Below are 44,500 nucleotides of genomic sequence, written 5' to 3' on the forward strand. Positions count from 1 at the left end.
TTCCAAAGTGACCCGCCGTCAGGGCGGAACCCTAAGCAGCCGTTACCGCAGAAACGGATATGTACTCGATCTGATCCAACATCCTGGTCGGCCCTGAGGCCGCCATCGGGGGCAAGTCGAATCGTCGCACCGCCCCTCCCACATTTGGACCTCGGAGTGTCAGGTAAATACGCGTTGGCTGTTCGGCCGTCATTGGGGGCAAGCCCCCTCCCACCAAAACCAACAAACCCAACCGAAGACCCCCCTCACGCCACCATAATAATCTTCGACACCAACTCCACCACCGTCTTGGCCTGCAATTTCCTCATCAACCGTGCCCGATGCACTTCAACCGTGCGGTGGGAAATCCCCAGGCGCAGGGCGATTTCCTTTGATTTGAGCCCGTTCACGATATGCATGGCAATCTCGCGCTCCCGCGGCGTCAAGTCCCCGGTGCCCTGGTGACTGCGGTCGAGACGTTCGAAGTGCCAGATCATCAGCTTGAACGGGTCCCTGGGCGTAAGAGTGTAGCCATGGGATTTGGCCCAGAACACCTCGCCGTTGCGATGCTGCATGAAGCGCTCGTCGGAATAAAAACCGTTGTCGCTGTCGAGCAACCAATCATGGCTGCGCTTGCCGATGGCGTGGTAGTCGGCCTTGGACGGGTAGATCAGCAAGGTCAACTGATTGACCAGCGCCTCGCGGGCATAGCCGAACAGTTTCAGGAACGCGTCGTTGCAGTCGAGTATCACGCGGTTGCTGGTGACCAACTGCGGAGCGGGGGACAGTTTGAACGCCAGGCGTTCGAGGTCTTGCAAGGGCTGGGTAAACACGGTCATGGGCATCCTGCCTCGTTGTTCAACTCACTGGCGAATACTTATCCTTGTAAAACTACTTATCCATGTAAGTAGTTACACGAATTGGCGTGCGGCCAGAGCTGGTTCATTGTAGGGGAAGTCCGGTTGAAGAACAGAAGAAATTGATTATGCCTGTTGATTGCGTGTCTATCGTTGCCGCTGGTCATTCGCGTTTTGGTCGTCTGGAAGGCACCACGCTGGAGGATCTGATTGTTCAGGTCACGCGTGAGGCCCTCAGCGATGCCGACCTTGAGGCATCGCAAATCGATGCGCTGTTCCTTGGCCACTTCAATGCCGGGCTGGTGCCCGACGGTTTTGCCGCGTCATTGCTGCTGCAGGCCGACCCCGGGCTGCGCTTCAAGCCGGCCACGCGCTGCGAAAACGCTTGTGCATCCGGTTCGGCGGCGATCCAGGCCGGGGTCAATGCGATTCTCTCCGGCAGCGCCGAGTTGGTGCTGGTGGTGGGCGCCGAAAAAATGACCCACACCTCCACGGCTGCCGTCACCCAGGCGCTGGCCGGTGCCGGTTACCAGAACGATGCCGCCGAGGCCGGCCTGAGTTTCCCGCAGCTGTTCGGTCGCGCCGCGCGCCAATACGCCGAGCGCTACCATAGCCCGCTGGGCTCGATGGCGGCGATTGCCACCAAGAATCACTCCAATGCCATGGCCAACCCGTTGGCGCAGATGCACCGGGAGATGAATTTCGAGCACTGCAACAATGTGTCCCAGAGCAACCCGTTCGTAGCCGATTCGCTGCGCCTTACCGATTGCTCGCTGATCAGCGATGGTGCGGCGGCGATCATCCTGGCTTCACCCAAGCGCGCGCGGGCGTTCCGTCGCGATGTGCAGATTCGCGCGATGACCCAGGTCAATGACACCTTGCCTATCGCCCAGCGCGACATCCTCGCGTTTGAAGGCCCGCAGCGGGCCATTCACTCCGCCTTGCGCGGGGCCAGTGTGACCCTGGCCGACCTGAGTTTCGCCGAGGTGCATGATTGCTTCACCATCGCCGAGCTGCTGATCTACGAAGCCATGGGCCTGGCGCCCAAAGGCGAGGGGCACCGTGTACTCGACAGCGGTGTGGTGCGCGCGGGCGGGCGCTTGCCGGTGAACCTTTCCGGTGGGCTCAAGGCCAAGGGCCATCCCGTTGGCGCGACGGGTGTCTCGATGCATGCCCTGGCGTTCCGGCAATTGACCGGCGAGCCGATCGGCCTGGCGGTGCCCAACGCGGAGTTCGGGCTGGTGTTCAACATGGGTGGAATGGCGGTGGCCAACTACGCCTCGGTCCTGCATGCGCGCCGGTACTGAGCCATGAACATCGCCAATTGGTTGCACGATACCCAACGTCGCGACCCGCAACGCCCGGCACTGTTCGACGGCGCCCGGCAAGTGGCCGACTACGCCACCTTCACCGCCCACGTGCGCCAGCGCGCCGCGCAGTTGCAGGACCAGCACGGCGTGCAGCCGGGGGATGCGGTGGCGGTGCTGATGAAAAACAGCTGCGACTACCTGGAGTTGCTCTACGCCATCTGGTGGATGGGTGCGGTGGCGGTGCCGATCAACGCCAAGCTGCATCCGACCGAGGCGGCGTGGATCGCCGATAACGCCCAGGCCCGCCTGATCTTTACCGATGGCGGCCGGGTGTTTTCAGCGCAGGACCTACCCCTGCGCTGCACAGAGCTCGATGGTCACGTGCTGCCGCCTGATGACCCTGGCGGGGCGACACGGGAGCAACCGGTGCCGCGCCAGGATCACGACCTTGCCTGGCTGTTCTATACCTCCGGCACCACCGGGCGTTCCAAGGGGGTGATGCTGTCCCATGGCAATCTGATCGCCATGTCGTTGTGTTACGCCACCGATGTCGATCCGGTGAGCGCCGACGATGCGGCGCTGTATGCCGCGCCGATGTCCCATGGCGCCGGGCTCTATAACTTCATTCACGTACGCTGCGGCGCGCGCCATGTGGTGCCGGCGTCCAATGGTTTTGACGCCGCCGAGCTGTTTGGCCTGGCGGCCGAGCTGGGCAGTGTTTCGCTGTTTGCCGCGCCGACCATGGTCAAGCGCATGGTCGAGCAGGCGCGGCGCCAGGGCTACAGCGGCGCAGGCATCAAGACCATAGTCTACGGCGGTGGCCCGATGTACCTGGCCGACTTGCGCGATGCTGTCGACACCTTTGGCGCCCGCCTGGTGCAGATCTACGGCCAGGGCGAGAGCCCGATGACCATCAGCGTGCTGCCCCGTGGGCTGATTGCCGACCGTCAACGCCCTGATTGGGCGACCCTGGCCGCGTCCGTCGGCCATGCGCAAGCCTGTGTGGAAATCCGCATCCTTGATACCGGGCACCAACCGCTGCCCATGGGAACGCGCGGCGAAATTGCCGTACGTGGCGCTACGGTGATGCAGGGGTATTGGCGCAACCCCGAGGCCACGCGCCAGGCCCTGGTCGATGGCTGGTTGCTGACCGGCGACATCGGTTTCCTCGACCCCGCCGGCTACCTGACCCTCACGGATCGCTCCAAGGACGTGATCATCAGCGGCGGCAGCAATGTCTACCCGCGCGAAGTCGAGGAGGTGCTGGCCCAGCATCCCGAGGTGTTTGAGGTGTGCGTGGTGGGTGAACCGGACCCGCAGTGGGGCGAGTCGGTGGTGGCGTTTGTGGTGACGCGCAGCGGCCAGCCCCTCGACGAAGCCGAGCTGACGGCCTGGTTCCTGGCGCGCATGGCATCGTTCAAGAAACCCAAGAAATATGTGTGGCGCAGCGAATTGCCCAAGAACAGCTACGGCAAAATCCTCAAGACCGACTTGCGGCAATCGCTCAAAGCGGCGAGTATCGCCGCGTTTTAGCATGGATCGACAAACAGACAAGGAGTCCCCCTCGATGGGCAATCACGCGCACGACACTGTCCGCAAACGCCGCCGCGCGTTTCTCGGTGCCACCTCCGGCCACTTGATCGAGTGGTACGACTATGGCGTCTACGGCTTTCTTGCCGTCTATATCGGCCAGGCGTTCTTCGTCTCCGACGACCCCACCACCAGCCTGCTGGCCAGTTTTGCCGCGTTCGCCCTGAGCTTCTTCATCCGGCCCCTGGGCGGGCTGTTCTTCGGCCCGCTGGCGGACAAGATCGGCCGGCGTAAAACCCTGATCATGGCGCTGGTGATGATGACCGGCTCCACGGTGATGCTCGGTTTGCTGCCCACGTACGCGACCCTGGGCATCGCCGCCCCGATTCTGTTGATCCTGGTGCGCTGTGTACAAGGCTTCTCGGCGGGCGGTGAAATCGGCACGGTCACCAGCTTCATTTCCGAATACGCCGGTCCCGGCCGACGCGGCTTTGCCACCTGCTGGTTGATGGTCACCGCCGTGCTTGGCCTGCTGCTGGGCGGCGCCGTGGCCAATGGCATGACCTGGGTGCTGGGCGCCGACATGATGCAGGACTGGGCCTGGCGCGTGCCGTTCCTGATCGCCGCGCCGCTGGGCTTCATTTCCATGTACATCCGCCTCAAGCTCGAAGACAGCCCCGAGTTCCTTGCCCTGCAACGCGCCGGGCAAACTTCTCGCGCACCCCTGCGCGAAGTCTGGCAGTGGAAGCGCGCGATTGCCCTGGTGTTCTTCATCATCACCTTGCACAGCTCGATCTTTTACCTGGTGCTGACCTTTGCCTCGACCTACATGGCCAAGATTCTCAAGTTCGACAGCGGCACCACCTTGCTTTATGTGTTCGTCGCCAGCTTCTCGGCGGCCTTCGTCATGCCGTTCGGCGGCGCCTTCACCGATAGGTACGGGCGCAAGCCGTTCCTGATGGTGATCGGCACACTGGCGACCCTGGCGATGTTCTGGCTGTTCAAGATGGCACCGACCGCCACGCCGGCAACCTTCTTCGCGCCGTTGATGGCGGTGGCGATTCTGTTCGGCCTGTACGCTTCGTCCACCTATGCGCTGATGAGCGAACTGCTGCCCACGCGCATCCGTTCCACCGGGATTGCCGTGGCGTACAACGTGCCCGTTGCGGTGTTTGGCGGCAGCGCGCCGCTGATCTCCACCTGGCTGATCAAGGTGACCGGTGACATCACCTCGCCCTGGTACTTCTATGTGGCGACCGGGGTGGTGTCGCTGATCGCTTTGGTGCTGCTGCGCAAGGAGGACTTTGTGGCCAGCACCAGCCCGGCGGCAGTGCCTGCGGCGGCGGCATTGGCTTGAGGGCGCGGTCGCCGGGCGTTGCATCGAGGCGTTAACTGCGCCAGGCTTGGCAGCCTGATCCCGGCGGAGCGAATGGCGTGCAGGCTACCCGATTGACCCTGATCTGCCATGCGGCCACGGCGGCGCAGAAACAGGCACGTTTTGCCGATGACGAGTCGCTGCTCATGGACTGGCAAAGCGCGCAACTGTCTTTGGCAGGCCATTACCCCAAGGCTGCGCGCCTGGTGTGCGGGCCGGAGGCACGAGCCCGGCAGACGGCGGCGTTATTCGGTGCGCAGCCGTGCATCGAAGAGTCGCTGCGCGACCTGAACCTGGGGCGCTGGAAAGGCCAGGCTCTCGGCGATCTCGACAGTGATCAGATGAACGCCTGGCTCACCGACAGTGCCGCCGCGCCCCATGGTGGCGAGACGCTGGGGCAGTTGTGCAGGCGGGTCGGGGACTGGATCAAGTCCCAGGAACGTCAGCCCGGCCATGTGCTGGCAGTGACCCATCCGTTCGTTATCCGCGCTGCGCTGCTGTTCGTCATGCAGTGCCCGGTCTCGATGTTCTACCGGATCGACGTTGAACCGCTGTCGCGCACCGAACTGCGCTTCAATGCAGTCTGGCGCCTGCGCCTGGAAACTCACGCCTGACGCCCCGATCATGGCAAAATCCACGCTCCGCAATGAGAGCAACCCATGAAACGCATCCTGATCATCGGCATCGGCGCCGGCAACCCCGACTACATCACGATGCAGGCCGTGAAGGCGCTGAACCGCACCGACGTGTTTTTCCTGATGGACAAGGGCCAGAGCAAGGACAAACTGATCGACCTGCGGCGTGAAATCTGCGAGACCTATATCACCGAGCCCGGCTATCGCTTCGTCGAGGCCGATTGCCCTGAGCGCGCGCGCGGTGATATCGACTACACCACCGCCGTGCGTGACCTCAACCGCGACAAGCAGCAAACCTTCGAGCGTATGATCAACGAGGAAATGGCCGACGGCGAAGTGGGCGCGTTTCTGGCCTGGGGTGACCCGGCGTTGTACGACAGCACCATTCGCATCCTGCAGGCGATCCTGGCCGACGGCCGCTGTGAATTCGAGTTTGAGGTGATCCCCGGCATCACCAGCGTGCAGGCCCTGGCGGCCCGGCATAAAGTGCCGTTGAACCGGATCGGTAAATCCATTGAAATCACCACCGGGCGGCGCTTGGCGGCGGGGCAGGCGAGTGATGCCGACACCCTGGTGGTGATGCTCGATGCCGAAGACTCCTACCGCAGCGTGGCCGATCAAGACCTGGACATCTATTGGGGCGCCTACCTGGGCACGCCGGACGAAATCCTGATCAGCGGCAAAGTGGCTGACGTGGCGCAAGACATCCAACGGGTACGCAAGGCTGCGCGGCTCGCCAATGGCTGGATCATGGACACCTATTTGTTGCGCAAACCCTGAGGGACAGTTTCCATGCTCAAATTGCTCGCGCTCACCCTGACCCTGCTGGCCGGTGTCGCCCAGGCGGATGCCGACCTGCACACCGACTTGCCGCTGTCGTACCTGGAGCAAACCCAGGGCGATTCACGCAACCAGCCGCTGGTGATTTTCCTGCATGGCTTTGGCAGCAACGAGGAAGACCTGTTCGGCATCAAGGATGCGCTGCCTTCCACCTGGACCTACCTGTCGGTACGTGCGCCGCTGCCGGTGGAGCCACGTGGCTATCGCTGGTTCACCAAGGCCCCCGGTGACGGTGACTACGATGGCGTGACCGCCGATCTGCACAGCAGCGCCAGGCTGATTGAAGACTTCGTGGCCAAGGCCACCGCCAAGTACCACACCATGAGTGATCGTGTGTTTCTGGTCGGGTTCAGCCAGGGAGCGATCATGTCCTATGAAGTGGGCTTGCGCAGACCCGAGCTGCTGCGTGGCATAGCGGCCTTGAGCGGCAGTGTGTTGCCGGTGCTAAAGGCCGAGCTCAAGCAGGATGAAGCGTTGGGCAAGCTGGCGATCTTTATCGGCCATGGCACGTTGGACCAGGCGCTGCCTTATGCGTTGGGGACGCGGGCGAATGCGGTGCTCGAGGGGATTGGGTTGAAGCCGGAATTTCATGGGTATCCCGGGATGAACCATACGATCAGCGAAGCGGAAATCCAGGATTTAAAAGCCTGGCTGGAGAAAAGTTTGAAGTGAAACGCAGTTGAAAATGTGGGAGGGGGCTTGCCCCCGATAGCGATCTTTCAGTCAAAGATATTGAGACTGACACACCGCTATCGGGGGCAAGCCCCCTCCCACATTGGAGATTGGCTTACTTGCCGCCGGTAATCTGCTTGACCAGCGCAGCATGCCCCTTCACATCATCCGCGCGCGAAATCGCCTGGATCACCAGCAGCTGATTGCCGGAACCGCCGAGAAAGGTGGAGTTCAACGTCTTGCCGCCGCCTTGGGTGGCGGTGCTGTCGACTTGCCGCAGGCCGAGGCCTTTGTAGGTGAGTTTTTTCTCGTTTTGCTTCTTGAAGTCGGGCAGGGCGGCGCTCTGGTTCTTGACGAAGTCGGCTACGGCGCCATCGAGGAACTGCGGGTCGTTGTCCTTGATGGCTACCCCATCGTTACGTACGGTTTCGGCGACGATCACCACGCTTTTGGTGGTAGCGTTGGCGTACAGGGTGCCCTGGGTATCGGCGGTGCCATCATCGGCTTTACCGGAAGGCAGGGTGTCGGCGGTGTAGGCCTTGGGCAGGTCGAAGGTGAACTTGCCGCCCAGGGTGGAGATGGTTTGCGTGGTCGCCTTGGAGGCAGCCCATACGCTGCCGGCGGTAAGCGCGAGGGCCAGCAGCAGTGCGGTCTTGGTGAACGTGGCCATGAAGCGCTCCAGAGATGAACGAAATTGCGGCGTATTCTGTCAGAAAAATCGCAAGATCGTTCACCTGCCACCTCACACCTTGTCGGACTCTTCTTGCAGTCGATCCATCTCGAACAGGCGCGCCAGTTCGGTACGGGCTTCCTGGGCAGTCTGCATGACTTTGGCCGCATCGTCGTACACCGCATGCTGGGCGGCGAGGACCTGCTGGTCGTGGGCCTTGAAGCGGTCGATGCGCGCATCGGCCTGAGCCTGGCTCAAGCCGAGGCCGACCAGGGTGCGTCGGCTCATCTCCAGGCTGGAATAAAAGGTTTCACGCACCGGTGAGGCGTCCAGGTCCACCAGGCGGTGTACGTGCTGGCGGTTACGCGCGCGGGCGATGATCTTCATGTGCGGGTAGAGGTTGCGCACCAGTTCGGCGGTCTTGATGTTGATCTCCGGGTCATCCATGGCGATCACGAAGAACTCCGCCTGTTCGACCTTGGCCGCATGCAGGATTTCCGGGCGTTGCGGGTCGCCGTAGAACACCGGCATGCCGCCGAAACTGCGGGTCAGTTCGATGGTTTCCACCGAGGTGTCCAGGGCAATGAACGAGACGTTCTGCGCGCGCAGGATACGCGCGACGATCTGGCCCATCCGGCCCATGCCGGCGATCACCACACGCGGTGCATCGCCTTCGATGGCGCGGTATTCCTCGGGTACGTCCACCGACTTGACCTTGGGTTTGAACAGCTTCGGGCATATCAACAGCAGCAGCGGTGTCACGGCCATGGACAGGGTGATGGTCAGCACCAGCACATCGTAGAGATGCGGCTCGAACAGGCCCTGGTCGCGCCCGATCTTGAACACCACAAAAGCAAACTCACCGCCGGCCGCCAGCACCACGCCCAGGCGCAGGGCACTTTCACGATTGAGCTCACCCACCTTGCGACCCACGGCGTACAACAGCGGCAGTTTCAACCCGATCAACAGCAAGGTCAGCCCGATCACCACCAGCGGTGTGCTGAGCAGCAGGCTGAGGTTGGCGCCCATGCCCACGCTGATAAAGAACAGACCCAGCAGCAGGCCCTTGAACGGTTCGATCTGGGATTCCAGTTCGTGGCGGTATTCGGAGTCCGCCAGCAGCAGCCCGGCGAGGAAAGCGCCGAGAGCCATGGACACGCCCACCAGTTCCATCAGCCAGGCGGTACCGATCACCACCAGCAACGCGGTGGCGGTGGAGACTTCGCGCAGGCCGGTCTTGGCGACGATGCGAAACACCGGGCGCAACAGGTAGCGCCCGCCGATGATCACTACGGCGATGCTGCCCAGGATCTGCAAGACGTGCTGCACGCCCTGGGCTTCGGTGGTCGGATGATCGCTGCCGGCCAGCAGCGGCACCATGGCGATCAAGGGGATTGCCGCGATGTCCTGGAACAACAGGATCGCAAAGGCCAGGCGCCCATGGGGTTGGTTGAGTTCCTTGCGCTCGGCCAGGCTTTGCAGGCCGAACGCGGTGGAGGACAGCGCCAGGCCCAGGCCCAGCACAATCGCGCTGTTCCATGACTGGCCAAACAGCCACAGCGCCACCACGCCCATGACCAGCCCGGTGAGCAGCACCTGGGCCAGGCCGACACCGAATACCGCCTTGCGCATCACCCACAAGCGTTTGGGCGAAAGCTCCAGGCCGATGATGAACAGCAGCAGCACCACGCCCAATTCGGAGAACTGCGCCACGCTTTGCGGGTTGCCGATCAGGCCCAGGACCGAGGGGCCGATGATCACACCGGCGAACAGATAGCCCAGCACCGCGCCCAGTTGCAGGCGCTTGGCCAGGGGCACGGCCAGCACTGCGGCGAACAGGAATACCACGGCTGCTTGTAACAGGTTGCCTTCATGGGGCATTACGAACTCCAGGATGCTCAAAACCAAATCGACTGGCGCGTATTAGAGCGCTTTTTACCGCGTGATAATTGTGTTTTTGCCGCGTGGGGTGGCATGTTTGCCTGGATTAGGGCATTGAATACACAGGATTACATCGGCATGTCGCGCAACTGCCACCCGCGCGATGGGCGGTGAGTTGGCGATCATTGCGACGTTTTCCGGTGGTCAGGTGAAGATCGATTATATTGGATAAGTCAACCTCATGAACCAGCTCCTTGCCCTACGCGCTTTCGTCCGTGTCGTCGACACCGGTTCATTCAGCCGTGCGTCTGACCAACTGGGGCTGCCACGTTCCACCGTCAGCAAGTTGATCATCGACCTTGAGAAGCACCTGGGCGTCCAGTTGATGCACCGCACCACCCGTGTCCTGACGCCGACGTCCGATGGGTTGGAGTATTGCCAGCAGGCCCGTCGCCTGGTGGCGGAGCTGGATGAAGTGGACAGTGCCATGCGCGGTCAGTTGCTCAAACCCGGCGGGCACCTGCGGGTGGATGCGCCGGCGTCGTTTGCCAACTGCCTGCTGATTCCCGCGCTGGTGGATTTTCATCGTGAGTATCCGGATATCACCGTCGCCCTGGGGATCAGTGATCGTGCGGTCAATATCGTGGGGGAGGGCGTGGATTGCGTGATCCGCGCCGGCAAGCTTGATGACATGGCGATGATCGGCCGCAAAGTGGCGGACCTGCAATACCTGACCTGCGCCGCGCCCAGTTACCTGGCGCGTCGGGGGCTGCCGGTATCCCCGGAAGACCTGGCGCACAACCACCTCAAGGCCGGCTATTTCTCTGCCGGGTCGGGTAAGGCCCAGCCGCTGGTTTTCGAGCGGGACGGCAGGTGCATCGAGGTGGGCGATTGCGCCTACTCCAGCAATGACGGCAACGGCCTCAAGGAAATGCTGCTGGCAGGCTTGGGCGTCGGGCAGCATTTCAAGTCAATCGTGCAGCACTACGTGGACAATGGCCAATTGGTCAGCGTGTTGTCGGACTGGTCACGCCCGGCCACGCCGCTGCACATTCTCTACCCACCCAATCGCCATCAGAGCGCGCGACTCAGGGTGTTTGTCGAGTGGGTGATTCATACGTTCGGGGTCAGGGAATAATCGCAGTCACGCGGATTTCCACGCGCATCGCCGGCAAGCCCAGGGCTTCGACACCCACCTGCGTCCAGATCGGCGCATGGTTGGGCATGTACTGACGGTAGTGCTTGACCATCGCCTCGTTGACCTCGGGCGGAAAACCGCCGACGTGGTAGGAATTGACGTGAATCACGTGCTCCCAGCACGTGCCGGCGGTCGCGAGGGTGCGTTCCAGGTTATGGAAGGCCTGGGCGATTTCGTCCGCCAGGTCGGCGGGAATCTGGAACTCATCGTCCCAGCCGCCCTGGCCTGAGGTTTCCACGCGATCGCCGACTTTTACCGCTTGCGAATAATGCAGGTGCTGGCGCATGTAATCGCCGTAGCCTGGGGTGACAAAAAATTCGGGCTTGCTCATGGTGATTCCTCGGTTCGGTAAAGGACTGAACCCAGGCTATAGCAGCCAATACGCGAACAAAATCCCGAATTTATGCCATGACTTTCCATCCACCTGGATAATCGGCGAATCCTTGTGGGGTGGCTGCGGTGCAGGTTCACGCAAGAAAGAGGGCGCCAGCGCAGGCCTTTTCCCCCTGCGGCACGACGTTCAACCCTGGCCTTTGATACTATCCTCCTCCCTCGTCACCAGGAGTCACCGCCCCATGCAGCACCAGTGGGATGAAATGCACCGTACCCGCAAGCCCACGTTTGTACTGTGCGGCGAGCCCCAGGGGGACGTGCTCAATCTCTATGTTCACGGTTATTCGGCGTTTTTCAGCCGGCAGCAGTTGGCTGGCTTCAAGGAACAGTTGGCGGGCATTGAAGGCTCGACCAACCTGATGCTGTTCTGGCCGGCGGGGCACTTTCTGGAAAACCTGTTTGCGCCGTTCAAGGAGGTGATCGCCTCGATGCTGGGCGGAGGCGGCCTGGGCGCGGCGACGGTGGGGGTGGGCAAGGCGATTGCTTACTTTCTCGACCATTACAAAAGTGTCGAGGCGCGTGTCGATGAAGTGGCCAGGACCTTGTTGCCCGAGCTGGCGAGCTACCTGCACTCCGAATCGCTCCAGGTGCGGCAAATCAATCTCATCGGTCACTCTCTGGGTGCGCGGATCGTGGTCAAGAGTGTGCTGGCCAGCCCTGAAATCGCCCATGAACTGCCGTTGAACAATCTGTTGCTGATGGGCGGGGCGATTTGTACGTCGAGCCCGTGGGAGGCGGTGACGGCGCCGCTCAGGGGGCGGGTGATCAATTGCCACTCCAGCAAGGACTGGGCACTGGCGATGAAGCCGGACACCGAGCGTTGCATTGGCCGCTATGCCATCGCAGTGACGCCGGCCCTGAAGGCCAAGGTCACCAATGTTCACCTGGCCAGTTTCGACCATGCCGCCTACTGGCCGCAGTTGAAAACAGTGGTGCAGTACACCGATCTGCTGCAGGAGCGCCGGGGCCTGATCCGCGCTGACCTGCGCAGCAGTGAAGTGCGCTTTGCCGAAGAGGATGCGGACTTGTTCCCGATCCTGATGCAGGCGCGACCGGATGAGTTGAAATTTCTCGCCGAGTTGATGGCACAAAAGCGCAGTGCCTCGATTGATGCCGGAGTGCGCGAACCGCGCAAGCTCGCCATCGAGTTGCAGCGCATGGGCGGCGACAGCTTTATGAACCTGGCCCGTGGTCACGGTGTGGCCTATCGGCAGATCGCCGAAGCGGTGGCGCAACGCCTGGGCATCAAGTTCGACGATGCCGTTGCCAGCGTTGCCCTGGCGGATATCGAAGCGCAGGTTGCGCAAACGCTGATCGAGCAGTACCAGGACAAACTCAGCGCTGCCGACCGTCAGGCGTTCGAGGCCGAACTCAAGGCCGCGATGCACAAAGAGCAAGGCTTGTTCAGGCGTTTCAACGTTGGCCGTTCGGCCACCACCGCCTTGAGCGGCACCGCATTGGCCGGGCTTACCGGGTTTATTGTGCGACGCGGTGCCGCCACGGCGATTCCGGTGGTGGGCCAGGCGGTGGCGGCCGCGATGTTGCTGGTCAGCGGCGTACGGGCGTTTTCCGGGCCGGCTTATTCGATCACAACCCTTGCGGTGCTGGTGGTCGGCGTGATTCGCCAGCGCCTGGAACGTGAGGCGCTGAATCAGGAACTGGACCTGGTGGTGCAAGTGGTTGAAACGTTTGACCTGCCCCGGGAGACGGTGATGCGCTCGGTCGCGTCGGACTGCTAAGCTGGCGCCCTGACTTGTGTGTTTGCCTGGGATACCGCGTGAAATTCAGCCTGCCGAAAATTGCTACCGCCCCCTTCTGCCCGCCGGAAGTGGCCGGCTCCGTTGCCGTTGACCCCAAAGCGTCGTTTTTCAAGCGCGCCCTGATGTTCGCCGGCCCCGGCCTGTTGATCTCCATCGGCTACATGGACCCCGGCAACTGGGCGACCGCCATCGAAGCCGGGTCGCGCTATGGCTACAGCCTGTTATTTGTAGTGTTGCTGGCGAGCCTCGCGGGGATGGCGGTGCAGTGCCTGTGCTCGCGGCTGGGTATCGCGACCGGCAAGGACCTGGCGCAACTGTGCCGCGAGCGCTACAGCAAGCGCTCGGCACGCACACAGTGGGCGCTGGCGGAAATTTCCATCATCGCCACCGACCTCGCCGAGGTGCTCGGCTGCGCCCTGGCGTTTCACCTGCTGCTCGGTGTGTCGCTGACCACCGGTATCGTCATCACCGCCTTCGACACGTTGTTGATCCTGGCCTTGCAGAACCGTGGTTTCCGCCGATTGGAAGCAATCATGCTGGCGCTGGTTGCGACCATCGGCGTGTGTTTCTTCATCGAACTGGTGTTGATCAAACCCTACTGGCCGGACGTGTTCAGTGGCTTCACCCCATCCCTGTCAGCCATCAGCGATGCCGCGCCGCTGTACCTGGCCATCGGTATCCTCGGTGCGACCGTGATGCCGCATAACCTCTACCTGCACACCTCCATTGTGCAGACCCGCCTGATCGGCAAGGACCTGGCCAGCAAACAGGACGCGGTCAAGCTGGCACGCATCGACACCATCGGCTCGCTGGCCCTGGCCCTGCTGGTCAACGCGGCCATCCTGGTGCTGGCCGCCGCAGCGTTCCACAAGACCGGCCATACCGACGTGGTGGAAATTCAGGACGCCTATCATCTGCTCGACCCGCTGGTGGGCGGCGCGTTCGCCAGCATCCTGTTCGGCATCGCCTTGCTGGCCTCCGGCCAGAGTTCGACCTTCACCGGCACGATCGCCGGGCAGGTGATCATGGAGGGCTACCTGAACCTGCGCATCCCGTGCTGGCAGCGCCGCCTGATCACCCGTGGGCTGGCGCTGATCCCGGCGTTTCTCGGGGTGTGGCTGATGGGCGACGACGCCATCGGCAAGCTGCTGATTCTGAGCCAGGTGGTCCTGAGCCTGCAGTTGCCCTTCGCGCTATACCCGCTGATCCGCATGACCGGCGACAAGCAACTGATGGGACCGTTCGTTAACCGCCTGCCCACCCGATTGCTGGCATGGTTTTTATTTGCGGTGATCAGTGGAGCGAATGCCTGGTTGATCGGGCAGTGGGTGTTCTGAGTGATCTGTCTGTTGCTGGGTCATGACCTACACCAGAATGGCGAGAGGGCTGTAATGGGCAACTTGCGGATCAGAGGTCAACAGTTTCATGGGTTCACTGATTGCTGTGGCGACAATCAGTCGATCGAAGGGATCTTTGTGATGTGGCTCGAGCTCCTTGACCGCAATAGCGTGCTCTGAGGTGATCGGCAATTGGATAAACCCGCTCTCCAAACAGTGATCACGGATTTCGTCCAGATCGACATCGAGCTTCCCCATGCTGACCTTGATGGCCATTTCCCAGAATGTCGCGGCGCTCACGTAAACATCGGCGGCATTTTCAATCAATCTGAGCGCTTTGCTGGATAACCTCGGGTCATCATTGAGTGACCAAAGCAGAATATGGGTATCCAGCAGCACCCTCATGAATGGGCACCTTCGAACGCATCCAGCAGGTCTTTCGACAGCGGCGCGTCGAAGTCCTGGGGGATCACCAGCTTGCCTTTCATCGCACCGATTCGCCGAGCCTTGGACTTGCCGATGGGAACAAGCTGCGCCATTGCGCGGCCGTGCTTGGCGATGGTAATGACTTTGCCGGCGGCAGCCTCATCGACCCATTTCGACAGATTATTTTTTGCCTCGCCCAAAGGTATGATGGTCATCTGGTTTTCCCCGTGTTTTGGCCAAAAACAGCCAAAACTACGTGAGCTATCAAAAATGGCTGAACCACCTGCTGAAGCCGCTCGTTCAGTGGGCGACGGTTTGCAGTACATGACATCCATGGCATTACTCCAAAATAGGTTTCGCCGAGAGTCTGCCGCAGCTCGGCGTACCAGGGAATGCTGGCCCGGAAAAACAGAATCAGCCTACATTTTTCCGTAGGAATTCCCCTCACAGATGTCCGTTCGACGTTCAGGGGAACTCACCGATCCCAATACGGCACCGTCCCAAAACACTCCACGAAATAATCGATCACCGTGCGCACCTTGAGCGAGAGCCTGCGGCTGCCCGGCCATAACGCCGCGATCTGCTGGGGCTCCAGGGTGGTTGCCACCTCGTACTCGGTCAGCACCGCCTGCAAGGTACCGGCGCGCAGGCTCTCGCCGATCAGCCAGGAGGGAAACACCACCAGCCCCAGGCCTTGCTCGGCGGCGTGGGTCAGGGTGTCGGCGTGGTTGCCGGTAATCGGGCCCTTGACGCTGTAGGCGCTCCAGTCGCCCTGGTCGCGACGCAAGAACCAGCGCTCCTGGCCTTTGATGCCCTTGTAGGCCAGGCATCGGTGATTGACCAGTTCGTCGGGATGGCGCGGCGTGCCGTGCCGCGCCAGGTAGGCGGGGCTGGCGGCGAGGCGAAAGCGTTGCGGCGCGAAGATCCGCGCCTGCATGCTGGAATCATTGAGTACGCCGATGCGAAACAGCAGGTCGGTGCCGTCTTGCAGCGGGTCGACGAAGGTATCGGTTTGCTGGATGTCCAGTTGCAGCTTCGGATAGCGTCGGCACAGTTCCCCCAGCCACGGCGAAAGGTGGCGCTGGCCGAACACCATTGGCGCATTGATGCGCACCAGTCCGCTGGGTTCGCTGTCCTGCTCTTGCAGGGCCTGGCTGGCAGTCTCCAGTTGCTCGAGCATCAGCCGCGCATGCCGCCCGAGCAGGCGACCGGCTTCGGTGGGGCTCACGGCGCGGGTGTGGCGGTACAGCAACTGCTGGCCGAGGGCTTGCTCCATCAGTTGGATCTGCCGCGAAATGGAGGAGGGCGCAAGGCCTTCGCGGCGCGCTACCTCGGAAAAACTGCCTTGGTCCAGCACCGCGACGAACAGGCGCAGCGCCTTGAAACTCAACTCGTTCAAACCTTGCATGGCGGCTCCGGGCTGTGCGTTTTGCGCAAAGGTGTTGTCTGCATGCTGCCATTTATCGCACAACTCGACCACCGGATAATGCACCCCTGTTTTTTTCTTGAAGTGCGGGTGATGTATGCAGGCAGGTTCTATCGAAGGTACGGCCCAGTCGCGGCCGAAGCGGAACATGCTTCGGTTGCTGTTGCTGCCGTTGGTCATCCTGGCAGGCATGGGCCTGTCGGTGGAGGCCGGTTTGCTCGGGCCATTGGGGGGGCAGGTCGGGCATTTATGGGCCACGTTGAGCATCTTTGGCGTCGGCTCGGCGATCCTGTTTCTGCTGTTGTTGTTCAGCGGCCCGCAAAAGGGCCCGGCTTTCACGCAACTGCCGCGCTGGCAGTTGATCGGCGGTTTCCTGGGGCCGATGTACGTGGTGGTGCTGACCCTGGCCACGCCCCATATCGGTGTGGCCATGACGATGATTGCGATCCTCTCCGGCCAAGTGGGCAAGAGCGTGCTGATCGACCATTTCGGCTGGTTCGGCACGGCGCGCAAGCGGGTCAATGTGGAGCGCTGGATAGCCCTGGCGTTGATTGTGGCGGCACTTGTTCTGATTGCACGAGGGTAAGGCGATGAATCTGATTGTGTTGTTGGTCGTGGTGGTCGCCGCAGGTGCGGTATTGAGCGTGCAGGCCGCCATCAACGGTCGTCTGGGCCAGACCGTCGGGGTGTTGCGCAGTAGCCTGCTGACCTTTGCGGTCGGTGCGCTCACCACCGCGCTGCTGATTTTTTTCTTTGAGCCCGCCCAGGCTGTCAGTTTGCTGGAGGTGCCCAAGTGGCAGTTGACCGGTGCCCTGTTCGGCGTGGTGTACATGATGGTAATGGTCGGCGCCGTGCCGGTGGTGGGTACGGCGGTTGCCACGGTAGCGGTGATCGTGGGGCAATTGGGCATGGGCATGCTGATCGACAACTTCGGCTGGCTGGGCAACCCCGCGATCGAGTTGTCCGGTAGCCGGATCGTGGCGATGCTGTGCCTGGCCCTGGCCCTGGTGTTCATGTATCGCAGCAATACGCGTCAGGCTGACTGACGGCGCTGAACCTTGGCGCCGTGCCTGGAGTCACTGTTTAAGGTGTGGCATTCGCCGCGCCGTGACGACCATGAAGAAGGAGTCTGACCATGCCGGATCAAACCTGTGCCTGCCCACACTGCAAATGCGTACTGGGTGTCGACGCGATAATGAAGGACGGCAAGGGCTACTGCTGCCAGGGCTGCGCCGAGCATCATGCGCACGGTGAGCCGTGCGCGGCGGCAACGGGTTGCGAATGCGCCAAGTCGTCTGCCAACGCCTGAGATGATTGATCGGCGGGCCCTTGCCCCGATAGCGGTGATCAGCCAATCACGTACTGGCTGATGCATCGCTTTCGGGAGCAAGCCCCCTCCCACAGTTGGATCTGTATCAGGCCTCTGGAACGCCTTTTTCCCAGGCCGACCAGTTGTTCAGGATCGCCTGTACCAGCGGATTGCCCGTGCGGTAGAGGTTCTCCAACGCCGGTACAAACCCACCCTGGTCGGCGTACTTGAGCAGGTTGTCCACTTCGCTGTAGCCCGGGTACGGGCGGTCAAAGTCGGAGCCTGCACGCACCACCGCCAGGCGCTGGATGTCCACCAGCCCTTCGCGGCTGGCGCGCAGCAGCGCTTCATAGGTGGAGTTGTCTTCCTGCTGGGTGGTGCAGTATTCGCCTTTGTTGTCCGTAAGCAGTTTGGTCCACACCTCGGCGCGTTCGCTCAGGCGGGTGCCGGAAAACCAGGTATTGCCCGCCAGGGTGTCGCAGCGTGTGACCTGGGGCGGCTGATTGGCCGGGGCGGCGGGGTAGTGCTTGCGCCAGGCGGCGGACTCCTTGCTTTCAGTCAACTCAACCTTGTGCGACAAGGCAAACGCCTTGGCCTGAAGCTTTGGGTTGAGCTCGAAGACTTCGGTCTTGTAGTCCAGCGGCGGTTTTTCATTGGGGCCCTTGGTGTTGATGCCGATATAACCCGTCGGCCAATCCTTGGGCGCGTCGCGGGAATCCAGCTCCCACTGCGTACCGAATTCCACCAGGTAATGCGCCCAGGCGGCTGTGCCGATGGTGCCATGCTTGGGGCTGATACCGGCAATCCCGGCGATCAGGAAATAGCTCTGGCGCAGGTCGAACCTGGGCGACAGGGCCAGTGCCAGGGTGGAGGCGGCGGCGTTGGTCTGGCCCATGCCGGTCACCAGCAGGCACACGTCCTGGGTGTTGCAGCGAATCGCCGGGTACTCGGCGGACAAGCCGGGCACGCGTACCTCCTGTTTGAGCTCCAGGCGATCGATCCAGGTTTGCGCCTCGGGGGCGAACATGGTGATCAACATCACCTTGGGCTTGATCGGCGCAGCGCTGTCCGCCAGCACCACGTGGGGCAGCAGGGCGAGGCCGATGGCCATCGAGAGGCGGGTTAAAGTTTTCATCTGCAGCTCCTTGATCAGAATTGGTAGCCCACGCCGGCGTAGTAACCCCAGCCGTCGGAGCGGGCGCGAAAGTTGCCTTCGCCGAAATTCAACTCGCTGCCATCCTCCCAGTTGCCGCCGTTATGAAAGTAACGGCCGACCAGGGTGAAGCGCAGATGGGTGAACGAGTACAACAACACGTTGGTGGCCACCAGGGAATTGGCGGTGCGCGCCGGGTTGTCCTTGTGCAGGTCCGAGCCGAAATCGTAGTTGGTAAAACCGATGTAGGTCAGCGAGGCGCCGTTGTCGAATTTGCCGATGGGCACGATGTATTTCATCTGCGCGCGGTAGCCGTCCCAGGAATATTCATTGCTGGCGCCGTAGTTTTCCCACTGGTAGCGCCCGTAGAAGTTGGCCGACAGGTTGACCCGCGAGTGGGTGTCGATGTCGGTGCCAAGGCCGCTGTACAGGGTATTGGCGCGATTCTCTTTGTTGCTGCCGTGGTCGTAGATCCAGTCGAACGCCACATACCATTCCTTGAACGGCCCGATCGCCAGGCTGCGACCGGCCAGGTAGTCGATGGAGATACGCGGCTCATGTTCCATGAACACGGGCGAGCCGTGGTCCCACGCGCCTTTGTCGTTACTGTTACCGATGCCGAGGATCTTTGGCACGTCGATGTAGCCGTACAGCTCGAATGGCCCCTTGCGGCCGAAATACTCGTATTCCAGGTAGACGTCGTCCTGGGGCTTGGGACCGAAGCTGATGTCCTTGCTGCCGATCAGCGTGAGGTCCTGGTTGAACCATTCCGACAGGTAAGCGCCTTTTTTCGCCGGCGGGCTGGCCTCGGGGCTGAGGGTTTCGCCCTGTGCCGAGTCATCCGAAGGTTGGTCGTGCGCCAAAATGGGTGCACTGAGTAGTCCCGTAACGGCGGCCAGTAGCAAGGAAACACCAAGGCAAGCACGAGGCGTTGAGGTGGGGTGCATTGAAAATCCCTATTCGTACGCGGTTTGAACCCGATTGCTCGGGCAGGGTGAACCTGGCGACCAGGTTCGTTCCGCAAACGTTTGCACAGGCTGTACCAACTTTCGTCAATGGTCTGAATCGACTGAGAAAAGGCGGAAATAACCGTCTCTTTGATCAGAAAATGACAGGGTGTCATTCAGCCGAGGTGACTGACCGCGTGCAGGCCGGTCTCACGCCGATATTCACTGGGCGTCTGGTTCATCTCGATCCGAAAATGCCGGTTGAAGTTGGACAGGTTGGCGTAGCCCACTTCAAAACAGATGTCCGCTACCGATCTGTCGCTTTGCAGCAACAGCCGGCAGGCGCGCTGCACGCGAAATTTGCGCATCAGTTCGATAAAACCATGGCCGGTATTGCGTTTGAAAAAGCGCGAGAAGCCTGGTTCGCTCATTTCCAGCTGCCGGGCGATATCCGACACGCGCACCTCGTCGCTCAATTCACGCATGAGGTAGTCGAAGGCCTGGTTGATGCGGTCGGCGCTGCGCGGGTCCAGGGTCGGTGCGTAGCGCGGGCTGGCGAGGACCTTGATCTGTCGGGGCGGGGCGTTCTTGAGGGTGTCGAGCAGTTGCAGGAACAGCACCAGGCGTTGCAGGCCCTGGGCGTTGCCGATGGCTTCCATCAGCCGCGCCGCCTGCGCCGCTGTTTCGTGCTTGAACTCCAGGCCGCGTCGCGCCTGTTCAAACAGCGGCTGCAGGTTGCCAAGTTCCGGCAGGGCCTCGCGCAGGGCAAGGAGGGCGGCGCCGTCGAATTGCAGTACCACGTCACGGCCGCGCTGGTACTCGCCGGGTGCCAGGTCGCCAATCCAGTCGTGGGGCAGGTCGGGACCGATCAGCGCGACATGCCCGGCACCGAATGCACCGATATAGTCGCCCGCCACCAGCTTGCCGCTGCCGTGGCGGATCAGGTGGATTTCGAATTCCGGGTGGTGGTTCCAGCGCGCCAAGTCAATCGGGTAGTCATGCTCGAACCAGCGAAAACAGTGCTGCGGCTCGGGCAGGATCACTTCACGTTCGGCGCGGCGTTGCTCGAACAGGGGAGCGCGGATGGGCATGCGGCTGCCTCTTGTGCGTTGGATAACCGCCAAAATACGCGCCTTGGCAGGCTCGGCGCTACCCACGGTGCTATCGGGCGCTGATACTTTTTTGCACGTTTGAGGTCGGTTAAAAAAGTACCGGTCGAGCGTGTGCGGTGCGTTTGTGAGAGGTCGTCTCCAACTGCTGTAATCAGCCGTGCAGGAATCCGACATGATTGCAAAGGACACCGCCATGAAACGACTTGAAGGTAAAAGCGCACTGATCACCGGATCGGCGCGCGGCATTGGTCGCGCGTTTGCCCAGGCCTATATTCACGAAGGCGCCACGGTCGCCGTTGCCGATATCAACCTGCAGCGCGCCGAGCAGACCGCTGCCGAACTGGGCCCCCAGGCTTACGCGGTGGCAATGGACGTCACCGACCAGGCCTCCATTGACGCAGCCATCGCCGCCGTGGTCGCCCACGCCGGCAAGCTGGATATTCTGATCAATAACGCGGCACTCTTCGACCTGGCACCCATCGTCGACATCACCCGCGACAGCTATGAACGGTTATTTTCGATCAACGTCGCGGGTACGCTGTTTACCTTGCAGGCCGCCGCGCGGCAGATGATCCGCCAGGGCCACGGCGGCAAGATCATCAACATGGCCAGCCAGGCCGGGCGGCGCGGCGAGGCGCTGGTGGCGGTGTATTGCGCGACCAAGGCGGCGGTGATCAGCCTGACGCAATCGGCGGGGTTGAACCTGATCAGGCAGGGCATCAACGTCAATGCCATCGCCCCGGGCGTGGTGGACGGTGAGCACTGGGATGGAGTGGATGCACTCTTCGCCCGGCATGAAGGCCTGGCGCCGGGCGAGAAGAAGAAACGGGTAGGGGACGAGGTGCCTTACGGGCGCATGGGCACGGCTGAAGACCTGATCGGCATGGCGATCTTCCTGGCGTCGAAAGAGGCTGACTATGTCGTCGCGCAGACCTACAACGTCGATGGCGGTAACTGGATGAACTAGTGGCGTGCACCGATCAACACGGTGGGCACGGACAACCAGCCCCACCCCGTTGATATTCGTTGTTCGGTTACTCGGCAAAGCTGCGATCAAAGAAGTAGATCTCTCCTGGCTTCAACATGTCTACCGTCGCCTGGGGCCGGCCGCCTTCACCCTGCTTTTTGCGCCCGGTTTCGCGCAGATACCCGGCCTCGGTCAGTTTCAGCAAGCGCTGGCGGATACTGGTCTTGAGCACCGGCCGGGCGAGTACCAAAGAAAAAATCGTAGTCGCCTCCGGTGCGCTGAACTCACGGCCCAGGAACATCAACGGCAGGCTGCTGTACAGCGATTTGGAAAACAATCGCTCCTGTACGGCCGCCACAAGCCTGTTGTGATCAAACGGTAACTTGATACTGCCATCGGCTACCGCACTCAACGAATACCAGGCCTGATGGCCGCCCAGCGCGACTTCTTCGGCCACGATCGCCAGGTAGTAAGTGGACGATGACCAGCAGCGCGGGTCGCGAAACGCATCGCCCACGGTGCCCACCTGTTCGTTCCAGACCAGATCGAGGCCGACCTTGTCACTGGCGCGAAGTCGCTCCACCGCATCCTGCAGGCTCAGGTCCTGCACATCGCCATTGACCACCACACCCGGCAATGCCCAATGTCCGGCAAAGGGCTCGGCATCGCGCTTGTTGAGCAACAGCTTCAATTCCCCGCAGGCACGGGAGTAACACAGTACGCACAAGTCGACGGTGTGCAGGTAGGGGCTCAATGGCATGTGACGTCCTTCTTACAACGTAGGCACCTAGTCTAACGCTTCGGACAGATATGTCATGTACTCGAGCTCAGGCAGTCGTGAAAATACTTGTTGCCTTGAAAGTACATGACATGTACTTTTGTTTCCAGGCCACCGGAGAATCACCATGACCCTCGCCAAAACTGCCATTGCCTCATTCGATGTGGATGCCCAGAAGAGTTTCACGCCGCTGTGCCCCGACGAACTGCCCGTAGCCGGAGGAGACCTGATCGGTGCCGAACTCAACTACATGGCCAGCCTTGCCGGGCGCCGTATCGGCAGCAAGGACGCCCACAGCCCGCAGGCGCCCTGGGTGGTCGAGCAGCACAGCCAGATGCTGCAACCTACCGGCCTGGCTCACGCCGATGTCACCTGGGTCAGCCACTGCGTGCCGGGTACCGAGGGCTTCACCTTGCTGGCTGAATTGCCCAGCCCTTATGACTACGACTACTTCGTGTGGAAGGGCGTCGAACCCGACCTGCACCCCTACGGCGCTTGCTACCACGACCTGCACGACAAGCTGTCGACCGGCGTCATTGAATACCTCAAGGCCCGGGGCATCGTCCGCGTGCTCGTCGGTGGCCTGGCCCTGGACTACTGCGTCAAGACCACCGCCCTGCAACTGCTCAAGGCCGGGCTGCAGGTGGTGTTGCACCTGCCGGGGTGTCGAGGGATCACTGAAGAGGGCGGCGTGCAGGCCGTCAACGAATTGCTCAAGGCCGGTGCCGCTATCAGCCGCACCCGCGAAGAACTGGCCGCGATGGCCACGCGTTAAGGAGATCCACCATGGAAAGCGCCTATGACACCGAGTCCCCGGTCATCCAGGGCTTGCTCGACACCGATTACTACACCTTCACCATGATGCAGGCGGTGCTGCACCAGCACCCCAATGTGGATGTGGAGTACAACTTCATCGTCCGCTCCAGGGAAAAACTCGGCCATCTGATCCCGCAGCTGCGCGCCGAGCTGGAACAGCTGGCCGGCCTGCAGATGCGTGAAGGCGAGCTGCGCTTCCTGTTCAACCCGCGCTTTCGCGAATACCTCACGCCGGATTACGAGCGCTTCCTCGGGCTGTTTCGCTTCAACCTGCGTTATATCCACGTCAGTGAAGTGGACGGGCAATTGAACATCCGGGTGATCGGCCCGATGCTGCACTGCATCATGTTCGAGCAACCGGTACTGGCGCTGGTCAGCGAGCTGCGCAACCGCGACAAGTACCCCGACGTCACCCTCGAAGACGTCACCCGCAAGCTCTACCAGAAGTTCGACTGGCTGGAGAAAAACCTCAGCCGCGACGAACTGGCCGACCTGCGCGTCTCCGACTTTTCTACGCGGCGGCGCCTGTCATTCAAGGCCCAGCGCGAAGTGGTGGACATCATGCGCCGCGACTTCCCCGGCCAGTTCCTCGGCACCAGCAACGCACACCTGGCCTATGAATTCGACTTGCCGCTGATCGGCACCATGGCCCACCAATGGCTGATGGTGCACCAGCAATTGGGGCGCCTGCGCGAAAGCCAGAACGCCGCACTGGAAAACTGGGTGCGCGAGTACCGCGGCCGTCTTGGCATGGCCCTGACCGATTGCATCAGCACCGATTTCTTCCTCAAGGATTTCGATCTGTACTTCGCCAAGCTCTACGACGGCCTGCGCCAGGATTCCGGGGACCCCATCGTGTGGGCCGACAAGGTGCTGGCCAGATACAAGGCGCTCGGTATCGACCCGATGACCAAAGACCTTATGTTCTCCGATGGTCTGAATTTCGAAAAATGCCTGCCGATCCTGCGGCATATCCGCGGCAAGGCCAGGTTCGGCTTCGGCATGGGCACCAGCCTTGCCTGTGATGTGGACGGCGTGGAGCCATTGAGTATCGTGATGAAGCTGGTGCGAGTACACGGCGAGCCGGTGGTGAAATTTTCCGATGACCCGGTCAAGAACGTCTGCGAAGACCCATCGTTCCTGCAGTACGCAGCACAGGTATTCAACGTTGGTAGCGTGGAGGCATGACATGCACACTCAAGAACGCATCGCCCGTGAGTTGAACGTCGACCGCTTGCTGGTTGCTGGTGGCGAGGCCCGGGAAATTCAACGACGCATCGATTTCATCAAGCGCGTGTTGCGCGCTTCTGCCTGCAAGGCGCTGGTACTGGGTATCAGCGGCGGTGTCGACTCATTGCTCGCAGGCCGCCTGTGCCAGCTGGCGGTGCAGCAACTGCGCGACGAAGACTACGCCGCGCGCTTTATCGCCATGCGTCTGCCCTACAAAACCCAGGGCGATGAACACGATGCCCAGGCCTCCCTGGATTTTATCCTGCCGGACCATGTCGACACCCTGGACATTGCCGTCAGTGTCGACGGCCTGATGGCCAACCTGGCCGCTGCGCAAGCCAGTGCCGCACAACGCGATTTCATCAAGGGCAATGTCAAGGCCCGCGCGCGCATGATCGCGCAGTATGCACTCGCCAACCTGCACAATGGCCTGGTGGTCGGCACCGACCAGGCGGCTGAAGCGCTGATGGGGTTCTTCACTAAATTCGGCGACGGCGCCTGCGACCTGGCGCCGTTGTCTGGCCTGACCAAATCCCAGGTGCGCCTGCTTGCCACCGCACTCGGTGCCCCGGCAAAACTGGCGCAAAAGCCGCCGACTGCCGATCTTGAAGAACTGGCACCGGGAAAACTCGATGAGGACGCCTACGGTTGCTCGTACGCCGAGATCGACGCGTACTTGATGGGCGAACCGGTGAGCGAGCGGGTGAGGGCGATTGTCGAGGCGGCGTATGGCAAGACAGCGCATAAACGTGCGCTGCCGATTGCCCCGCAGTAGGCGCGGGCTGCAAGCCATATCAGGAAGTGTCTCGCCATGAAATGGAATTTTTCCTACATTATTGAAGGATGAGGATTCTTTACGCTCTGAGCTTTCAATGAGTTCAGGATCAACGGAATGGCTTCCAGCGTATTGAAAGCGAGTGACTCAATTGCTGGCGTCTTGCGCCGCTACCTGCCAGTGCTTCTCGGCACGACGGCCATGGCGATTTTGTCAGGCATCCTGGTGACGGTATTGGATGATTCGACCTATCTGCGCCGGTTCGACCCGTCGCTCAAAGCGCAGATGTCGGGGTGGAGTCTTGTCGCATTGGCGACTGTTGCCGTGTTTTCCAATGCCATGATGGTGTGCGGTCGGCGTTGGGCGGGTGTTGTCCTGGCAAGCTATTTTGCGATGTGTCTGATGCTGGTGGTACCGACCCTGCAGTACCATCCCCACACCTTGGCCTATACGTTGGGTGTCGTATGTCCGCTGTGCGGATTGCTGCTGCTCAATAGCGAACGCCACCGCGAGATGCGCCACTCGCTGCTCAAGCTACGTGTTCTGCGCCACGACGGCGGTCGGGCCGCAGATCGCTCCGCTTGACCCTGCACTTCGCCGGCCCTCGCAGGCGTTTGGTGGATAGTCCGATTCTGATGCGAAACCCTATGTGTGTTTGGAACTGCACTGTTTCAGTTGCCACCAACAGGCAGCCGAACCGAGCGCTTGTTTGTTTGGCCAGGCCGTTGTTACGTCCAAGACATGAGGTGTTGCCATGATGAATACTTACTTAAACCAGCCGTTCTATTCGCCTCCGCCTGTGCAGAACCGCGAATTTCCCTCAGCGGGTAATGCGATGGCGAATATGCCCAGCGTAATGACCAGCAATTATTCCCACTCGGCCGTTGCAGACATGCTGCTGCAAAACTTCGAGTATTTCAGATCGCCTGGCAGTTCTTTCGCGTCTCGAGAGTCGCTGGCTGATGTGGCCAATCGTCCATTGGGGATGGGCGGTCATGATGATCAGATGACGTTGCTTGCCAGGGATATATTGGGTCGGCCCGGTCTCGCAAGCCTGTTTGACGGTGTTCAAAATGGCGCTCAGGAAGATGGCCTGATTAACCGCGAGGATATGCAACTGGCTATCGGTCAGTTGTCTCAGCAGGAGGCGGGCGGCTATTCCCCACTGTCAGGCAATCGATTTGCCGGGGGCGATTACGGCGCGATGCAACAGCAGAGAATAAATCAGCAATGCTCTCCTCAGTTCAACGCGCAACCTGCATTTGGTGGTGGGCCGCAAGGCATGCAAGGCTGGCAGGCGTCGCAGCCCCCGTCTTATATGGGTGTGCAAGGTAGCCAGCCATGGAGCCCGATGATGGCCGCAGGTCGACCCTATGCCAATGACAGTGACGAGGCGTTCTCGGCCAAGGTGCTTTCCCATTTCGGTGCCCTGCAAGATCCTTCACGAGGTAGCATCACGGATGAGTCGCTGAGCGCCGCTGCGTCGGGACATACCCTGGATGGACGGCCCATCAGTGCGGCCGATACTGCTGTCGCGCAGGAATTGATGGAGCGAGGACAACTGTTCAAGACACTGGATCAAGGCCGCAGTGGCGTGCTTGACGGCAGTATCTCCCGGCAGGACCTGGGGGATGCATCAAATACATTCAGGACGATGAGCGACGAAGGGCTGCTGCATGCCGTCAAAAATAATTTCAGACAGTTTACCGCCGGTGCGGATGACAAGTACGTCAATGTGAATGAGCTGAAAGAGGCGGCGGGTCTTACCCCGTCCACACGAACCTTCAGTCCGCAAGCGCGCGAAGTGGCCCTGGAATTGCTCAATCGTCCTGGCTTGTTGCGTGAGCTGGATATCGGCGTTCGGGAGGAGGGCAAGCCGGGCGCTGAAGACCAACGCTTTGATATGGTCAACATCGACCATATGATCGACCAGCAATCCTCCCGTGCGCCAAGCAAACCCTACGCCAGCGCGTATGCGGGTAACTTCTCCGTATCCGCCGGCGGGTAATATTTGCGGCTATCAAAGGCTGCTTTCCGGTAGGCGGATAGCAGCCGTCCCTGGCACCTGCCTCGTTGCACGCAACTACCTGCCCTCTGGAGTGGTCCATCGATCTCGGCGTACCATTGGCGGTTCAGCGCCAACAGCCTCAAGCGATTGACCACTCCACTGCCACCCAGGGGCCCAAACCATCATGGAAGTCACCCAGCAACGACCGTTGTGGCAGGTTTACCTGTTCTTTCTGGCACCGATGGTGCTCTCCAATTTTCTGCAAAGCTTCTCCGGTACGCTCAACGGTATCTATGTCGGGCAGATGCTCGGTACCCACGCGCTGGCGGCGGTGTCGGGCATGTTCCCCATCGTGTTTTTCTTCATCGCCCTGGTGATTGGCCTGGGTGCCGGCGCCTCGGTGCTGATCGGCCAGGCCTGGGGCGCCGGGGAGACTGGACTGGTCAAGGTGATCACCGGCGCCACGCTGACCCTGGGCGCACTGATAGGCTTGCTCGCGGCCGTACTGGGTGGGCTGTTTGCGCGCCCCGCGTTGCAGGCCCTGGGAACCCCCGTCGATGTGCTGGACGATGCGGTGGGCTACGCCCAGGTGATGATGCTGATCATGCCGCTGCTGCTGGTCTTTATCCTTTATACCCAGCTGCTACGCGGCGTCAGCGACACGGTTTCGCCGTTGTTGGCGCTGATGGTATCGACCCTGGTGGGCTTGTTGCTGACGCCGGCGCTGATCCGCGGTTGGATCGGCCTGCCGCCCATGGGCATCCAGAGTGCGGCGTACGCCGGGCTGGCGGGGAATGCCCTGGCGATGCTGTTCCTGATTCTGCGCCTGCGCCACAAGCACCATGTGATGGCGCCGGATCGCGACATGCTCGCAGCCCTGCGCCTGGACCGGGTGATCCTCGGCAAGGTCCTGCGCATCGGGTTGCCTACCGGCTTGCAGATGGTGGTGCTGTCGTTGTCCGAATTGGTCATCCTGGCGCTGGTCAACGGCCATGGTTCCCAGGCAACGGCGGCGTACGGCGCGGTGACGCAGATCGTCAATTACGTGCAGTTTCCGGCGCTGTCGATTGCCATCACCGCCTCGATCCTGGGCGCGCAGGCCATTGGCGCCGGTCGCCTGGAGCGCATCGGGCCGATCCTGCGCACCGGGCTGTTGATCAATACCGGCCTCACCGGTGGCCTGATCGTGCTCGGCTACGGGTTGTCGCATTGGCTGCTGGGTCTGTTCATCACCGACGCCGCCGCGCGCGTCAACGCCGAGCACCTGTTGCATATCATGCTGTGGAGCATCCTGGTGTTCGGCTTCCAGGCCGTGATCGGCGGGATCATGCGTGCCAGCGGCGTGGTGCTGATGCCGGTCGCTATCTCGATTTTCTGTGTGCTGTGCGTGGAATTGCCGGTGGCGTACCTGTTCAATGCGCACTTTGGCCTGGAAGGCGTATGGATGGCATTTCCGGTGACTTACCTGGCGATGCTGGTGTTGCAGACAGCCTATTACCGCCTGGTATGGCGGCATAAGCAGATCAAGCGGCTGGTGTGATACAAGGTTGCCCCACCTAAGGACAGAAGGCGCTTTATCAATGGCAAATCCCTACGCCGCGTTGTTTCAGGTTCCCGGCGCTCGCGCTTTTGTCCTGGCGGGCATGCTGGCACGCATGCCGATATCCATGACCGGTATCGGCCTGATCACCATGCTCTCGCAGGTGCATGGCGGTTATGGCCTGGCGGGCTCGGTGGCGGCGGTGTTCGCGTTGGCCACGGCATTTTGTGCGCCGCAGGTATCGCGTCTGGTGGATCGATACGGCCAGGGCAGGGTGCTGCCGATCGCCGCGCTGATCGGTGGGGGCGCGTTGTTGATGGTGCTGCTGTGCACGCGTGTGCAGGCGCCGAACTGGACGTTGTTCCTGTTCGCCGCGCTGGCCGGTTGCATGCCCAACATGTCGGCCATGGTGCGAGCGCGCTGGACCGAGTTGTACCGCGGCCAGCCCAGGCTGCAAACCGCGTTCGCCCTGGAGTCGGTGCTCGATGAGGTGTGCTTTATCATCGGCCCGCCCATTTCGGTCGGTCTGAGCGTGGTGCTGTTTGCCGAGGCCGGGCCTTTGGCGGCGGCGCTGTTGCTGGCGGTGGGCGTGACCACTTTCGTGCTGCAACGCGAGACCGAGCCGCCGGTGCACCCACGCCACGACCACCATGGACGCTGGCTGATCGCCTCGCCTTCGGTGCTGATCCTGATGACCCTGTTGCTGGCCATGGGTGTAATTGTCGGGGTGGTGGATGTGGTCAGCGTCGCCTTTGCCCAGCATCAGGGTCAACCCGCCGCGGCGAGTATCGTGCTGTCGGTCTACGCCATCGGCTCCTGCCTGGCCGGCCTGGCTTTCGGCACGCTCAAGCTCAAGGCCTCGTTGCCCCGGCAGTTTCTGTTCTGCGGCGTGGCCACGGCGTTGACCACCTTGCCGTTGCTGTGGGTGACCGATATTCCGGGCCTGGCCGTGGCGATCTTTATCTCCGGCCTGTTCTTCGCCCCGACCCTGATCGTGTCCATGGCGCTGGTGGAGCAAGTGGTCCCACCGAGCCGCCTCACTGAAGGCATGACCTGGCTGATCACCGGCCTGAGCATCGGCGTGGCGATTGGCGCCGCCAGCTCGGGCTGGATGATTGACCACTCCGGCGCCGCCAGCGGGTTCTGGGTGGCGCTGGCGGCGGGGTTGGTGGTGTTGGGTTCGGCCGTGCTGGGGTATCGGCGGTTGGGCAGTCAGCCAATCGCCGGGCAATGATGTTGTAAAAACTCATTCAGCGCCTGGCGTGTCAGATCGTTCAACGTCACTTTCTTGCGGGTCGCCGCCAGCGCTGCCGCCAAATGCAGATCATGACCCACGCGTACGTTGAACGAGCCCTTGCAAGGCTTTTCCGGCGTTTGCCCGAGGGCCTGGCAGGTGGCGAGGTAATCGTCCACCGCCTCTCTGAAGGCCGCGTCCAGCTCGGCGACGGTTTTGCCTTCGTAGCTCACCAACGCCTTGATGAACAGGATTTTGCCGAACAGGCAGTTGTCTTCGAGGCTGGCTTCGATGGAGCCGATGTAGCCTTTGTGTTTCAGCTGGTTGTTCACTGAATCAGTTCTCCTGATTTCAATTGTTCGATGATTTGGCGCCGAATGTAGTGTTTCAGTTCGTTGCCGGGGTGAGGCTTGTGCAGGGTAATCAGTGCACTGGGGTCGCCGATATCGAATTTGACCCGGCTTCCAGCCCCTTCAATCTGTGTGTAGCCCAGTCGGCGTAACAGCGTTACGAGTTCAGACCAGGTGAATGCCACGTGCTCATCGAGCAGTTTGGCGAGCAGCTTTTCATTTTTGGACACGGCGTTCCCTGCGTGTAACTAAATGTAGTTGCAAAAAGTGGTGTACGTCAATGCTAGCTTGGGTTGACGTGTCTTTCTCAAGATTGATGTAACCCTTGATGACACCTCGCTTGCAGCCCCCATTGCTCGCTAATTTTTCCCTCTGCGGTTCGTTTTATAGGGACGACGTGCCTTTGTGCTTCCTGCCTATTGCTCCGGACTCCAACAAATGAATGCTGAAGACTCCTTGAAACTTGCTCGCCGGTTTATCGGGTTGCCCCTGGAAAAGCGCCAAGTGTTCCTGCAGGCCCTGCAGAAAGAAGGCGTGGATTTTTCCCGGTTTCCGATTCCGGCGGGGGTGGAGGCAGAGGACCGCCAGGCGCTGTCCTACGCGCAGCAGCGCATGTGGTTTCTGTGGCAGTTGGACCCGGCCAGCGGCGCCTATAACCTGCCCGGCGCCGTACGCTTGAAGGGTGCGCTGAGCCTGGACTCCCTGGACCAGGCGTTCGCCAGCCTGGTGGCGCGCCACGAAACCTTGCGCACGGTGTTTCAGCGCCAGGCGGATGAGCGGCTGGCCCAGGTTCCAATCGAACCGTCAGGGGTAGTCGAGCACCTGGACCTCAGTAACTTGGCCCCCGCTGACCGTGAGCAGGCCGTCAACGCGTCGGCAACGCGTCAGTCGCTGTTGCCGTTCGACCTGGAACACGGCCCGCTGCTGCGCGTGCAACTGCTCAAGCTCGATGCACACGAGCACGTGTTGCTGCTGACCTTGCACCACATCGTCTCCGACGGTTGGTCGATGAATGTGTTGATCGACGAATTCATCCGTTTCTATGACGCTCACGAGCGCAACGAAGCGCCGCAATTGCCGGCGCTGGCGATCCAGTACAGCGACTACGCCCTCTGGCAGCGTCGCTGGCTGGAAGCCGGCGAGCAGGCGCGCCAGCTGCAATACTGGCAGGCGCGCCTGGGCGATGAACACCCGGTGCTGGAGCTGCCGACCGACCGTCCACGCCCGGCCATGCCCAGCTACCAGGGCACGCGCCACACCTTCGAGATCGACCCGGCGCTGGCCGCGCAATTGCGCACGTGCGCGCAAACGCACAACGTCACCTTGTTCATGCTGCTGCTCGGCGCGTTCAATGTGCTGCTGCATCGCTACACGGGGCAGGGCGATATACGCGTCGGCGTGCCCATCGCCAACCGCAATCGCACTGAAGTCGAAGGGCTGATCGGTTTCTTCGTCAATACCCAGGTGCTGCGCACCGAACTGACCGGACAAACCCGCGTCGCCGAACTGCTGCAAGGCATCAAGGAACACGCCCTGGGTGCCCAGGCGCATCAGGAATTGCCGTTCGAACGCTTGGTGGAAGCCTTGAAAGTCGAGCGTAGCCTGAGCCATACGCCGCTGTTCCAGGTGATGTACAACCATCAGCCGGTGGTGGCGGACATCGCCTCCGTCAGCACCGCCTCCGGCCTGGAACTGGCCCTGGTGGAATGGCAGGGTCGCACCACGCAGTTCGACCTTACCCTCGACACCTATGAAAAATCAGGCACCCTGCATGCCGCGCTGACATACGCCAACGACCTGTTCGACGCGCCTTCCATCCAGCGCATGGCCCGCCATTGGATCAGCCTGTTGCAGGCGATGGTGGCGGACGGTGAACAGCGCATCGGCGAGTTGCCGATGCTGGGCGCTGACGAGCAGCAGGTATTGGTCAAGGCCTGGAACCACACCGCCGCGCCGTACCCGACCGAACGCGCGATCCATCACCTGATTGAAGACCAGGCCCAACGCACGCCGGATGCCCCGGCGCTGGTATTCGGTGAGGTCACCCTGACCTATGCCCAGCTTGACGCGCGCGCCAACCGGTTAGCCCATGCATTGCGCGAGCGAGGCGTCGGCCCGGATGTGCTGGTGGGGATCTGTGTCGAGCGTTCCATCGACATGGTCGTGGGCCTGTTGGCCATCCTCAAGGCAGGCGGCGCCTACGTCCCGCTGGACCCGGAATACCCTGGGGAACGCCTGGCCTACATGATCGACGACAGCGGCATCACGCTGCTGCTCAGCCAGCAAAACCTGTTGGCGCGACTGCCGACCGCAGGCATCCAGGTGATAGCCCTGGACCAGCCCGCCGACTGGCTCGACGCCTACAGCAGCGAGTCCCCGAACGTCACCCTCCATGGGTTGAACCTGGCCTATGTGATCTACACCTCCGGCTCCACCGGCAAGCCCAAGGGCGCCGGTAACAGCCATCGTGCGCTGGTCAACCGCCTGTGCTGGATGCAGCAGGCCTACGCACTCGATGGCAGCGACGCGGTGCTGCAGAAAACGCCGTTCAGCTTCGACGTTTCGGTGTGGGAGTTTTTCTGGCCGCTGATGACCGGCGCGCGCCTGGTGGTCGCCGCACCGGGAGAGCACCGTGAACCGGCCCGCCTGATCGAGACCATCGAGCGGCACGCCATCACCACCCTGCATTTCGTGCCGTCCATGTTGCAGGCGTTCATCCATGAGCCAGGTGTAGGCGCCTGCGCCAGCCTCAAGCGCATTGTCTGCAGCGGCGAAGCCTTGCCGTTGGACGCGCAACTGCAGGTGTTCGCCAAGCTGGCGAATGCGGCCTTGTACAACCTCTACGGCCCAACCGAAGCCGCGATCGACGTGACCCACTGGACCTGCATCGACGAAGGCGCCGACAGCGTGCCGATTGGCCGGCCGATCGCCAACCTCGGCACCTACGTGCTCGATGCCCAGCTCAACCCGGTACCGGCCGGTGTTGCGGGTGAGCTGTACCTGGGCGGCACCGGTCTGGCGCGCAGCTACCATCGTCGCCCGGCGCTGACCGCCGAGCGCTTTGTGCCGAGCCCCTTCGTGGCCGCTGAGCGCCTGTACCGTACCGGCGACCGTGTGCGTCAGCGCGCCGATGGGGTGATCGAATACCTCGGCCGCCTCGACCACCAGGTCAAGCTGCGCGGCTTGCGCATCGAACTGGGCGAGATCGAAACACGCTTGATGCAGCACCCGCAGGTGCGCGAAGCAGTGGTCCTGGTACAGGGCGGCAAGCAGCTGGTGGCCTATCTGGTCCTTGAAAGCGAGGCCGTCGGCGACCTCAAGGCCTGGCTGCTCCACAGCCTGCCGGAATACATGGTGCCGACCCATTTCATCACCCTGGCCAGGCTGCCGGTGACCGCCAACGGCAAGCTCGATCGCAAGGCGCTGCCACTGCCGGACACTGCGCCGCAGCAGGCTTTCGCCGCGCCTGAAAACGCCCTGCAACAAGCCTTGGCCGCGATCTGGAGCAGTGTGCTAGGCATCGAGGCCGTAGGCCTGGACGATAACTTTTTCGAGCTGGGCGGCGATTCGATCATTTCCATCCAGGTGGTCAGCCGTGCCCGTCAGGCCGGTATCCGCCTCAGCCCGCGCGACCTGTTCCAATACCAGAGCGTGCGCAGCCTGGCGCTGGTGGCGAGCTTCGATGAGCTCAATGCGATCGATCAAGGCCCGGTCAGCGGTGAGGTCATCCTGACGCCGGTGCAGCACGGCTTTTTCGCCCAGACCATCCCGGCGCGTCAGCATTGGAACCAGTCATTGCTGCTGACGCCGCGTGAAACCCTGGAGTTCTCTCGACTCGATGCGGCGGTGATGCAATTGATCCGGCATCACGATGCCCTGCGTCTGCGCTTCGTGGCGCAGGCCGAGGGTTGGCAACAGCATCACGCCGCGCAGGTCGGCGCATCGGCGTTGTGGCAGGCCCGTGCCGGCAGTGACGCCGAATTGGCCGCGCTGTGCGATGAGGCCCAGCGCAGCCTGGACCTGGAGCACGGCCCGCTGCTGCGCGCCGCCCTGGTCGACATGGCCGACGGTACCCAGCGCTTGCTGTTGGTGGTGCACCATTTGGTGGTGGATGGCGTGTCCTGGCGCATCCTGCTGGAAGACCTGCAACAGGCTTATCGCGAACAGACATTGCCGGCAAAGACCAGCGCCTACCAGCACTGGGCGCAGCGCCTGCAAGACCACGCGCAGGCCCTCGATCACCAACTGCCGTACTGGCAGGCGCAATCCATCGATGCCGAGTTGCCCTGCGATCACCCCGAGGGTGGCCTGCAAAATCGCCTGGGCGCCAAGCTTGAAACGCGCCTCGATGCCGAGCACACGCGCCAGTTGCTGCAAGAGGCGCCGGCGGCCTATCGCACCCAGGTCAATGACCTGTTGCTCACCGCCCTGGCACGGGTCGTCAGCCGTTGGAGCGGTCAACCCACCGCGCTGATCCAGCTGGAAGGACATGGTCGCGAAGACCTGTTCGATGGCATCGACCTGACACGCACCGTTGGTTGGTTCACCAGCCTGTTTCCATTGCGCCTGCAAGCCGATGGCGAGCTGTCCGGTGCAATCAAGGCGGTCAAGGAGCAAATGCGCGCCGTCCCCGACAAGGGCCTGGGCTATGGCCTGCTGCGCTACCTCGGCGCGCCGCAAGCGCGCGAATCCCTGGCCGGGCTGGCCGCGCCACGCATCACCTTCAACTACCTGGGCCAGTTCGACCGCCAGTTCGATGAGTCGGCGCTGTTCGTACCGGCCGGCGAGGGCAGTGGCCAGGCTCAGGACCCCGAGGCGCCGCTGGCCAACTGGCTGACGGTGGAAGGGCAGGTGTATGGCGCTGAGTTGGCCTTGCAGTGGGGCTTCAGTCGCGAGATGTTCGAACCCTCGACCATCCAGCGCCTGGCGGACGAATACGCCGCTGAACTCAAGGCCCTGATCGAACATTGCTGTGCCACGCCGGCCGGGCAGGTCACGCCATCGGATTTCCCCCTGGCACGCGTCACCCAGGCGCAACTGGATGCATTGCCGGTGGCCGGGCCGGCCATCGCAGACCTTTACCCCTTGTCGCCGATGCAGCAGGGCATGCTGTTCCACACGCTGTTGGAACCCGAGGCCCAGGCCTATATCAACCAGCTGCGCCTGGACATCGACGGCCTCGACCTGCTTGCGTTCGGGCGCGCCTGGCAGGCCGCGCTGGACCGTCACGACATCCTGCGCAGCAGCTTCCATTGGCTGGGCCTGGACAGCGCGCATCAAGTGATTCGCCGCCAGGTCGACCTGCAACTGCAAGTGATTGAAGACCCCCGCGCCGATTTCGATGCACTGGCCAACGCCGAGCGTACACGCGGCTTCGAACTCAATGCCGCGCCGCTGTTTCGCCTGGTGCTGGTGCGTGGCGCGGGCACGACCTGGCAGCTGATTTTCACCAGCCACCACATCCTGATGGATGGCTGGAGCAACGCCCAGTTGCTCGGCGAAGTGCTTGCTCATTACGCGGGCCGGGCCGTGCCTGCACCGCTTGGGCAATTTCGCGATTACCTGGGCTGGCTGCAACAGCAAGGCAATGGCGAAGCATTCTGGAAAGCCGAGCTGGCGCCATTGCCGGCGCCGACCCGGTTGGCCCAGGCGCTGCGCGCGCCGGTTGACGGTGCGGGGACTGCAGAGCATCACGTCGTGTTGGGCAGTGACTTCACCCAGCGCCTCGGTGAGTTCGCCCGCCAACATAAAGTGACCCTCAACACCCTGTTGCAGGGCGCCTGGAGCCTGCTGCTGCAACGCTACACCGGGCAGGCTTGCGTGGCTTTCGGCGCCACCGTGGCCGGGCGTTCCGCGCCGTTGCCGGGGATCGAGCAGCAGTTGGGCCTGTTCATCAATACCTTGCCGATCATCAGCGCCGCCTCGCCGGCGCAATCCGCCGCCAGTTGGCTCAGCCAGTTGCAGGCGCAGAACCTCAGCCTGCGCGATCACGAGCATGTGCCGCTCTATGACATTCAGGGCTGGGCCGGCCAGCAAGGCGCCGCGCTGTTCGACACGCTGCTGGTGTTTGAAAACTTCCCGGTGGCCGAAGTCCTGAAACAAGGCGCGCCGGCCGGCCTGACCTTCGGGCCGCTGCATAACCATGAGCGCACCCATTACCCATTGACCCTTGGCATCGAACTGGGCACCAACCTGCGCCTGGAGTTCAGCTACGACCGCGCGCAATTCAGCCAGTCTCAGGTCACGCGGCTGGGCGACAACCTGCACCATCTGCTGGCGCAACTGTTGGCCGACGCTCACGTCTCCCTGGGCAATCTGCGCCTGCTCGACGCCCCCGCGCAGCGCGACGTGCTTGCCCTCAGCCAGTTGCCGGCGACCGCCCGAGGTCATCTACACGCCCATGAGCGCATCGCCGCCCAGGCCCAGGCCACGCCGGACGCACTGGCGGTGCAGGCCGGCAGCGAACGCTTGAGCTACGCCCAACTCAACGCACGGGCCAACCGCCTGGCCCATCGCCTGCTGGCACTGGGCGTGGGCCCCGGCCAGCGCGTGGGCCTGGCGTCGCGGCGCGGTCCGCAACTGATCGTCAGCCTGCTGGCGGTGCTCAAGAGCGGCGCGGCGTACGTGCCGCTGGACCCGAAATACCCGGCCGAGCGCCTGGCCTACATGCTCGCGGACAGTCGCCTGGACCTGCTGCTCAGCGAAACCGGCTTGCTGACCGATGTGCCGTTGCCGACCGGGCTGACCCGTGTCGACTTCAGCGCCACGGGCGATGAGCTGGCCGACTGCCCGGCAACCAATCCGCCCAATCACGCGGCGGCGGCGGACCTGGCGTATGTAATCTACACCTCCGGCTCCACCGGCCAGCCCAAAGGCGTGGCCATCGACCATGCCGCCCTCGGCCAGTTCTGCGACAGCGCCGTGCTGTACAGCCAGTTGAGCGCAGAGGACCGCGTGCTGCAGTTCGCGACCTTCAGCTTCGACGGCTTTGTCGAGCAGTGCTACCCGCCGCTGTGCGTGGGCGCGGCGCTGATCATGCGTGGCGATGACCTGTGGGACGCCGGGCAACTGGCGCGCGAGATCGTTGAACAGGGCGTGACCCTGGCCGACTTGCCCGCCGCATATTGGTACCTGCTGGCCAAGGAATGCGTCATGCACCAACGCTCCCTGGGCCGGCTGCGCCAGGTGCATGTGGGCGGTGAGGCGATGTCCGTGGAAGGCCTGCGCGCCTGGCATGCTGCCGGGTTGGGCGGTGTACGGCTGGTCAACACGTATGGGCCGACCGAGGCGACGGTGGTGTCCAGCGTGCACGCGTGCCAACTCGATGATGCCAGCGACGCGTTCGGTGTGCCGATCGGGCGCGCGATTGAAGGGCGCTCGCTCTACGTGCTCGACAGCAGTTTCCAATTGCTGGCGACCGATGGCGTAGGCGAGTTGTGCATCGGCGCCGAAGCCGGTCTGGCCCAGCGCTATTTCGACCGCCCGGCGCTGACCGCCGAGCGCTTCCTGCCGGACCCGTTTTCCGCAGTCCCCGGCGCCCGACTGTATCGCAGTGGTGACCTGGCCCGTTACAACGAGGCGGGTGCGCTGGAGTACGTCGGGCGTATCGACCATCAGGTGAAGATTCGCGGCTTGCGTATCGAAATGGGCGAAATCGAAGCCGGCCTGCAAGCCTTGCCGCAGGTGCGTGAAGCGGCAGTATTGGCGCTGCCGAGCGCCACCGGTACGCAGTTGGTGGCGTACGTGGTGCCCGCTGCGGGCGTCGCCTTGGACACACAGGCACTGGCGGCCCGTTTGCGTCAGTCGCTGCCGGACTACATGGTGCCCGGGCAGTGGGTGGTGCTCGATGCCTTGCCGTTGAACAACAACGGCAAGCTTGACCGCCGCGCATTGCCGGTGCCGGATCTGAACCAGCACACACAAGCCTACGTGGCGCCCCACAGCCCGCTGCAAATCCAGCTGGCAGCGATCTGGCAGGCGGTGTTGCAGGTTGAGCAGGTCGGGCTGGAGGATCACTTCTTCGAGCGCGGCGGCCACTCGTTGCTGGCCACCCAGGTCATCTCCCGGGTACGGCATGCGCTCAACCTGGAAGTGCCATTGCGCGCGCTGTTCGAACAGCCGACCCTGCGCGCGTTTGCCGACGCCTGCGCGGCGTTGCAGGTGAGCACGGCGCAGCCGTTGGTGGCGCTGGAACGCGACCATCCGCTGGCGTTGTCCTTCGCCCAGGAACGCCAATGGTTCCTCTGGCAACTGGACTCCGCCAGCGCGGCCTATCACGTTCCCACCGCCCTGTACCTGCGCGGTCAGCTGGACATCGCCGCCCTGGAGCAGGCGTTCCAGGCGCTGGTACACCGCCATGAGCCGCTGCGCACCACCTTTGTCGAGCAGGGCGAGCAGACCCTGCAAGTCATCCATCCCGCCCTGGCAGTGACCATCGAGCGCCAGCGCGTCGAGTTGGCGGCGATCGAGCAGGCGGTGGCCGAGGAAATCCAGCGCCCGTTCGATCTGCGCAGTGGCCCGCTGATGCGCGTCAAATTGCTGGAAGTCGCGGCGCAGCACCATGTGCTGGTCATCACTCAGCATCACATCATCTCCGACGGTTGGTCGATGCAGGTGATGGTCGATGAGCTGGTGGCGCTCTACCAGGGCGACAGCCCATTGCCGGCGTTGCCGGTCCAGTACGCCGACTATGCCCAATGGCAGCGTGACTGGATGGCGGCCGGGGAAAAACAGCGCCAGCTCGATTACTGGTGCACGCGCCTGGGCAGTGAACACCCGCTGCTGGAGCTGCCTCTGGACCATCCGCGCCCGGCGGTGCAAAGCCATCGCGGCGCGCGCCAGAAGATCCATCTGGACAGCACGCTGGTGGCCGAACTCAAGGCGTTGGCCCAGCGTCAGGACGTAACCTTGTTCATGCTGTTGCTGGCCTCGTTCCAGACCGTGCTGCATCGCTACAGCGGACAGTCCGAGATACGTGTCGGCGTGCCGATCGCCAACCGCACGCGCCTGGAAGCCGAACGGCTGGTGGGTTTCTTCGTCAATACCCAGGTCATGCAGGCCGAGCTGCAGGGGCAAATGCCCTTTGCGCAGCTGCTGGCCCAGGTCAAGCAGCGCGCCCTCGAGGCCCAGGCGCATCAGGACCTGCCATTCGAGCAACTGGTGGAAGCCTTGCAGCCCGAGCGCAGCCTCAGCCATAACCCGCTGTTCCAGGTGATGTTCAACCACCAGGACAGCTTGCGCGCCGGCGCCGTGCACGTGCCGGGCCTGGCATTGCAGCCGCTGGACTGGGCCGTTCACAGCACCCAGTTCGACCTGAACCTGGAAACCGAAGAATCCGCCGATGGCCTGTGGGCGTCGCTGACGTACGCCACCGACCTGTTCGAGCCGGCGACCCTGGAACGCCTGGCCGGGCACTGGCATAACCTGCTGCGCGCCGTGGTACGCGATGAATCACAGGCGCTCGACGAACTGGCGATGCTCAGTGCGCCTCAGCGCCAGCAAATGATTGAAGACTGGAACCACACGCCCGCCGACTACCCGCACGAGCAATGCGTACATCAGTTGTTCGAGGCGCAAACGCTCGCCCGGCCGGATGCCACCGCACTGCGCTTCAATGACGTCAGCCTGAGCTACGCCGAACTCAACCGCCGGGCCAATCGCCTGGCGCACCGGTTGATCGCGGCGGGCGTCGGCCCCGACGTGCTGGTGGCGGTGCATGTGGAACGCTCCCTGGACATGGTGGTCGGCCTGCTGGCAACCCTCAAGGCCGGTGGCGCCTACGTGCCGCTCGACCCGCAGTTCCCGGCAGAGCGCCTGGCGTTCATGCTCGAAGACAGCAATGCCCGGGTGTTGCTGACCCAGGCGCATTTGCGCGGTCGTCTCGTACAGCCCCAGGACCTGCTGGTGCTGCTGACCGACGACTGCGACGGTGACGCGCACAACCCTCAGGTGGACGTTACGCCGGAGCACCTGGCCTACGTCATCTACACCTCCGGCTCCACCGGCACGCCCAAAGGCGTGATGGTACGGCACCAGGCGTTGTGCAGCTTTACCTGCGGCATGGCCGATACCTTGTCCATTGACGGCGATGCGCGTCTGTTGTCGTTGACCACGTTCTCATTCGACATCTTCGCCCTGGAGCTCTTCGTGCCGCTGAGTGTCGGCGCGACGGTGCTGTTGAGCGAGCAGACCATGGCCCTTGACCCGGAAGCCATCCTCGACCTCGCTCACAACCAGGCAGCCAACGTGCTGCAGGCCACGCCGTCGACCTGGCGCATGCTGCTCGACAGCCCGCGTGCGCACCTGCTGCGCGGTATCCAGTGCCTGTGCGGCGGCGAAGCGCTGCCGGCTGACCTGGCCCAGCGTCTGCTCGATTTGCAGGGCCCGGTGTGGAACCTCTACGGGCCGACGGAAACCACCATCTGGTCGGCGGCCCATCGCTTGCACGAGGCGCAGCCTTTTGTCGGGCGACCTATCGCCAATACCTCGCTGTTTATCCTCAATGCCGGGCTTACCCCCTGCCCGCAGGGCGCGGCCGGCGAGCTGCTGATCGGCGGAGTCGGCCTGGCGCGGGGTTATCACGCGCGGCCGGCACTCACTGCCGAGCGTTTTGTGCCGGACCCGTTCGGCCCGCCAGGCGCACGCCTGTACCGCACCGGCGACCTGGCGCGTTACCGTGAGGACGGCGTGGTCGAGTACATCGGCCGCGTCGACCATCAGGTCAAGGTGCGCGGCTTCCGTATCGAGCTGGGTGAAATCGAAGCCTGCCTGCGGGAGTACCCAGGCGTGCGGGAAGCCGTGGTGCTGGCGGACAACGACCGCTTGATCGCCTACCTGGTGACCACCACGGCGGTGGATTCACAGGCCTGCAAAACTGCGCTGCGCGAGCGGCTGCCGGACTACATGGTGCCGGCGCACGTGTTGCTGCTCGAGCGCCTGCCGCTGACCCCCAACGGCAAGCTCGACCGCAAGGCCTTGCCCAAGGTCGATGCCGGTCAGTTGCACAAGGGCCACCTGGCGCCTGTCACCGCGCGCGAACAACAGGTCGCGGCGATCTGGGCCGAGGTGCTGGAGGTGCCGCAGGTCGGTCTCGACGATCACTTCTTCGAGCTGGGCGGGCATTCCCTGCTGGCCACGCGGGTGGTGTCGCGGGTGCGTCAGGCGCTGGCGCTGGAAGTCGCACTCAAGACCCTGTTCGAGCAGCCCCTGCTGGGTGATTTCGTGCGCGCCCTCGGCGAGGAGGGCAGCACCGCACCGGCGCTGCTCAAGGCCGACCGCACGCAACCCTTGCCGTTGTCTTATGCCCAGGAGCGTCAATGGTTCCTCTGGCAACTGGACCCGCAGAGCGCGGCGTACCACATCCCCAGTGCCTTGCGTTTGCACGGCCCATTGAACGAAGCCGCGTTGCAACGCAGTTTCGACACCTTGCTGGCCCGCCATGAAAGCCTGCGCACTCATCTGCGCCAGGAAGCTACGGGGGCGGTGCAGGTCATCGAAGTGGTCGGCCGGATCGCTATCGACCACGGCGCCTGCGAGTACGCCGACCTCAAGGCCACCGTCGCCGCCGAGGTCGCACGGCCCTTCGATTTATTGCGCGGGCCTCTGTTGCGGGTCACGTTGTTGCGCCTGGCCGAGGACGACCACGTGCTGGTGCTGGTGCAGCACCACATCGTCTCCGATGGCTGGTCGATGCAACTGATGGTCGAAGAGCTGGTGCAGCTGTACGCCGCGTTCAGCCAGGGTCAAACCGCGGATCTGCCGGCGCTGCCGATCCAGTACGCCGACTATGCCGTATGGCAACGCAACTGGATGGAGGCCGGCGAGCAAACACGTCAACTGGCCTATTGGCGTGAGCAGTTGGGCGGCGAGCAACCGGTACTGGAGCTGCCGTTCGACTTTCCGCGCCCGGCCCTGCCAAGCCATCGCGGTGCGCGCCTGGGCATCGACCTGGCGCCAGGACTGCTGGAAGGCCTGCGCACCCTGGCGCGCAGTGCCGGCGTCACCTTGCCGATGGTGTTGTTGGCGTCCTACCAGGCGCTGTTGCATCGCTACAGCGGCCAGGAAGACGTGCGCGTCGGCGTGCCGGTTGCCAACCGCAACCGCCTGGAGACCGAGGGCCTGATTGGCTTCTTCGTCAACACCCAAGTGCTCAAGGCCGACCTTCACGGGCAGATGAGCGTCGAGCAGCTGCTGCGCCAGGTGCGCCAGCGCTCCCTGGACGCCCAGGCCCATCAGGACCTGCCGTTCGAGCAACTGGTGCAAGCACTGCATCCGGACCGCAGCCTCAGCCTGAGCCCGTTGTTCCAGGTGCTGTTCAACCACCGTGTAACGTCCGCCGAGCGTCAGTTGCAGCAGTTGACCGACCTGCACATCGAGGTCCTGGGCTGGGATGACGGCGTGGCCCAGTTCGACCTGGCGCTGGACGTGGAAGAAAGCCCGACGGCGCTGCATGCCTCCCTGAGCTATGCCACCGACCTGTTTGCACCCGCCACCATCGCGCGCATGGCCGGGCATTGGCAGAACCTGTTGCAGGCGATGGTGGCCGATCAGACTCAAGCCATCGGCCAGTTGCGCGTGTTGGATCAGCACGAGCAGCAGCACATCCTGCAACTGTGGAACCGCGCCGATGCCGGCTATCCGTCCCAGCGGCTGGTGCATGAGTTGGTCGCCGACCGTGCCCGGGAGACCCCGGATGCTGTCGCGGTGAAGTTCGATGCGCACACCCTCAGTTACGCAGAACTCGACACCCAGGCCAACCGCCTGGCTCATGCGCTGATCGCCCGTGGCGTCGGCCCGGAAGTGCGCGTGGCGATTGCCATGCCGCGCAGTGCCGAGATCATGGTGGCGTTCCTCGCGGTGCTGAAGGCCGGTGGCGTGTACGTGCCGCTGGATATCGAATACCCGCGTGATCGCCTGCTGTACATGATGCAGGACAGCCGGGCGCAATTGCTGCTCAGCCATACCCGCGCCCTGGCGCAACTGCCGGTCCCCGATGGGCTGGAGACCCTGGCGATTGACTGCAGCGAGCAATGGGCGCAGTGCAGTGACCGCGCGCCGAATGTGGCGCTGGACGGCGACAACCTTGCCTACGTGATCTACACCTCCGGTTCCACCGGCATGCCCAAGGGCGTGGCGGTGTCCCACGGGCCACTGGTGGCGCACATTATCGCCACCGGCGAGCGCTATGAAACCCGCCCGGCCGATTGCGAACTGCACTTCATGTCATTCGCCTTCGACGGCGCCCATGAAGGCTGGATGCACCCGTTGATCAATGGCGCCAGCGTGCTGATCCGCGACGACAGCCTGTGGCTGCCGGAATACACCTATGAACAGATGCACCGCCACAACGTGACCATGGCGGTGTTCCCACCGGTGTACCTGCAGCAACTGGCCGAACACGCCGAGCGCGACGGCAATCCTCCGGCGGTGCGCGTGTACTGCTTCGGCGGTGATGCAGTGGCCCAGGCCAGCTACGACCTGGCCTGGCGCGCACTGAAACCGACCTACCTGTTCAACGGTTATGGCCCCACCGAAACCGTGGTCACGCCACTGTTGTGGAAGGCGCGCAAGGGCGACCCATGCGGCGCCGTCTACGCGCCCATCGGCACTTTGCTCGGCAACCGCAGCGGCTACGTGCTGGACGCGCAGCTCAACCTGCAACCCATCGGCGTGGCCGGTGAGTTGTACCTGGGCGGCGAGGGCGTGGCCCGGGGTTACCTGGAGCGTCCGGCGTTGACCGCCGAACGCTTTGTGCCGGACCCGTTCGGCAAGCCCGGCAGCCGCGTGTATCGCAGCGGCGACCTGACCCGTGGGCGTCCGGACGGTGTGGTGGATTACCTGGGTCGCGTCGACCATCAGGTCAAGATCCGTGGTTTCCGTATCGAACTGGGTGAAATCGAAGCGCGCCTGCGCGAACAGGACAGCGTCGGCGAAACCGTGGTGGTGGCCCAGGAAGGTCCGACCGGCAAGCAGTTGGTGGCCTACGTGGTGCCG

35 protein-coding genes are annotated in these 44,500 nt (G+C 62.7%); 22 read left to right on the top strand and 13 right to left on the bottom strand.

Translation table 11 applies throughout. The features are described from left to right. Positions 1-245: 245 nt before the first annotated feature. Positions 246-818: a LuxR C-terminal-related transcriptional regulator gene (locus BFP93_RS18785; RefSeq protein WP_065884721.1), complete on the bottom strand. Its 573-nt coding sequence runs from the start codon at positions 816-818 to the stop codon at positions 246-248. Between the two features lie 146 nt (positions 819-964). On the opposite strand from BFP93_RS18785, the gene BFP93_RS18790 reads away from it, so the two are divergent. The 6 genes from BFP93_RS18790 to BFP93_RS18815 all read left to right on the top strand — a co-directional run bounded on the left by BFP93_RS18790 (position 965) and on the right by BFP93_RS18815 (position 7,198). Continuing rightward, positions 965-2,143 carry an acetyl-CoA acetyltransferase gene (locus BFP93_RS18790; RefSeq protein ID WP_065894253.1) on the top strand — a complete coding sequence of 393 codons (1,179 nt, stop codon included), beginning with the start codon at positions 965-967 and terminating at the stop codon, positions 2,141-2,143. Between the two features lie 3 nt (positions 2,144-2,146). Beyond that, entirely contained in the window at positions 2,147-3,679 is a 1,533-nt protein-coding gene (locus BFP93_RS18795) for a class I adenylate-forming enzyme family protein (protein ID WP_065894256.1), read from the top strand. Positions 3,680-3,713: 34 nt separating this feature from the next. Next, a complete protein-coding gene (locus BFP93_RS18800) occupies positions 3,714-5,033 on the top strand; it encodes an MFS transporter (RefSeq protein ID WP_065894258.1) in 1,320 nt (439 codons plus the stop codon). A 77-nt stretch (positions 5,034-5,110) separates the two neighbouring features. Next, entirely contained in the window at positions 5,111-5,665 is a 555-nt protein-coding gene (locus BFP93_RS18805; RefSeq protein WP_065894259.1) for a histidine phosphatase family protein, read from the top strand. 45 nt (positions 5,666-5,710) lie between these two features. Beyond that, positions 5,711-6,466: a precorrin-6A synthase (deacetylating) gene (cobF, locus tag BFP93_RS18810; protein ID WP_065884716.1), complete on the top strand. Its 756-nt coding sequence runs from the start codon at positions 5,711-5,713 to the stop codon at positions 6,464-6,466. A gap of 12 nt (positions 6,467-6,478) precedes the next feature. Next, the gene (locus tag BFP93_RS18815; protein ID WP_065894260.1) at positions 6,479-7,198 is read left to right on the top strand and encodes an alpha/beta hydrolase; all 720 of its coding nucleotides are present in this window, start codon (positions 6,479-6,481) and stop codon (positions 7,196-7,198) included. Between the two features lie 115 nt (positions 7,199-7,313). Here the strand turns inward: BFP93_RS18815 and BFP93_RS18820 are convergent, their stop codons facing one another. Further along, on the bottom strand, positions 7,314-7,868 hold the full coding sequence (locus BFP93_RS18820; RefSeq protein ID WP_065894261.1) for a hypothetical protein: 555 nt from the start codon (positions 7,866-7,868) through the stop codon (positions 7,314-7,316). A 72-nt stretch (positions 7,869-7,940) separates the two neighbouring features. Beyond that, positions 7,941-9,749 (bottom strand): monovalent cation:proton antiporter-2 (CPA2) family protein, encoded by a 1,809-nt coding sequence (locus tag BFP93_RS18825; protein ID WP_065894262.1) that lies wholly within the window; start codon positions 9,747-9,749, stop codon positions 7,941-7,943. Between BFP93_RS18825 and BFP93_RS28595 the strand changes: the two genes are divergently transcribed. Continuing rightward, positions 9,741-9,923, top strand: a complete 183-nt coding sequence (locus tag BFP93_RS28595) for a hypothetical protein (protein WP_130138709.1) — start codon at positions 9,741-9,743, stop codon at positions 9,921-9,923. The genes BFP93_RS18825 and BFP93_RS28595 overlap by 9 nt on opposite strands. Before the next feature lie 67 nt (positions 9,924-9,990). After that, on the top strand, positions 9,991-10,887 hold the full coding sequence (locus tag BFP93_RS18830; protein ID WP_065894264.1) for a LysR substrate-binding domain-containing protein: 897 nt from the start codon (positions 9,991-9,993) through the stop codon (positions 10,885-10,887). On the opposite strand, the gene BFP93_RS18835 is transcribed toward BFP93_RS18830, so the two are convergent. Further along, positions 10,877-11,278: a RidA family protein gene (locus tag BFP93_RS18835; protein ID WP_065884711.1), complete on the bottom strand. Its 402-nt coding sequence runs from the start codon at positions 11,276-11,278 to the stop codon at positions 10,877-10,879. The genes BFP93_RS18830 and BFP93_RS18835 overlap by 11 nt on opposite strands. 244 nt (positions 11,279-11,522) lie before the next feature. Here BFP93_RS18835 and BFP93_RS18840 point away from each other — a divergent pair, with 244 nt between their 5' ends. Further along, entirely contained in the window at positions 11,523-13,079 is a 1,557-nt protein-coding gene (locus tag BFP93_RS18840; RefSeq protein WP_065894266.1) for a DUF726 domain-containing protein, read from the top strand. Positions 13,080-13,117: 38 nt separating this feature from the next. Next, positions 13,118-14,437, top strand: coding sequence for an Nramp family divalent metal transporter (locus tag BFP93_RS18845; RefSeq protein WP_065894268.1), 1,320 nt, complete (start codon positions 13,118-13,120; stop codon positions 14,435-14,437). A 27-nt stretch (positions 14,438-14,464) separates the two neighbouring features. On the opposite strand, the gene BFP93_RS18850 is transcribed toward BFP93_RS18845, so the two are convergent. The 3 genes from BFP93_RS18850 to BFP93_RS18860 all read right to left on the bottom strand — a co-directional run bounded on the left by BFP93_RS18850 (position 14,465) and on the right by BFP93_RS18860 (position 16,271). Next, on the bottom strand, positions 14,465-14,842 hold the full coding sequence (locus BFP93_RS18850; RefSeq protein ID WP_065894269.1) for a type II toxin-antitoxin system VapC family toxin: 378 nt from the start codon (positions 14,840-14,842) through the stop codon (positions 14,465-14,467). Next, a complete protein-coding gene (locus BFP93_RS18855; protein WP_170876043.1) occupies positions 14,839-15,198 on the bottom strand; it encodes a type II toxin-antitoxin system Phd/YefM family antitoxin in 360 nt (119 codons plus the stop codon). The genes BFP93_RS18850 and BFP93_RS18855 overlap by 4 nt, the downstream gene beginning before the upstream one ends. Positions 15,199-15,338: 140 nt before the next feature. Beyond that, on the bottom strand, positions 15,339-16,271 hold the full coding sequence (locus BFP93_RS18860; RefSeq protein ID WP_065884706.1) for a LysR family transcriptional regulator: 933 nt from the start codon (positions 16,269-16,271) through the stop codon (positions 15,339-15,341). Between the two features lie 115 nt (positions 16,272-16,386). Here BFP93_RS18860 and BFP93_RS18865 point away from each other — a divergent pair, with 115 nt between their 5' ends. The 3 genes from BFP93_RS18865 (at position 16,387) to BFP93_RS27710 (ending at position 17,598) form a co-directional block, all read left to right on the top strand. Beyond that, positions 16,387-16,875 carry a DMT family transporter gene (locus BFP93_RS18865; RefSeq protein ID WP_065894272.1) on the top strand — a complete coding sequence of 163 codons (489 nt, stop codon included), beginning with the start codon at positions 16,387-16,389 and terminating at the stop codon, positions 16,873-16,875. A 4-nt stretch (positions 16,876-16,879) separates the two neighbouring features. Next, a complete protein-coding gene (locus BFP93_RS18870; RefSeq protein ID WP_065884704.1) occupies positions 16,880-17,335 on the top strand; it encodes a DMT family transporter in 456 nt (151 codons plus the stop codon). 89 nt (positions 17,336-17,424) lie between these two features. Beyond that, positions 17,425-17,598, top strand: a complete 174-nt coding sequence (locus BFP93_RS27710) for a metallothionein (RefSeq protein WP_083203250.1) — start codon at positions 17,425-17,427, stop codon at positions 17,596-17,598. Between the two features lie 106 nt (positions 17,599-17,704). Here the strand turns inward: BFP93_RS27710 and BFP93_RS18875 are convergent, their stop codons facing one another. From BFP93_RS18875 to BFP93_RS18885, 3 genes are all read right to left on the bottom strand, one after another. Next, positions 17,705-18,733, bottom strand: coding sequence for a purine-nucleoside phosphorylase (locus BFP93_RS18875; protein WP_065894274.1), 1,029 nt, complete (start codon positions 18,731-18,733; stop codon positions 17,705-17,707). A gap of 14 nt (positions 18,734-18,747) precedes the next feature. Next, the gene (locus BFP93_RS18880) at positions 18,748-19,698 is read right to left on the bottom strand and encodes a nucleoside-specific channel-forming protein Tsx (RefSeq protein ID WP_065884702.1); all 951 of its coding nucleotides are present in this window, start codon (positions 19,696-19,698) and stop codon (positions 18,748-18,750) included. Between the two features lie 176 nt (positions 19,699-19,874). After that, positions 19,875-20,789, bottom strand: a complete 915-nt coding sequence (locus BFP93_RS18885; protein WP_065894276.1) for a helix-turn-helix domain-containing protein — start codon at positions 20,787-20,789, stop codon at positions 19,875-19,877. A gap of 214 nt (positions 20,790-21,003) precedes the next feature. Here BFP93_RS18885 and BFP93_RS18890 point away from each other — a divergent pair, with 214 nt between their 5' ends. Further along, positions 21,004-21,777, top strand: coding sequence for an L-iditol 2-dehydrogenase (locus tag BFP93_RS18890; RefSeq protein WP_065894303.1), 774 nt, complete (start codon positions 21,004-21,006; stop codon positions 21,775-21,777). 67 nt (positions 21,778-21,844) lie between these two features. On the opposite strand, the gene BFP93_RS18895 is transcribed toward BFP93_RS18890, so the two are convergent. After that, a complete protein-coding gene (locus BFP93_RS18895; protein ID WP_065894278.1) occupies positions 21,845-22,537 on the bottom strand; it encodes an NUDIX hydrolase in 693 nt (230 codons plus the stop codon). A 145-nt stretch (positions 22,538-22,682) separates the two neighbouring features. Between BFP93_RS18895 and BFP93_RS18900 the strand changes: the two genes are divergently transcribed. The 7 genes from BFP93_RS18900 to BFP93_RS18930 all read left to right on the top strand — a co-directional run bounded on the left by BFP93_RS18900 (position 22,683) and on the right by BFP93_RS18930 (position 30,158). Beyond that, a complete protein-coding gene (locus tag BFP93_RS18900; protein ID WP_065894279.1) occupies positions 22,683-23,330 on the top strand; it encodes a nicotinamidase in 648 nt (215 codons plus the stop codon). 11 nt (positions 23,331-23,341) lie between these two features. Then, entirely contained in the window at positions 23,342-24,559 is a 1,218-nt protein-coding gene (gene pncB / locus BFP93_RS18905) for a nicotinate phosphoribosyltransferase (RefSeq protein WP_065894281.1), read from the top strand. Position 24,560: 1 nt separating this feature from the next. Then, entirely contained in the window at positions 24,561-25,376 is an 816-nt protein-coding gene (gene nadE / locus BFP93_RS18910; RefSeq protein WP_065894283.1) for an ammonia-dependent NAD(+) synthetase, read from the top strand. Positions 25,377-25,493: 117 nt separating this feature from the next. After that, positions 25,494-25,961, top strand: coding sequence for a hypothetical protein (locus BFP93_RS18915; RefSeq protein WP_065894288.1), 468 nt, complete (start codon positions 25,494-25,496; stop codon positions 25,959-25,961). Between the two features lie 169 nt (positions 25,962-26,130). Then, entirely contained in the window at positions 26,131-27,384 is a 1,254-nt protein-coding gene (locus BFP93_RS28935) for a hypothetical protein (RefSeq protein ID WP_065894290.1), read from the top strand. A 184-nt stretch (positions 27,385-27,568) separates the two neighbouring features. Further along, the gene (locus BFP93_RS18925; RefSeq protein WP_065884695.1) at positions 27,569-28,924 is read left to right on the top strand and encodes an MATE family efflux transporter; all 1,356 of its coding nucleotides are present in this window, start codon (positions 27,569-27,571) and stop codon (positions 28,922-28,924) included. A 40-nt stretch (positions 28,925-28,964) separates the two neighbouring features. Next, the gene (locus BFP93_RS18930) at positions 28,965-30,158 is read left to right on the top strand and encodes an MFS transporter (protein ID WP_065894291.1); all 1,194 of its coding nucleotides are present in this window, start codon (positions 28,965-28,967) and stop codon (positions 30,156-30,158) included. On the opposite strand, the gene BFP93_RS18935 is transcribed toward BFP93_RS18930, so the two are convergent. Both BFP93_RS18935 and BFP93_RS18940 read right to left on the bottom strand, forming a co-directional pair. After that, the gene (locus BFP93_RS18935) at positions 30,137-30,490 is read right to left on the bottom strand and encodes a type II toxin-antitoxin system HicB family antitoxin (protein WP_065894293.1); all 354 of its coding nucleotides are present in this window, start codon (positions 30,488-30,490) and stop codon (positions 30,137-30,139) included. The genes BFP93_RS18930 and BFP93_RS18935 overlap by 22 nt on opposite strands. Then, positions 30,487-30,738 carry a type II toxin-antitoxin system HicA family toxin gene (locus tag BFP93_RS18940; RefSeq protein WP_065894295.1) on the bottom strand — a complete coding sequence of 84 codons (252 nt, stop codon included), beginning with the start codon at positions 30,736-30,738 and terminating at the stop codon, positions 30,487-30,489. Before BFP93_RS18940 ends, BFP93_RS18935 begins: the two co-directional genes overlap by 4 nt. A 208-nt stretch (positions 30,739-30,946) precedes the next feature. Between BFP93_RS18940 and BFP93_RS18945 the strand changes: the two genes are divergently transcribed. Then, the coding region (locus tag BFP93_RS18945; protein WP_065894297.1) for a non-ribosomal peptide synthase/polyketide synthase at positions 30,947-44,500 on the top strand (13,554 nt) is incomplete at its 3' end.

It is taken from the genome of Pseudomonas sp. 44 R 15 (genome assembly GCF_900004965.1).
Taxonomy (GTDB): Bacteria; Pseudomonadota; Gammaproteobacteria; order Pseudomonadales; family Pseudomonadaceae; genus Aquipseudomonas; species Aquipseudomonas orientalis_A.

Bases quoted from the DNA above. Each gene is read 5' to 3' on its own strand.
- BFP93_RS18930 (WP_065894291.1), top strand. From the start codon at position 28,965: ATGGCAAATCCCTACGCCGCGTTGTTTCAGGTTCCCGGCGCTCGCGCT.
- BFP93_RS18825 (WP_065894262.1), bottom strand. From the start codon at position 9,749: ATGCCCCATGAAGGCAACCTGTTACAAGCAGCCGTGGTATTCCTGTTC.
- BFP93_RS18860 (WP_065884706.1), bottom strand. From the start codon at position 16,271: ATGCAAGGTTTGAACGAGTTGAGTTTCAAGGCGCTGCGCCTGTTCGTC.
- BFP93_RS18815 (WP_065894260.1), top strand. From the start codon at position 6,479: ATGCTCAAATTGCTCGCGCTCACCCTGACCCTGCTGGCCGGTGTCGCC.
- BFP93_RS18895 (WP_065894278.1), bottom strand. From the start codon at position 22,537: ATGCCATTGAGCCCCTACCTGCACACCGTCGACTTGTGCGTACTGTGT.
- BFP93_RS18855 (WP_170876043.1), bottom strand. From the start codon at position 15,198: ATGGATGTCATGTACTGCAAACCGTCGCCCACTGAACGAGCGGCTTCA.
- BFP93_RS18870 (WP_065884704.1), top strand. From the start codon at position 16,880: ATGAATCTGATTGTGTTGTTGGTCGTGGTGGTCGCCGCAGGTGCGGTA.
- nadE (WP_065894283.1), top strand. From the start codon at position 24,561: ATGCACACTCAAGAACGCATCGCCCGTGAGTTGAACGTCGACCGCTTG.
- BFP93_RS18875 (WP_065894274.1), bottom strand. From the start codon at position 18,733: ATGAAAACTTTAACCCGCCTCTCGATGGCCATCGGCCTCGCCCTGCTG.
- BFP93_RS18835 (WP_065884711.1), bottom strand. From the start codon at position 11,278: ATGAGCAAGCCCGAATTTTTTGTCACCCCAGGCTACGGCGATTACATG.
- BFP93_RS18925 (WP_065884695.1), top strand. From the start codon at position 27,569: ATGGAAGTCACCCAGCAACGACCGTTGTGGCAGGTTTACCTGTTCTTT.
- BFP93_RS18850 (WP_065894269.1), bottom strand. From the start codon at position 14,842: ATGAGGGTGCTGCTGGATACCCATATTCTGCTTTGGTCACTCAATGAT.
- BFP93_RS18880 (WP_065884702.1), bottom strand. From the start codon at position 19,698: ATGCACCCCACCTCAACGCCTCGTGCTTGCCTTGGTGTTTCCTTGCTA.
- BFP93_RS18865 (WP_065894272.1), top strand. From the start codon at position 16,387: ATGCAGGCAGGTTCTATCGAAGGTACGGCCCAGTCGCGGCCGAAGCGG.
- BFP93_RS18830 (WP_065894264.1), top strand. From the start codon at position 9,991: ATGAACCAGCTCCTTGCCCTACGCGCTTTCGTCCGTGTCGTCGACACC.
- BFP93_RS18885 (WP_065894276.1), bottom strand. From the start codon at position 20,789: ATGCCCATCCGCGCTCCCCTGTTCGAGCAACGCCGCGCCGAACGTGAA.
- BFP93_RS27710 (WP_083203250.1), top strand. From the start codon at position 17,425: ATGCCGGATCAAACCTGTGCCTGCCCACACTGCAAATGCGTACTGGGT.
- BFP93_RS28935 (WP_065894290.1), top strand. From the start codon at position 26,131: ATGATGAATACTTACTTAAACCAGCCGTTCTATTCGCCTCCGCCTGTG.
- BFP93_RS18820 (WP_065894261.1), bottom strand. From the start codon at position 7,868: ATGGCCACGTTCACCAAGACCGCACTGCTGCTGGCCCTCGCGCTTACC.
- BFP93_RS18915 (WP_065894288.1), top strand. From the start codon at position 25,494: ATGGCTTCCAGCGTATTGAAAGCGAGTGACTCAATTGCTGGCGTCTTG.
- BFP93_RS18795 (WP_065894256.1), top strand. From the start codon at position 2,147: ATGAACATCGCCAATTGGTTGCACGATACCCAACGTCGCGACCCGCAA.
- BFP93_RS18785 (WP_065884721.1), bottom strand. From the start codon at position 818: ATGACCGTGTTTACCCAGCCCTTGCAAGACCTCGAACGCCTGGCGTTC.
- cobF (WP_065884716.1), top strand. From the start codon at position 5,711: ATGAAACGCATCCTGATCATCGGCATCGGCGCCGGCAACCCCGACTAC.
- BFP93_RS18890 (WP_065894303.1), top strand. From the start codon at position 21,004: ATGAAACGACTTGAAGGTAAAAGCGCACTGATCACCGGATCGGCGCGC.
- BFP93_RS18790 (WP_065894253.1), top strand. From the start codon at position 965: ATGCCTGTTGATTGCGTGTCTATCGTTGCCGCTGGTCATTCGCGTTTT.
- pncB (WP_065894281.1), top strand. From the start codon at position 23,342: ATGGAAAGCGCCTATGACACCGAGTCCCCGGTCATCCAGGGCTTGCTC.
- BFP93_RS18840 (WP_065894266.1), top strand. From the start codon at position 11,523: ATGCAGCACCAGTGGGATGAAATGCACCGTACCCGCAAGCCCACGTTT.
- BFP93_RS28595 (WP_130138709.1), top strand. From the start codon at position 9,741: ATGGGGCATTACGAACTCCAGGATGCTCAAAACCAAATCGACTGGCGC.
- BFP93_RS18900 (WP_065894279.1), top strand. From the start codon at position 22,683: ATGACCCTCGCCAAAACTGCCATTGCCTCATTCGATGTGGATGCCCAG.
- BFP93_RS18800 (WP_065894258.1), top strand. From the start codon at position 3,714: ATGGGCAATCACGCGCACGACACTGTCCGCAAACGCCGCCGCGCGTTT.